Below are 57,671 nucleotides of genomic sequence, written 5' to 3' on the forward strand. Positions count from 1 at the left end.
TTGTTAAGTAAACCCAGGCATTTCAGCCTGAGATTCTCATAGATCCGTACGTGATGGTCTCCCATCATACGGCTCTTATTATCCAACCATTGACTTCGTGTCAAGCATCCCGCGTGCGAAGGTTGGACTTGGATTTCTCTGTTAGTTGCCATCATCTCGGTGTTACTCCGATCTCCCAGTGTAGGAATAAGGATGGTTGTCTAACTGATAGTCCTTTAAGCCACATTATGGCTTTCAGCAAGCTCGTTCGGAGCTTCTTGTACTTGCGACGTGCCCAGCGGGCAATCATTAAGTTTACTCTTGTCATAAAGTCCTTTAATTCTGTTCGGTAAAACTTACCGTAGTAATTGATCCAGCCTCTCAAAACAGGATTGATAGCTTTCGCTATGTCTTCGATCTGTACATCTGATGCCCGAAGTATCGTCCAGCTTTTCATCTTCTCAGTCATAGATTGTTTCGATTTCCTGCTTACTGCGGGCAGCCAGTTACTGAAAGTTTCCTTGCGTCCGCTGTGTTGAGCTTGCCTCGGCCTGAATGTATAGCCGAGAAAGTCGAACTCGGCGTAGGGTGAGTTTTGCCTTCTGTTACTGTCCTTGCAGTACACGATCTTGGTCTTCTCAGGATGCATTTCCAGTCCACATTCCTGCATTCTTTCTGCTAATAATTGCAATAGCCTTTCGGCCTTTGGCCTACTTGCGCAATGGATCACACTATCATCTGCGTAACGTTCAAACGGGCAGTCAGGATGGTTCCTGCTTAGCCATAAGTCCATCACGTAATGCAGGTAGAGGTTAGCCAGTAGTGGCCCGATTACCGATCCTTGCGGAACGCCTTTCGTTCTTGCCACTATGGTTCCATCCTCCAGTTGTAATGGAGCAACCAGCCATCTTTCGATGTATAGCAGCACCCATTTGATGTCGGTGTGTTTCCTCACTGCTTTCATTAGCAACTCATGCGGAATGTTGTCAAAGTAACCGCGGATGTCCATGTCTATCACCCAATCAAACTTCCAGCAGCGCTTACGGGCTTGCTCTAGTGCCTGATGGGCTGATTTGTTTGGACGGTAGCCGTAACTGTCTTCATGGAAGATCTTGTCCATGGCCTTTTCCAGCAGGTCTTTTACTACGGTCTGACCCACTCGGTCTACTATCGTAGGAATGCCCAGCGGTCTTTTACCGCCACCTTTCTTTGGGATTTCTACCAACTTCACCGCACAGGGCATGTAACTGCCGGAACTCATCTGGTTCCACAGTTTATACAGATGGTTTGCTTTGTCTAGCTCAAAGTCTTGTAAACTCATCTGATCCACACCTCCGCTGCCTTTATTGGCTTTTACCTTTAAATAAGCATTCATTACTTCTAGTTTTCCAATTGTAAATGGTTTTGTTTTCTTCATTTCTGTACCTCCTGCCCTTAAGCAGTTTCCTTCTATGTTTTCTAAAACTTGAATAATACGCTCCCTTCCCTCCACATCCATTACAGAGGCCTCATCAGTACTACGAAGAGTTCCGCCCCCGTGAAGCGCATCGGTACTTTCCCTCTTGCTGGCACTCCGGCTTGAGGTTTTCCCTTAACATCGCTACGACAGGTTCGCACGTTCCACATTAAAGCCTGTGTTAAGATCACGCCGTCTATATGCCGGATGCCATAAGGCCAGTAAACAGGTGACTTCCTTATTGATCCCAGGTAGATATTGATCCCCGGTTCTGACATCGTCCAATCCTTTCGACACCTCTTCGATCGGTTCGCTTTCGCTCGTCTTCTTAACACTTACCTGACACCTCTTACGATGCCTTTTCCACTAACGCTCGCCACCGTGACTCTTTACCACAGCAACTTAGTGGTGGTTTGGCTTCGGCACCTGCATGCCGAGCCGAGGGGCCCGCCCTCATCTTTAACGCAGCATTGCTTGTTTCACAACTAGCATTCGTGCCACTCAATAACCCGGGTTCTGTGCGTCTTTATAAACTGGTGAGTTGTTGATTTGTGAATCAGGAATTGGAAACAAAAGGTCAGTCAGCTGCCAATTTGCACCTTTCAAAGGCTTCAGCACAGCATCAGCCCTATTGGTTCTCTTCAAATCCAACCAACGATGCCCCCATTCAGTAAACAATTCAACCTGCCTTTCTTTTTCTATTGCAGCCAGACATTGAGTTTTACCGATAGTAGGTAAATAATCAGGCAATGCCCCATTTACTGCTGCGTCCCTCGCTCTGGACCGGATCCGGTTCAAATCGCTAACCGCACTACCAATATTATCCAGATTCGCATAAGCTTCGGCTCTGATTAGATATACTTCAGCTAACCGGATCACCATTGCATAATCAGAAATCAGCGGATCTGTTGGGATTTTTGCTTTGTATTTATAGGGATAATGGTAAGATAAAAACGTACCAACCCATTTATCCTTCCGTTTATCACCATTTTCAAAGGCATTCCAAACCTGATTACTCAATGCAAGCGGCTGCAAAAATGATGGTGGAAAAACCATAATAAAAACACTTCCCTCGAAAGAGTTTGTATTTCCAGATGCACTAGGCATCATTTGCCAGATGGCTTCTCTGCTATTTTTTTTGAAAACTGAATTCAGATCTGGGAGCAACTCATAAGTTCCTGTATTGCTGATTACAGAGTCTGCTTCTAGTTTTGCGTTATTCCAGTCTTTGCTATAAAGGTAAGCCCTTGCCAACATAGCCCTAGCAGCACCTTTATTAGGTCTTACTCGTTCATCTCCAGGAACATTTACAGCATTCGGAAACTTATCCGTCAGTAAACGCTTGGCAAGTTTTAGGTCTTCAATAATTTGCCCGTAAACCTGCACAACTGGCATGCGGGGTGCTACATTGTTTACATTATAATTTGTGGTAGTCAGATAGGGTATATCGCCAAATAGATTAACCAAATAAAAGTGAAAGAAGGCTCTCACAAATAATGCTTCCCCTTTCAACTGATCTTTAACTGCCACCTGAACCCCATCGGAGGTACTTAAACCCTCTAATACAGAATTAGCCCTGTAAATAGACTGATAATACAAGGTCCAAAAATCATTATTTTCGAAAGAATTGAGGTTATTGGTATAATAATTTACTACTGGAGGATTGGCCAGAGAGGTCAGTTCATCTGCAGATTGCGCTAAACATACAGAAGCGTCAATAGAAGTCGAAGACCGCATAAATTCAGCGTACACACTCAACATGGCAGCTGTTGCCGTAGCATCGTTAGAATACACAGATTTAGCTGTGGCTTCCGTTTCAGGCGTCCCCACATCAAGAAATTTTTTGCAGGAACAAAAGCTGCTGATCACTATAACTAGTAAGGCAATGCTAAAAATTGGTTTATATGATATTTTCATGGTGTGCAGAATTAGAGGGTAAATTGTAAGCCGAATGCAAGCGTTCTTAAAGGCGGCAACACCGACCCCTGACTTTCAGGATCAAAGCCTACATAATTTGTGATCGTAAACAGATTTTGCGCCTGGGCATAAACCCTGAGTTGGCCGATGTGTAGTGTCCGTATCAGCCGCTGATCTACCTGCCAGGACAAGGATACATTTTTACATCGGATGTAAGATGCATCTGAATAGACCGCATCACTATTTTGCAGCATGAAATTAGCAGTGGAAACTGCAGCGCCCGCTTGGGAGAAACCACCAGCACTTAGTCGTTGCAACGTAGCGATGTCATTTTCCTTCATCCAAATGTTGCCATTATAATATCCTGGAGCATTTACTAGATTGGTGAATGGCAAAGCTCCACCCAATGCCGTACTAAATACAGGATTCCGCCCTATCTGCTTCACAAATTGAAGCTGGACATCCAGCTGAAAAGCTTTATATGTAAAGCTATTTCCCATACCACCATAGTAATCTGGATTCATGTCTACTCTTTCCGTTCTAACAGCTAAATCAGGAGATGTTGCTGCTTTTCCGTCTTTGTCCATAAATTCGTAGATCCCTGTAATAGGATTCACACCCATCATTTTAAATAACTTAGGCGAAATCGACAAAGGGCTACCAATTACATAGGTCTCACTGTAGGACGACAATTCCAAATTAGGAAATTCCAACAATTTGTTTCGCTCAAAGCTGATGTTAAAAGTAGTACTCCAGCTGAAGTTTTTCGTACTGATTTGTTTTGTGCTAATGTCAAATTCGAATCCTTTATTCTGAATCAATGCAGGAAGGTTCGCCTGTATAACTGAATTGCCGGTTGTTGGGGCAAGTGGAATATCAACCAGTTGGTTGGACGAACGATTCCTATAATAAGCGGCTGTCAGAAAAATTCTGTCACTGAAGAAACCAAGTTCCGTCGCCAGTTCAAATTTCCTATTGCTTTCCCAACCATAAACCGCGTTAAACAAACGGGAAGGAAGTAGTCCCGACACGCCTAAATAAGTTATTCCATTAACAGGACTATATGACTCCAGGTATCTGTAATCCCCGATCTGGTCATTTCCAGTGGTACCATAAGACCCACGGAACTTACCCATACTGAGAAAAGGTAAATGTTCAGACACCCAGTTTTCCCGGCTGAAAATCCATGCTGCACCAATCGCACCGAAGTTACCAAATTGTCGACCTGGCGCAAATCTGCTGCTTCCATCGCGCCGACCGGTTAGGTTAATTATATAACGATCATTCAAAGAATAATTTGCCCTCGCAAAAACAGCGCTGTAACGATATTTAGCATACCTGTTGTTAATTACAAATCTATTTGCCGAAGCAATATTATTTAGCAATACATCGCTAGGAAATCCTGTAGCACTAGTTGTCTGACCGGTGGAGAAGCGATCTTGAAAAGTCGCACCTGCCAACAATGAGATTTTACCTCCGAATAGTGTCTTATTGAACTCAGCCTGAGGTTCAATAATCCAGTTGCTGCCCGAGTTTACACCAATCAGCGCACTGGCATTGGTATTAGTTGCCGGATTAAAGGATGTAGTTGGGTTCAGTCTGCTTTCATTAAACTGGCGATCGCTGTACCCTAAATTGCTGCGCAGCATCAGAGATGGCAGCAACTGGTAACTAATCGTACCATTACCCTGAATATTTTTCGTGGTCGCTCTGTACTTTTGCAGTAAAGAAGCATAGGGATTGACCGCTGATGGCGACCACCAGTTAAGTGTACCATCAGGATTTCGCAATACAGGCCCGTTGGGCGCGAGATTCACAAACTGAGATATATCTAAACCTGGCAGCGTATTAACCTCATTTCCATAATTCCCACTAAATACCATTTTAAATTTATTGTTAGCTGAAGTATTTGAGATACTAAAACTAAGAGAAGTCCTGTCATTAGAAAAATCTCCATCATAAGGCGGACTAATAGTGGTATAACCTGCCCCAATTTGAAATTGGGTCTTATCTGATCCACCAGATATCGAAATCCTACTGTTGACATTCACATTCTGACGACCGATTAATTCCTTTCCCCACCTCGTATAGCGCGTCGTATCCCAAGTCCCATTCAGGTCATAATCAGTAACCCCAGGGCTACTTTCATCATTTTCAAAAAGTTGCCTCCTATATTTTAGGTAGGTCTTAGTGTCCATATATTCAGGCATACTCGATGGGCTACTGAAGCCTGCGTTGAAATTCGCAGATACACGGAGCGGTCCCGGCTTCCCTCTTTTTGTAGTGATGAGGATGACACCATTCGCGCCTAATGATCCATAAATCGCAGTAGCATCGGCATCTTTTAGCACTTCTACACTTTCTATGTCCTCTGGGTTAATACTGTTCAGGGGGCTTAAGCCCTGTGAACCGGCAGCAGACCCACTACCCGATACGTTCACAGAACTACCGACCACACTAACGACTCCGGCCACCTGCCCCATCGCATCCATACTGAAAGGAACGCCGTCAACCACAAATAATGGATTGCTTTTATTGATACTGTTACGTCCCCTGATCTGAATGTTGAAATTTCCGCCGGGATTGCCGCTCTGCTGATTGATAATTAAACCAGGAACACGACTTTGTAAAGCCTGAAGCACGTTAGTTACCGGCTGCCGCTCAATTTCTTTTGCAGACACACGGACAACGCTACCCGTATTTAAAACTTTTGATGTCGAATAATAACCTTTATTGATTTTTACTTCATTCAGATCATTATCTCGTTCAGTAAGTACCACATTAAATGGTCCGTCGTACATCCGCTTAGCCACCATAAATTCTTTCGACTGGAAGGCCAAGTGATTAAGGGTAACCGTTTTTCCGAGTGGCACATTGATCATAAATTCCCCCAGTTCATTGGTCATCACCACCTGTTGCTTATCGTCCTTTGCGGAGACAGTCGCACCACTAACAGGGGCGCCGTTTTCATCAGTCACCTTTCCTTTAATTGGTTGTTGCATCAGGTCGGATGGAACCATTTTGATGGGTTGACCTAATCCTTCCGTGTTGGGTGCTCTCACCCGCACAGAAATAATGATATTTGTTTCATCGACCTGACAAACGAAAGGTTGCCCCGTGCTCACTAAATTCAGAAAATCATTCAGTGGCATTTTGTCTGCTTTAACGGTCAACAGTTTACCTTGCTTGAGTAGTTCTTTTTTGCCGGCTACACGATATCCGGTTTGCTCTTGGATGATGCTGAAGGCCTTCTCTACAGTTACATTTTTACCTGTAAAGGTGATGGTTTGTGAGAATCCGGTGTTCCCGATCTGTAAAAGTCCGGTCACCAATAAAAATAGGACTAACCGCATGGCTGATTGGTATAAATTTGGTTCATAAAAAGTTTGGTTGATTTAGGCAATTTAAATCGTATAAATTGCAGTTTGATATTTTAATAGAGACTAATATTTTATATCCATCTTGTCATATCTGTGAATTTTGTTTTACAATCTGTTTGTTACGGTTTCCGGAAACCATTATTTTTAGTCATGGCGCTGCCAGGACATTAATGTCATTGTCATTCTTATCATTACGATTGATTTTCCTTTATCTCGGCTGCCTATCCTTACTGATGATTAATTTTCGCCCCTCTAATCGTGGAATAACATCACTTGCTATTAAAACTTTCAGAACTGATGAGAGATTATCACTGTGGTTGATGCTTCCAAAAAGCTGCACATCCGGTATTGGGCCTTCATAAACAACTTCAATACCATAACTACGGGAAATCTCATCCATGATATCTGCAAAAGATTTATCATTAAAACTGATCGCCTTATGGATCCAAGCCACCTCTTCGGCCACATCAACGATTTTTTTCTGCGAGATGCCATCCCCAGGCATGATAGATTGCTGTCCGGGTTTCAGCAATAATGAGGTCTGATTATTCACATTTATCACCCTGACGCTCCCGTTAATTAAAGTAGTTTTAACCGTGCTTTGTCGGGAATAAGTATTGATGTTAAATACTGTACCCAGTACACGGACTAGCTGCTTCCCACTTTTCACCAGGAAAGGCTTTTTTACATCATGAGTAACCTCAAAGTACCCTTCCCCTTCTAACTCAACTGTTCTTGTACTATCTGAAAACTTTCCGGGGAATTTCAATTGACTGGCGGCATTTAAACGGACCTTGGTACCATCTGGCAGTACAACCTGGTAATTTCCTCCGACCGGAACAGACAACGATAGCATTGTTGCTGATGGATAGTCATCGATAACTTTTCCACCTGCGCTGTAAGTAATGTTATCCTGCCCCACAAGAATCCCCTCCTGCTGATTACTCAGTTCCATTATTTTTCCATTTGCCGTCTGGAGTGTTGCCATGTTCGTCATGGGCTGAATCTGCGATTCCTCTCCTTTGGCTACAAAAAGTTGTATATAAAAAAACATTCCAGCAGCAAACACAATGAATACTACAGCTGCTACAGCTACGACCCTTTTCCATGACAACCACAAAGCCGGCTTCAACACCTCAGTCTCCGGATCAGCGACACCCATTAACTGCTCCAGCTTTGCTAATTGGCTTTCTGTATCATATGCTGTATAAGTACGAAGTGAGCTCAAACGGGTCTCCACATCCATAAAATCTTTAAATATTAAAAGATTTGCAGGATCATCCTCCAACCAAATTTGTAGATCAGCCTGCTGCGATTCAGATAAGTTTTTACGGATATGTCCGGCTATCAGCTGGGCAACGTATCGGCTATACTGTTCTTTTTGATGTGGATTATTCGTATTCATCTACTTATAATACACCGGCCGGCACAAAAGGTACCTATCAAAGTATTTTTTTATTTTTTTTCCACAAAAAGGTAAACCAAGGCATTAAGAAGCATAAAATTATCTGCTGTAAGCTTGAATCGTAACCTGGCTACAGCTCTTGAACGACAATTCTTAACTGTTTGAAGAGAAAGGTTAAGTTCATCGGCAATGTCTTTAAGTTTTTTACCGTCTTCCAGACTAAGCAGGATCACTTTTTTTTCCTGTGGCGGTAAAGCATCTATTTCCTGATATATTTCCCTCAATACTTCGCTACGGACCAGACGATCCAAGTGACTTTCTTCAGTATCTTCAGCATCGGGAGAGACCATATTATGCTTATTGGCAACGCGTAAATCTGTACGTAACTTATTCATCGAAGCATTTTTAACCGCTCTGTATAAAAAAAAACGGGCATGATCTTCATTGTCAAACTGTGTTGCTTTACTCCAACACTTCAAAAAAACTTCGCCTACAGCATCTTCCGCGTTATCCCTGGAATTGGTAATGCGCTCGGCGTAATAACATAAAGGAGCATGGTGAGTTCTAAACAGGCGGTTAAAAGTCTCCCGTTCACTCATATCAAGTAATACTACATTGTTGTCGGTCTTCTGACTAAGACTTTTAGACATGCGAATCCTATTTATTTACACAAACATAGAAAATAAATAGAATAGCTAGTGAATTCTTTTAATTGAGGTTTGCACTTTTGTAACCCTAAAAGGCTCCTATTGTTCAAAATCATTACTGTGATAAATGAATACACCATTAAAATGTCTGACATAAAAGGTCCCAATCAGGTTGATTTTAATTGCTTATTCATTAATTTAGGAACGCTAAATTCTCACAACAAAATTTGAATCCACAGATGTTAAAGGATGAAACATGCAAATTTCTAAATATAGATTACCTAAAAACAGGTAATAAAAAGCAAATAAAGGCATATATCACTTTAACAGAAAACAAAATTCTGGAGAAGCTTTCCGCTTACGATCCTATCCTGGTAGGTACTATACCTATTCACATAGATATAGCCTCAAGTGACCTGGACATCATCTGCTACGTAAAGGACATGGTTGAATTTTCTCAGACTTTGGGGCTTCATTTTCGAAATAAAGCTGGTTTTACCATTTCAGAAAACAGCGTTTTAAAATCAACCAAAGCTAATTTTTTTATTGATGGCTTCGAGTTTGAAATATTTGGGCAAAATATCCCAACCATTGAGCAATACGCTTATCGACATATGTTAATTGAAGACCGGTTATTGCGCGAAAAAGGAGAATTATTCAGGATAGAAATCATAAAACTGAAAAAACAAGGTATCAAAACGGAGCCTGCGTTTGCACACCTTTTAGGCTTAAAAGGTAATCCATTTGAGGCACTATTGCAATTCGAATCAGACAAGTGCCATGATTAAATTCATTATCGAAACTGTCCGGAACAAGTTTGCCCCAGACAGTCGGCATATAATTAAGACCCTTTCTTTTGCAAGGCCTTCGCTTATAAAGCATCACTTTATTTCATTCCACTAAAGGGAGAATTGGCTGCATCGCTCTAAAATATGTTGAGGATCTTTATAATATCCTCATTTTCTATGATCGTCATACCCTGCCGATCCTCCGTTATCCCCTGTGTAAGCTTGTAAGTGTATTTTGGCACTTTACCAAGCATCACCGTAGGCAGATAAGTGAATTGAATATGTGGGTGGGATTGTTGTAATACGTTCCCTACTTCAATGATATGAGTAGAGATAACAAAAAAGCAACGGCGATAAGACGAAAATGCAGCTGTGACCTCGTAAGTTGCATCATACGCATCCTTAACATTTGTTCCTTTAAATAGTTCATCAAAAATCACGACCAGTTGCTTACCCTCACTCACATCCTGAGCTACATTTTTTACCCGAAGCACTTCTGCATAAAAATGACTATACCCTAATCTTAAATTATCAGGTACATTAATGGAGGAATAAATTCCATCCTTAATGGAAAACAACAATGAGGATGCACCGACAGGAAAGCCCATGTGTGCCAAGTATATTGCGATACCGTAGCTTTTCATGAATGTAGACTTTCCTGCCATATTCGCACCGGTCAAAAAAATCACATTGCTATCCTGGCGAAAGGACACAGGATTACCCACGGCATGTTCAATAGCTGGATGTCTCAATTCTTCAGCAATGAAAACATTACTTTCCTTGGGTAATGCCTTGGCATAAGACAGGGAGCGCCGTTCCGCAATCGCCGCAACGGTAGTATACACATCAAGTTCGTAGATGAATGCCAGTATATTCAACACAGCAGCCCGCAGCTTCAGCCTGAAAAGTCTATCGAATTTCAATAGATGTATTCCGGAATTACTAATCCTAGCAGGATCTTCATCCAAATAGTTTTTCAAATCGGCATTTTCAAAAACTAATTTGATCTCATCCATCTGCCCTTTATAAAATGGAATCTCCTCAGCAAGTGATAGACTGGCAAAAAGGCGCTTTGCAGCTTTAAGTATTCCAATAGTAGCCATAATTCCATCAACCAGTGTCTGCAATTGTTCATCTTTCATCAAGGTAGCCAGTAACTGCTTTCTGAATATCTGAAAAGTAAGGGACACCAGGTTACCACCAGCCTCTTCGTCCAGATAGTTTTCCATCGCCATCACTTCTGCAGCATCGAAAGGAAAAGCAATCTTACAATGCTGAAAATGAGCGAAAGTTTTGCTCCTTCTATTGATCTCATCTTCATCCATTAGCGGTGCATGAAACATCTCCTCCAGCAGTTTCTCCCCACCTGTTGTTTTCACCTCATTGAAAAATGAAAACAGCGAGTTTGGCTTATATTTACCCAAAATATTGAGGTCGTCCAGTGTTTGTTGATCTGCTATAAAACTCATGTTATTTTACCATTTTTTAATATTTCCAGAATTCCTTCGTTATTAATGATGAGCATTCCATGTCTGTCTGCTGTAATCCCTGATTTCAATTTACGGGTATAGATCGGGGTATTCCCACTCATCACCGTCGGAAGATATTTAAAATCAACATTTCCGCAACTTTCCTTCAATACCTCTCCAGCTTCAATAATGTGTGTCGAAATGACAAATATCGACCCCTTCCTACGTGCAAAAGCCTCCGTGATCAGAATAGTCGCTTCATATGCATCCTTCACATTGGTTCCCCGAAAAAGTTCATCTATGATGACGAAAAGACGCCGGGACAAACTCAGCTCCTTCGCGATCTTTTTTACCCGTAATACCTCAGCGTAAAAATGACTATTACCCACACTCAGGTTGTCAGGCAGATTAATCGTTGTAAATATCCCGTCCATAACTGAAAACTCCATCGAGGAGGCTGGAACAGGAAAACCCATATGAGCCAGAAACAACGCTACGCCCAGCGATTTCATAAAAGTAGATTTGCCAGCCATATTGGCGCCGGTCAGAAAAAGTACACTTTTGCTTTCATCTAAATGTAAGTCATTGGTTATAGGATGTACAAGTTTAGGATGATAAAGACCTTCCAGGTTCAGTATGCCCGCCCCTGCCACCAATGCCCGGGGATAGCAAAAACCTTCAGTGGCTGCAACTTTAGCTACAGATACATATACATCAAGATGATAAATATAAAGTAGTACCTTTTTGAGCTCAAGACGGTTTTTAAATCTAAGCATCAGATCATATTCAGAAAGACGGGCGTAAGAAAACCGTTCCTGGGCGGATACCTCCAGCAAGCTTCCTAGATCTTCCTCTCCCAATATATTCAGCACATCGGCCAGTTCTTTCTGATGGGGTGCGTGCTCGGTATCAAGATCCCCCATAAAGTCGCAAAGCGCCTTCAGCAAACTAATCAGCGCAGCTACACCTCTTTGTATAAATTTATAGTTGACATCATCAAGTACAAGGTTACTTAGCCGATTCGCCGTCCGGTCACCATCAGCAGAGATCTTTGTCCGCTCGTCCACATTTTGCAGGTACTGTTCAGCAATATCGATCTGTGCTGTATCAAACGGAAAAGTTTTTATTTTCGCAAAAAACTGAAAAGTAGCCAGACGGGTGTTGATGATTTCGGAATCTGAAAACGGGTAGCGGAACATTTCTTCTAGCAAAGCCGACCCTCCCCTGGTAAAGGTCTTGTTAAAGATGCCATAAATGGAATCCCCAGAATTCCTACTGAATATCTTCAGGTCATCCAGTGTCTGCTGATCTGTTGTAAATACCATGTTATTTTCTTTTACGTCTGACTAAAAATACTACCGCAACCAATGTCAATACCCCCGGAAAAATCCCCATCAGCAATACCTTTAGCAGATCGAGCTGTTTGTAGGTTAAATTAATGTGGTTATCAATGGGATCAGGACGACTGGTGTCAATCGGAAATTCACCCTTAGTAAACCAGCCAAAAAGTTGCGTACTGAATTCTCCGTTTGCATTTCCCCAGCGTTTCATTTCTCCCGTACTCATGAAATCCGCATCTCCGATGATGGCGATCCGTTGCTCCTTACCGTTGACCTTCCTGGACAGCGCTAGCGCTGTCGGGAATGGTCCACGCTGATCCCCTTGCGCCGCTGAAAAATCAATCACTGCCGAATCCAATGCGAAACTTCCCTTTCTGTTCCAGGAAACCCGGGAATCTGTCACCAGCAAAGACTGAATGCTGAAAGTTCCTTTATTACCATAGCTCAATGCCAATACCCCCGGCATGGAAACACCAACACTATCCTTAGCAAAACCCAACAGACCTTTTGAAAGCCCCGCAGCTTGCTTCGTCAGCAATGCCCTGACCAGCTCAGGCCCGTTATCTTTACTTTTCTCCACCAGCATCCCTTCACTCAGATCAACTCCCAGTGGTTTTAGTAAAGGCGCAAGCACAGATTGTTTACCCGGCTCTGCCGCAATAAGCAGATTCCCGCCTTTATCGATATAATTCTGGATCCTATTCAATGCCTGAGTACTGAAGGCTCTTCTCGGATCAGCAATTACAAGTACCGTCACATCAGCCGGAATATCCTCCACATCAAGATTAACGCCACCGATATCAAATCCCTGATTGATCAAAGCAAGCCGGTTTGTTTTCATGCCGACCATCATTCCATAATCACGATCGCCAGTTTTATCTTTACTGCGCTCAAATTCACCTTCAACAAACACAATTTTCGGCAGCTTCACCATCAGGCGTTTCATTGCCGCACCCACTTCCGTTTCTGTAGGATAACGCTCGTTATCGTAAAATAACCTCAGAAAAGTACGCTTTCCCTTGTATTTCATTTCCATCACATAGCGATTTTCCTCTCCACTCAGATCTATAACCTTTTTGATCTCTTCCGGACTTAAAAAATGACTGATATCCGTTTTAAAAGAATATGCGTATTGTTCGGCAATTTGTTTTAACGATTTCCCCGGGTATTGTTTGAAAAGTTCCATTTCGGGTGCCGGCACATCATAATAATACACATAATTGAGCTTGATATTGGATTTAAAGCGGCGGTAAGCTTCCCAGCGATCAAGATCTCTGTTGCGCTGTTCCGGTTCGCCACCGCCACGATAGAAACCATCCACCAGGTTGATGTATGAAGTAACCTCTAAAGGCTCATCGCCGAGTTCCTTAATGATCTTTTGAGTCGCTGGCGTCAGCGTCTGCGTATTGCCCCTCGTCGCGTCGTAATAGCCAATCAGTCCCGGGCGGGATGTGAAATAACCAATGGTTAACGCCACGATCAAAACTCCGACATAACGAAGCGCAATCTGCAATCCAGATTTTGAAGTTCTTCCTGACTCTAATTTGATGACACTAAAAGCCAGAAACATCGAAATAATCAGCAGGAAATAAAACACGTGATTGGTACTGATAAGCCCGTAGATCATTCGTTCCGCACGACCAGAGATAGAAAGGAAATAGGTCAGGTCCCTTACAAAATCTTTGTCCTGCCACACCGTGCCAATGTACGCCAACAGGGCAAAACACACCAGTGTACTGATGGCCGCAACTACTTGGTACGATGTAAGACAGGACATAAACAGTCCTATAGCAGCATAGGCACATAACAATAGGTAGATGGCGAATATCCCCGGCATGATGAATCCCAGATCAGCATTCTCGACATTAAAGGTAGTCGCAACTGCGAAAATCAGCAGTATTCCTATGAGCACAAGATTGTAGGTCATCATCGCCATAAACTTACCCAAGACAATCTGACTCACCTTCACCGGTGAGGAGTACAACAGCTTAATCGTTCCACTGTTCACCTCCCTGCTGATCAGGCCCATGGTAAGCAAGGGCAGATAAAAGTATACTTTACGGATGACGTCGCCGAGCAGTCCCATTTGAAGACCGAAGACGGATATGGTAGAGTTCTGCAGCCATTGTAACTGAAGTCCGCCGACTTCCTGATAACCAATAAGTATCTGTAGTCCTGAGGTATATTTTAACGCACACTGGAACAGGAAAATAATAGATAAAAACCAGGCTATAGGAGAATAAAATAAGGTATTGAGCTCGAGTTTGGCAATTCTTAATGTGGTATTCATTTAATTTTTTGATTTAGGATTGTTGGATAGCTGAGCAAAGATTTCGTCGATCGAACTTTTGTCTACGTTGATCTCCTTTAGTTGCCAGCGTTGTCCTACACTGGCCTCGATGATATTTTCAGTGATGTCATTGTCGTCGCCGCTGAAAAAGATCCTCATTTGCCGGTCTGTAAGGTGTTCGATTTTAGTGATCCCACTGAGCGCAAGCAATTGCTCATCTGGCGGAGGATTTCTCATCGTTACCATCAGGCTGTGTGGTTCTACATAGTTGTTAAAGGCATCCATGGTATCTGCAAAGACGATTTTCCCTCCTTCAATCATAGTAATATTACTACAAAGTACCTGCACCTCTGAAAGAATGTGAGAAGAAAAAATCACCGAACGGTCCAGTGCAATTTCCTTAATCAGCGCTCTTACTTCTACGATCTGGTTTGGATCTAGACCGTTTGTAGGTTCATCCAAAACTACCAAAGCAGGATGATGGATAATGGCTTGGGCGATACCTACCCGCTGTCTGTACCCTCCGGAGAGATTTTTGATCAGCCTCGAGCGAAAGTGGGTGATGCCACAACGCTCCATAGCTTCGCCAACTGCATTTTTTATATCAGTCTTTCCAATCAGCCTGAGCCAGGCACAATGGATAAGGTATTCCTCTACAGTGAGGTCCATGTACAACGGAGGCTGCTGTGGTAAAAAACCTATTAGCTTTTTAGCTTCATTTGGATGCTCAGCCATATCAATCCCATTGATGAACACTTTTCCCTGCGTCTGGTTGAGCACCCCGCACATGATGTTCATGGTGGTAGATTTACCGGCGCCATTGGAGCCTAATAAGCCAAGTATCCCATGTTGTCCGATTTCCAGATTAATATCCCGGATCGCCCAGTTGTTGCTGTACTTATGGGACAGCCCTTCAATTCTTAAAATTTGTTTCTCCATAATTATTTATTAAAAATGGATATCGCTCAACCTGACGCACAACATGGCCATTACCACTGTAAAACAGTCGTTTATATTCCCGATAGCGCATCAGGGTGAGAAGATATCCTTAAAAGTTAATAGCCCTCGTTCTGAACGAGTTTTCTATTGAGTTCACGTTCAGCTTGTGGAATCGGAAAAAGAGCTGCTGTATTTTTCCAAGTCGGCTTTAGCAACGACATTACGGCATCGACCTTTCCAGTGCGTTTTAAGTCCAGCCAGCGATGGCCCCATTCGGCAAAAAACTCATGTCTGTTTTCATCTGCAATTGCGCTCAGCATTGCTGGCTGACCAACAGGCACATAGTCATCCAATCCTGCTCTGGCCCTGATGACATTCATGTCTTCTGCTGCCGCTTCTAGCTTGTTCAATGCGGCCCTTGCTTCCGCACGGATCAGGTACTGCTCCGAGAGCCGCAGCATGATATAATACTCGCTGGGGTTTGTATCAAAAAAATCACCCCGGTCTTTATACTTAAAAGGATAGGTATAGGTATTGTTCTCGTAAACTACCGAATTGACCCAGGTCGTTTTTCGCTGATCAGCAGCATCAAAGCTATTTAATAGTGAGGCCGTAAGGGTATAGTTTGGAGGCAGACCAAAGTCTACATCTCCGATAAAAGCATATCCTTCCTGTGTGGTCAGTACCAGATTTTTCGTCGGCATCAATTGCCAGATGGCTTCCTGACTTTCACGTAAAAACGCCTGATCCAGTGCCGGAAGCGGCAAATAAGTTCCAGATCCGATAGTGGCAGAAGCCGCTGCTTCCGCATTGGCATAGTCCTTATTGTAAAGGTAAACCCTCGCCAGCAGTGCAGTAGCAGCCCATTTATTCGGCCGTACCCTACCCTCTGTAGGGTAATTTTCCTGAAGCAAGGTTTGTGCGTTTGTTAAGTCTTCGATGATTTTCGCATACACTTCGTTCTCAGGACGCTGCGTTATCACTGCGTTAACACGCCAATCTGACGTCAGCACCAAAGGAACGTCCTTCCATAGGTTAACCAGGTAAAAGTAGACGAACGCACGGCTAAACTTGCATTCCCCCAATAACTGGTTTTTCAAGGCAGGAGTCAATGTATTGCTCTGTTCCAACCCTTCAATACAAGTATTGATCAACGCTATAGTTTTATAGGCTCCGGTCCACATACTGCTCACAACGTCGTTCAGCGGCTGCAGTTGATTCCGCTGAAACTGAACTCCGTCGGTTGTTTGCTGAAAATCCTCCAGTTCGTCGGCGGCAAGACCCGAATAAATGGTTATCCCACTGTTCTCAAACGAAAAATTAGACAGCATATTTACATAGATTCCTAAAACAGCTGAGGTAGCCGCATTATCTTCTTTAAAAGCTTCAGCCTTAATGATTTCACCTTTAGGCGGATCAATCTCCACGAATTTTTTACAGCCCGCCGCTAAAAGCATGAGAAGGACGATGGAAAAGATATTGATGATATTTTTGATGTTATACATGACCGTATTTTTATATAAAACTTACAATGTGAGCTGTAGACCTGCAGTCAGAATTTTCCGTGGCGGTAATGAAAGCAGCGCTGGCGTAGCCGGGTCTGTTCCTTTATAGCCTGTTATGGTGAATAAATCCTGCCCCTGCATATACACCCTAAGGGCATGCATTCCTAATTTCACAGGCAGATTATAAGACAGTGACAGGTTTTGCAAACGAATATAAGATGCATCTACCCATACTGCGTCAGAACGGTAATAACTAAACAAATCGCTCCGGAATCCGGCATTACCAGTAGTCAGGTTTTCCAGAGGGGCCTTACCCGAATACTGCTGCTCCAGGATCAGCTGATTACCTTTTCCCTGTGACAATGAACCTGGAAGTGTATTCTGTGTCCGGTATATTCCTTTCTGTTTGGTGAAAGAAAACAAAAGACTGAGTTGAAAATTTCCATATCTGAAATCGTTAGTCAGTGCGCCAAAGAAAGCCGGGGTGTTGTCTTTGTAAATATAATCCTTTGAGCCAAAACCATCCACCTCGCCATCGCCGTTCACATCAGCAAAAGTATAGTAACCAGTCTGCGGATCTATACCCGTATATTTCGGCATGCCAATACTGCTGATGGATCTTCCGATGGCATAACTCCCTGCATAGGAAGATTCTTCCAATCCCGGAAATTCAAGCAGCTTATTCCTGTTGCGGGAGATGTTAAAATTACTACTCCACGAGAAACGATCGGTGGTGATATTCTGAGACCGCAAGCTGAATTCCAATCCGATATTCTGTACCAAAGCAGGCAAGTTGGCCACGACAGCGGAGAAACCCGCAGTCGCAGGCAATGGATAAGCTACCAGCTGATTGCCCGAGCGGTTCCTGTAAGCGGAGAAGGTTGTAGCCAATCTACCATTCAGGAAACTAAGCTCCAGCCCCAGCTCTGCCTTTCTGTTCGTGGTCCAGCCGAACTGATCATTAGCAAGTCTACTGAGATCAAGCGTTGGAGTCCCCTGATAAGGGTTGTTGCCAGGCCTGTAACTGGATAGATATTGATAATCACCCAGACCGTCACTACCAACTACACCATAGGAGCCGCGAATTTTCCCCATTGACAACCAGGAAACATGATCTCTGAAAAATGTTTCATCACTAAAGATGTATGCGGCGCCTATGGAGCCGAAGTCCCCGAATTGCTTACCACTGGCAAAACGAGATGAGCCGTCTCTCCTTCCAGTCAAGTTCAGTACATATTTACCATTATAATTATAGCTGATTCTTGAGTATAAAGACTGAAAACGGGTCGTGTAATCATTTCCGATTGTACTAAATTCTGTTGCGGCACCAATATTTTCCATCAGCGCATCACTTGTAAAACCACGAGCTGTGATGACACTGCCGTCGGCACTGGAATTCTGAAAAGTTGCGCCGACCAAAACCTGCAGATGGTGGTTCCCAAAAGAACGACGCCAGTTCAGATTCGGTTCAATCAACCAAGTACTGTTATTATTGGCACCGAAAGTAGTTTCCCGTTGCACAAATGAGGACGGGGCGAATGTACTTGCCGGAGCTTTCTGCAATTGATTTTGCCTGGTCAGACTGTACCCCATAGAACTGCTGAGTTCCAGCCCATCCATCAACTTATACTTCAGAGACAAATTGGTGATCAGATTTTTGGTATTTGCGCTGTAAATCCTTTGCATACCCAGTGCTTCATATGGCAGGCCACCCGCCGCATTCCAACCCTCAAAATTGGGCTTGCCATTTGCATCAAGCAGAGCGGGTGCATTAGGAGCAAGAAAAATTAATGAAGTGGGATCTACAGAAGGCAAATTGCTTAAAGTAGATGAAAAGTTCAGCATTGCGGATGTAGTTAACCTTTCGCCAAAAGCTGTATTGTTAATGCTGAGCATTCCCGAACCGCGCTGTTCTTTATAATTACCTTTAAAAGGCGGCGTGCGGGTATTAAAGCCTCCATTCAGTCTGAATGTGGTATTTTGCGCTCCGCCTGACAGGCTCAACTGTGCATCTGTAGTATGTGCCGTACCCAGCAGTTCTTTCTGCCAGTCAGTGTACCTACTATTGTCCCATAAGGTAAGATCATAACCATTCCCGTTATCCGGCACCAGGTTGTCATTTTCAAAAGCACGCTTTCTCATTTCAAGGTACTGACTGGTATTCATAAGATTGAGTGTCTTTGCCTGAAGGCTGACACCACTATATACATTGGCATCAATGGACGTCCCGCCTACCTGCCCCTTCTTTGTTGTTATAATGATGACCCCATTGGCTCCTCTAGCACCATAAATGGCGGTAGCATCCGCATCTTTTAAAACAGAGATGCTCTCGATGTCAGCAGGATTTATACCATAAAGCGGACTTTGCCCTCCTGTTGGCCCGCTAAAGGAATTCTGATTGATGCCTACATTTTGTTGTCCAGTTGTGGAGCCAGAAATGAGGGGCACACCATCAATGACATAAAGGGGTTCACTAATGGAGTTCACACCGATGTTACCACTTACAGCCAGGTTATTCTGTCCCCTTAGTTTTACACTGAAGGGTGCACTGGAAAACCCATTTGTCTGATTTACCTGCAATCCCGGCACCACACCTTGCAACGCCTGAAGCACATTTGTTACTGGCTGCTTTTTAATATCATCCGCATTTACAACAGCCACGTTTCCTGTATTGAGCCTTTCTGTAGTTGACCCGTAACCAATCACTATCTGTACCTCATCCAGCGATTCCTGTTTCAGCTGAAGTACAATGCTGCCCAGGTTAGCGGTTGAAATTTTTATCCTTTTACTTTCGTATCCAAGATACGTCAAGGTTAGCACATCACCTTTGTGTGCGGAAAACCGGAATCTACCAGTTTGGTCAGTAGTTCCTATGAAACTGCTTTCCAGGGAAGTGAGTTTTACAGTGGCGCCCAACAGGGGATCGCCTTGCGAATTAACCACATATCCCTCCACCAAAAAACTGGTGTCTTTCGGAACAACAGGATTCGCCGGCATCTTAAGATCCCGGATCACAATCATCTGATCCTCTATCGTATAAGTAACAAGCCTGTTCGCTAAAGATTTCCGTATAACCTCCTCCAGCGGCGTATTTTTAAAGGCCACTGCTATCACATCTGTACTCTTTACATTTTTTCCGGCCATCAGCACACTGTAACCAGTTTGCTGATAGATCTGAGAGAAAAGTACTTTCATTGTAGCATTTTTGCTGACAAAGGTTACTTTCTGGGCAAAGCCAATGGCACTTACCTGTAGAAAAGTCGCGATGAGTAATATGCTGATTAAGTTAATTCGCATGATCCATTTCCTTATGTCTTTCTGAAGAACCAAGCCAACAACGGGGTCCATCGACAGAAATTTATTATTGTAGCCAAACGGCGTACAAAAAAATCGGGTAAAATTTTTATACATTTGATAATCTGTTTCAGTAAATATTCTAGTAGTATAGTTTTATTCCCAATAGGGAAGCTGAGGACAGTTATTTTTATTGGGGGGCGCGGCAAACGCTCCTCAATTTTCATTTATGTCCTGTCATTGGTCAATCTTTTCTGTGTGGTTCTTTCATGTTTTGGTTGGTTTAGGTATTGATATTGGTTAATTACATCAGGGTTTGGAGACGGTAATTTTATGGTCTGACAGAACAAAGCGAACTTCTCCGGTCAACTCCAACATATGAAGTACTTTAGATATATTGGAAAATTGTGTAATGATCCCGCTAAGCGGTAATTTTTTAATTCGATCATCAGCATACGTAACGTCCACATCATACCAGCGGGATATTTTGCGCATAACACTCTCCAGGTTTTCATCACTGAAATGAAACAAACCATTCTTCCAGGCCATCACTTCTCCTGGATCAAAATTTTCGACAGCAAACCTTCCTGCATGCAATCGGGATTGCTGACCGGGCACGATCTTGATCTTGTTCTGAGTAGCGGTAATTCCGACACTCCCCTGCAACAATGAGGTTGTTACCGCGGGTTCATCGGCATAGGCATTCACATTGAATCTGGTACCCAGAACCTCAATGCGTTGCTGTTCTGAATCCACTATAAATGGTTTCGCAGGATTGTGCGCGACCTCGAAATAGACCTCTCCTGTAATTTTTACCAGACGCTGGTCACCTGAGAAGCTGGCCGGATAGCGTATGGATGAAGCAGCGTTGATCCAGACCTTCGTGCCATCGGAAAGGATCAGATGGTAACGTCCACCTCGTGGTGTGGCCACAGTATTCAGCTGACTGGCCGCGCCCTTAGCGTCACTCAATTCATAGATGAGCTGTCCATCTTTGGTTTTTCTTACTATCGCGTTTCCCTGAGCGGCAAGCCGGCCATTTTTAGCACCTGCAAGTACAATATTACTACCGTCAGACAAAGTCAGCACCGCCTTGTCTCCTCCAGGCGGAAGATCTTTAACTGATGCTGTCTGCTGGCGAACTACGGGCTGGCTTGGATGCCAGAAAAAATAAAGACTTACCGAGCATAGGACAAGCGCCGCCGCAATACCCAAGCGCCATAAGATTTTCGGGAAAAGCGGTACAACCGCTACTGAAGAAAGCTCATCGTCCAGCTCATGGTTTATCTTGTTTAGCAGATTTTCACGCCGGGCATGGAGCTGATCAACAGAAAACCCGTCAGTTAATTTGGGTTCGTTCTCAAATGAATCATACCAGTCATAGAGTACAGCTAAATCAGCCGAAGAAATGTTGCCATCTTCATACTTTTTAAGCAATGATAGAATTCTCTGCTGTTGATCCATTTATAAGCTCTTTTATACATAGTAACGTAACTCGAAAAAAGGTGCTACTCTAATATCCTCTTTTTTTCTCAAAAAAGTCAGGAAATCAAAATACAGCTTATCGTGAGATGTTTTGTTGTGCTAATTCTGAAGGTGGAAAACCAAATTGTTTCTTAAATACATAGGAAAAATGCGATAAGTCCTCAAAACCTACTTCAACGTAAACCTCTGAAGATTTCTTGTTTTTCTCCTTAATTAAGAAATAAGCTTCGTTTAATCTTTTTTGCAATAGCCATCTCGATGGTACTATGTTATAATTTTTTTCAAAATCTCTTTTAAAAGCAGATAAGCTTCTACCTGTTAAATAAGCAAAACGTGGAATTTTCAAGTTAAACATGTAATTCTGTTCCATAAAAGCCTGTAAATCAATTTTTCCAGGCTCTGAAAAATCAAACAAAACGTTTTTAAGTTCCGGATGCACTTTTAAAATAACCAATAGCGCTTCCTCTAATTTGATTTGAACAAATGGGTCGTTCTTTTCAGCCGAAAAAGGAAGATATGGTGTTAAGGAATCTACGAAATTTGATAGAAACCGATGATTCCGCAACTCAATAACTGGTAATGCCTGAACTTTCTCAACCGCTGCGAGATTATATTTTTGGGCGACCTTCATTAGGGTCTCTCGATCGAAAGCAATTGATAAGGACTTGTATTCTCCATTTGGTGGAGGAATTTTAACAAACTTGGCAAGCTTATTTCTAATGCTTAATCTGAATGCACCTTCTGTAAAAACTTTGTCCTCGTTTCCGTCATACACTTTCAATGAGCCTGAAATTTGGAATGCTAGCGCATGCTCCGCAATAAAACTCTCTCCGTTTACGGCTCTGCCCGTATAACAGGAAGACATAATCCTGGGTCTATCATTAACTGGCGCCATTATCTATGCTTTTTTACTGGAAATTTAATCATTTTATAAAAGAATAATACTCCCAATGTAATTATAAACCACCCAATAAAATGTTGAATCCCTAATGAAACACCTAGAAATAATGAAGAAAATATTGCAGTGAGTATGGGCTGCGTATTAGTCATTATTGCCGCTTCCGAAGCAGTTAAGTATTTTATACTCCGCATAAAAATCCATCTTGTAAGCAGCGTTGCTACGACAGCTGTATATAATACAAACAATATCAACTTTACACTTATTTCATCCGGAATACGAACTTCTGAAATTCCTATTGGGATAAAACACAGCCAGCCAAATAAGGTTGAATACATTACTATCGAAGTAGCACTTCCGGAGTGACTAATTTTCTTTCCGATAATGCCATAAATACAGTTCGCCAATGTTGCAAGAAATATAAACAAGTCTCCTTCTTTTAAATTCGCACACCACAAAATACCGATATCCCTGCCCACCAGCGTGACAATTACGCCCGCAAATGCAAGTAAAACTCCGATTATCTTGTATATGTTAAGTTTTTCCCTTAAAAAAATAAAAGCTAAGACAGCAGTTATTGATGTTCCTAATGCACCAATAAAACCAATGTTGACTGTCGATGTAGTTTGGTAGGCCTTAAATGCGAATAGGTTACCTAATACCACCGACGTTAATCCCATTATAATCATCAACACAAGGTTTTTCCCTTTCGGAAAATTTAGCCCCTCATTCTTCAATACTATAGGGACAAGAATAACCAACACGATCAACCACCTGAAAAATAATAGGGATTGCGGATTAAACGATTTGAGAATCTGGTTCAGAAATATTACGTTTGAGGCAGCCGCAATACAATATAGAAGCATTAAGAAAGATGCTTTAGTTTTCTCGTTCATATCATATTGTTTTATGAATTTAAAAAGCTATCACTTTGGGTTCTAAATGTGCTTCTATTCCATATATCCAACCTGTTCTACCAATTCCTGATTCTTTAAACCCACCAAACGGAGATTTAGGCTCGATATTTACAGCTCTATTGATAATTACTCTTCCTGAAACCATTTGTAAAGCCAGTTTTCGAGCCCTCTCTAAGCTTGCTGAACTGATATATCCTGAAAGTCCATAAATAGTATCATTTGCTATCGCTACTGCTTCATCTTCCGTTTCGTAAGCGATCACGGATAATACGGGTCCAAATATTTCTTCCTTTGCAATCTTCATATTTGAATCGACATTGACAAATACTGTCGGTTTCACATACCAACCGCCCAATCCATCAGGATATCCTAATCCACCAACTAAAAGTTCTGCTCCTTCATCGATACCGCTTTTGATGTAAGATTGAACCCTGTTAAATTGTATGTCATTGACCATCGGGCCAACAACCGAATCAGCATCATATAAGCTTCCGATTTTCAATTTATTCACCTCTTGTATTAATAAGATTTTTATTTCATCTATTCTACTTTCTGGAACTATCAAGCGACTTCCTGCATGGCAAGCCTGACCACTATTGCTAAAAGCTATTTGCAGCGCCAAAGGAATAGCTTTAGATAAATCACAATCATCTAACAGGATATTTGGTGATTTACCACCCAACTCCAAATTCACTCTTTTCATCAAGTCCGTTGATTGTTTTCGAATAATCTTACCTGTAGAAGTTGAACCCGTGAATGAAACCATTGAGATGTCAGGATGATTTACTAATGCACCTCCTGCAACAGCTCCGGTCCCATTTACGACATTGATAATGCCCGCTGGTATGTCAGCACTGAGAAAACACTCAGAAAGTAACTGAGTCTGTAATGCACTAAATTCGCTGGGCTTAATAACAATAGTGCAACCCGCTGCAATTGCAGGGGCTATCTTCCCGCAAATATGAACATAATTAGCATTCCAAGGGGTGATTGCCCCAATTACACCTAATGGCTCTTGTAAAACAATTGCATTTTCATATTCTTTTTTAAACTGAACTTCATACATTGCTTCTTTTGCAGTCAAGAATGATACTGCAGCAGCTCTAGTCCTTCCCATTGTAGCGGTTAAAGGCGAGCCATACTCTAAAACGGCCAATTCATTTAGTTCTTTTTCCCTTTCGATCACACTTCTATATAACCGATCAAGTATTTCCGCCCTTTCTTTTAAAGATGTTTTGGAAAAACTTACAAATGCGCGCTTTGCTGCGCTAACTGCAGCATCGACATCATTTTTATGACCTAATTGAACTGTTCCGATTATTTCTGCGGTAGAGGGGTTATATAAATTTTGGACTTCCGTGCCGATAGATTGCACAAATCCCCCATTGATAAAGTGTTCTTTAATCTGTTTCATAACATTTACTTCTCTTGTTATACAAAGGTATTTGGTATGAAGAGGAAACACTTTGTTAAATAGCCCAAATATACTTTGTTATTTAGCTCATCAGTATTGATTAATATCCTTTTAAAATTTATAGAAAATAGTCTTTAAGAAACGTCGACATTGTTACGGATCAGGCCCAATCTGGAGATGAAAGGGCCCAGCTTTACCTAAGTGGTAAAGTATATTTATCTACTTCTTCAACGACAACAGTCCCTCTATCAACTCTCGATTAAAACTCCCGATAGTTGTTCTGTTGAGCATTAAGGCAATCTTTTGACGAATATCCTTGAATTCATTATGAAGAGGACAAGGATTAATTTCTGAGCACTGTTTTAATCCAAGGCCGCAGCCTGTGAAAAGCGAATCCCCATCGACAGCCCTGACAATCTCTATCAGCGGAAGGGATAACATTTCCGAAGAGAGGAAAAATCCACCATTGGGTCCTTTTGATGAGGCCACTAGTCCCTTCCTACTCAAATCCTGCAAAATTTTACCTAAATAAAGCTCTGGGGAATCTATTCCCGCTGCAATATCCTTGATACCACTTTTTACACCCGACGCAGATTTTTGCGCAAGATAGAAGACTGCACGAATCGCATATTCACAAGTTTTAGAAAATATTGCCATAATGAATATCCAAATATAACAAAATAATAAAAGATATTTTTGTCTTTTATTATTTTGTTATACATTTGCAAAACAAAAGATAAAAACATCTTAATATATTTTATATGAATTCCACACAGAAATCATTGATCCTCGCAACAGTTCCTATTTTAAAGGAACACGGCATCACCCTTACTAAATATTTTTATGAGCGGATGTTCAAGGGAAATCCGGAACTAAAAAACATTTTCAATCTGGGAAACCAGCACAGTGGAAAACAGCAAACTGCATTGGCATTAGCTGTTTTAGCTTACGCTGAAAATATTGCAAATCCAGGGGTATTGATGCCGGTTTTGGACCGAATAGGCCATAAACATGTGAGCATAGATATCCGCCCCGAGCATTATGCCATCGTTGGCAAACATCTCCTGGCCTCAATTGAAGAAGTGCTAGGTGAAGTTGCAAGTCCGGAAATTTTAGAAGCATGGGAACTTGCCTATAATCAATTGGCAGCGATCATGTCGGGACATGAGTCAGGCATATATGCATCCAAATTACAACAGGAATATGGCTGGACAGGCTGGCGAACTTTTAAAATTATCGAAAAAAAGGAAGAATCTTCTGAAATTTCTTCGTTTTATCTTGCTCCTGCAGATGGCGGTAACGTGCCCGAACATCAGGCTGGACAATATATCAGCATAAAGGCTTTTCTTCCTGAACTGGGCCTGAATCAAATCCGTCAGTACAGTTTGTCGAGTGAACCGGGTAATGCGCATTACCGAATTTCTGTAAAACGTGAAAAACATGCTGAAATGAATGTAGACGGTATGATCAGTAACCATCTGCACGATCATAAAGGAGTAAATGACCTGGTAGAAATAACTGCACCCGCTGGTAACTTTATCCTTCCTGAAGAACCTGATCGTCCACTGATGTTTATTAGTGGTGGAGTTGGACTTACCCCTTTCGTGAGCATGGTGAGCCAGTTAACAGCGAAAAAACATCCTCATGCCATCACTTGGATTCATGGTTGCAGAGGTCGCGAAGTTCATGCCTTCAAAGCGGACATTGATGCTTTAGCTCAATCGGGCAGAGATTTCAAACAACACATTTTTTACAACAATTGCACGGAGGAAGATAAATTAGAGGGAATTCGCGAAGGATATTTAGAGCTGAAAGCTTTAGAATCACTCGAGCATCAAACAGGAACACAGTACTATATCTGCGGTCCAGGGCAATTTATTGAAAAGCAGCTTCAGGACCTAAGGACCATGGGTATTCCCTCCGGACAAATCTTCTTTGAAGAATTTGGGCCGGGCGTGCTAAGCGCAAATTAAAGTGAAATAAACAGACCAGGAGTACCATGGTTGGTCTGAAAAGTCCATTGGTGCTTAGCTTTTGTGGAAATACCTTTGAAGTGCCGGTTCGGAGCACGAGCAGATGGACCGGCACATTGATTTTGATAAAAATACATCTCAGGGAAGACACAATAAAACCAGCCCGGGTCAATTACTGAGCAAGACGGCATCCTTTCAAGTTTCGCATTGAGTTTTGAGGGAATCGGAATATTATTACTTATAGGTATCGTACTTGCCCTACTCTTACTGGCCGTTCGCACCTGGAAAGAAACCAGGGAGATTAGCGAACACGACAAGGCCAGTTCCACCGGATTTAATAAATTAAAATTTCTTTCATATATTGAATGCATAGCATTCTAATTCGGATCTCAGCATACAGGGGCAAAATCAACTATGCGGATTTAAATACTAAAGGAACGTGATTAAGAACGACAGAAAGAAAATTTCAGTTTTTGTAGAGGAAGGCAATGCTTCCCAAACGCTAACTTGTTTCAGTAATGAGTATAGGAGTTTAATGCACCTCATTGCCGATCAACTCATGCCCGATGACTTTGGGGAATGCCAGGGGATGGGGCGCTGCGCTACTTGTAAAATAGAGGTTCTTGAATCGGCATATCCACTAAATAATTTCGATCGTAATGAAAATTCAAATCTAGAATCCGATACAGGTTCGTTAAAAATTATCCGGCTCTCCTGCCAAATTTATGCTGATGAGTTGGCGGATGGCTTGAAAATTAAATTGGTAAGGTGATTTAATCATGAGTAAAACCACCAGACTACCAGAATGACAATCCATCCAAAATCCATGATAATAATAAGATGGCTTAGGTGACGCTGGCCCTCAGCAAATGGAGATTGATACACCGACAAAAAATCATCGGGAAATACGCCAAGACTTGTTAAGCAATCTCACCAGATGCTGAACTATCGGTTAGAGACTAAAATGGGGCTAGTGTTGCGCACTTTATGGGACCACAAAACCATAGTTGATTTTACCTCACTACTGGTAAAAGTATACAAACAAACAAATCAAGATTAAATCCAACTGTTGGTCACCGATTTCGGCACGAATGATAGACATAGCTTTAGTCATGTGCTTCTTTACAGTACTTACTGAAATATCTAATTTAATTGCGATATCCCTTTGAGAAAGCTGGTCAAACCGACTAAGCATAAATACCTCCCGGCATTTGTCAGGCATTTTAGCAGCAGCGAGCATAATTTTTTCTCTAAGTTCCTTCGTCTCCAAAATGGAATCGGGCGTTTCCGGTTTATTTTGATATTCAGGTCTTAATGACCCAACGTACTGCTCTTTGACACGATGTGTTCTGTAAATATTTAGTATACTGTATCTTAACGCTGACTTTAAATAAACCTCAAGGCTTGATTGGATTACCAGTTCTTTTCTTCGTAAAAATAAGCTCACAAAGATATCCTGTACAATTTCCTCAGCTGACTCTACAGATTTCAAACGCTGATAAGCCGAATCCAACAAACTTCTCCAATGTCTTCGATAAAGTTCAGCAAATGCATTTCTATCGTCTTTATCACGGACAAGCATTAACAAATTTTCATCACTCCATTGTTCTGGTTTATACATCTTTATTCACTGTGTAATTGCATGACATCCCTTTTGACAAAGTTAATAAATATCAACGCCTGTCAGGCATTCCATGAGAAGAAGAGTTCTGAAAATTACGAGAATGCGGTTGATGCGGATATTAAAATAATAGATTATGAGGGTTAAAATAACATCAATTGTTGTTTTCGAAAGACATAACAGAAATTTTAATTAGCATTACAGCAAATCTTGTAGCTTTTGTATCGCATTACTTATCGTTTTTTTATCAGCGGCCGTAGTCGCTAGTTCTAAGGCCAATTCAAACTGGCTCAATGCTTTATGATTATCTATATCTGTGTAAAGGTTTCCTAGCAGTGAATAGTAAAAGTGGTTGTCCACAAGTTGTAATTTTTCTGCCTCCTCAATTGCCTCTTTCTTTCCATTTGCTTTAGATAAAGCAAAGGTTCTATTCAATGCCGCAATTGGCGAATATTCTAATTGAAGCAGTTGATTATACAATTGTAAAATACTTTCCCACTTTTCGACGGTATCCTCTTTTTTTGTGTGCCAGAATGCAATGCCTGCTTCTAAATGGTATTTAGTTACGTTATTTCCTGTGGATGCTTGATTTAAATAATGTATTCCATCATCAATCAATTTCTGGTCCCAAAGCATTTCATTTTGTTGGTGATATAAAACCGATTCACCGTTTTCATTTACCCTGGCTTCAAACCTTGAGGAATGAAAGCACATCAAAGCATGTAAGGCATTAACATCAGGTAAATTGGTTTTTTCATTATCTATGAGCAAAATAGTAAGTCGCATAGCCTCAAAGCAAAGGTTTTTGCGCAGTACAGTATCGTGAGATACCGAATAGTACCCCTCAGAAAATAAAAGATATAGCGTTGTCAACACAGTCGGTAATCTATCCTCAATTTGGGAAAGAGTTGGCTGCTGAATCTTGAGCTTTTCTTTTCTCAACTTTTCTTTAGCCCTATTAAGTCTTTTATAAATGACTTCCTTATTAGTCAGGAAAGCATCTGCAATCTCCTGAATGCCAAATCCACATAATAAATTTAGTGCCAAAGCAATCTGAGATTCAGTTGAAATACTGGATTCACAAACAGCAAAGATCATCGCCAATTGGCTATCGTTAATATTTTTTACCGACAAATCAATCTCAATCTCTTCAGTTGAGCTGGTATTTAACTGAATCTCTTTAGACAATTTCTGCTCAAACAGGGTATTGCGCTTCAAATAGTTTTTTGTTTTATTTTTAGCAACAGTATAAAGCCATGCGGTGGGATTCTCCGGGTTACCATTTACACTCCAGGACTCAGTTGCTGCTAAGAAGGTATCGCTGACAATATCTTCCGCAGTCTCAATGTGATCCATACCAAACAAATAACAGAGTACCGAAACAATTTTCCGGTACTCTGTTCTAAATAAATTCGGTATTAACTCTTGTTGTTCCATAAATAATCAGGTGCTTGAAACCAAACGGAGCAGTTTGAACCTTTACTGTGCAGGGGGAATTGCCATTCGTACCTCAACGGTTGCACCCCATTTTAATAAAGGACAACCCTTAGCAATTTCTACTGCTTCCTCGTAATCCTTGGCGCGAATTAGAAATAATCCCCCAAGAGACTCCTTAAGCTCAGCGTATGGGCCATTGGTTACAGCATTATTTTGTTTTACAACCCTTCCATCTGTATCCCAGCGTTTTGGAGGCGCGACTAGCTTATCTTGTGCTGCAATACTGCCCAACCAATCCTGAAAAGGTTTAATTGCGGACTGCATTTGCTCGGGTGATGGACTTGCGTCTTTGTTGATGAGATCTCTATGGATTGCTATTAAAAACTCGTTCATTTTATATTTATAATTTATTTAAAATTAAGTTATTTATTCAAATTAACGCTGGTTTGCTGGATCACTTATCCAATCTTGATAAGACATCTTGCCAATCATAGCATCTTCACTGGCAGTAAGTGATTGATCATTGATCACTACCCCAAAATATGGAGCGTCATCATCCGTCACTACTTCCCTGTGATCCTGCATTATACTCAAATATCTTCTTACGATCTCATCCATTTGAATCCTTTCAGGCCCTGCAACTTCCAAGGTGCCCTCAAGCGGGGAGCCAGCGACAACTTTAACCAAAGCTAACACAACATCTTCTGACGCAATAGGCTGGAAAAGTGCAGGAGGCAGATGGGTTTTACCATCAACAATTCCAGAATTAGCGATGGCACCAACAAATTCAAAGAACTGGGTCGCACGCAAGATGCTATAAGGAATTGAAGAATCTTTAATAAGATTTTCCTGTACAAGTTTTGCTCTGAAATAGCCACTACCTTGTAAGCGATCAGTACCTACGACCGAAAGTGCGACATGGTGCTTCACCCCTGCGGTCGCTTCCGCTTCAAGGAGATTCCGGGTTGAGGTTTGGAAGAATTCCAATACCGCCTGATCTTCAAAAGATGGAGAGTTAGACACATCTACAACAACTTCAGCACCTGCCAGAACCTCACTCAGACCCTCACCGGTTATCGTGTTTACTCCTGATGACGGTGATGCTGCTGATACTTCATGCCCAAGCTGGCGAAGCTTATTTACCAAGTTGGATCCGATAAGTCCTGTACCGCCGATTACTACAATTTTCATATTCATTATTTTTAGTGATTAAAACCTAATAACAAGTGACTTTTGAAAATTGGACACAAGCACAAAATATTTTTTAACTCCGTTGTGCTTCGATGCTAAATGGCTTTATTCTTCTGATATTTTTCTTCTATGGTTTACTGCCCAGATAATCATTTCATCAACCAACGGGGCTAAGCTTTTGCAATACGGAGATACCTTATATTCAATCCTCACGGACGAGTCTTCAGAAACTGTTCTAGAGACCAGTTTATTAATTTCTAAATCTTTTAATTCCTTGGATAGTACTTTGGTAGTAATAAAAGGAACATTTCGCTGTATCTCACGAAACCTGCTGCTACCCTGACTTATCGCAATAAGTATAGGCAGTTTCCATTTCCCGCTGATCACAAAAAGCGTGTCCTGCACGTACCTGATTTTCTGATGGGTAGTCATTTCGTCTTTATCCATTATTGATATCCTTAAGGTTACTGGCATCAAATGTATACCACTTATTCGATAGATTTACCAAAAAATCATCAATTATGAATATAAAAACAGCATTGGTCACCGGCTCCAGCAATGGTATTGGTCAATGGGTAGCAACAGCCCTGGCCAGACAAAGTTATCGGGTTATTCTTCACGGAAGAACACAAACACGACTGGAGCAGGTGAAGGAAGAAATCAAGTCATCTACAGCAAGTGCTGAAGTACATTATATTGTAGCGGACCTCTCTTCCATGTCTCAAGTTAGCGCCTTAGCGAAAGAATTCAGACAAAGATATGGTAGATTGGATCTGCTGATCAATAATGCAGGCGGGGTGATGAGCCTATCGAGAGAAACCACAGCAGATGGTTTTGAAAAGACAATGGCTTTAAACTTATTTGCCCCTTTTCTACTGAGCGAATTACTATTAGACTTATTAGTCAATAGCCCGCATGGTCAGATCATCAACGTCTCATCCAATTCCCATAGATTGAATGCAAAACCAGATTTTACTGACCTGGAGCTCGAATCGGGATATCACCCTTTGAGGGCTTATGGAAATTCTAAACTTTTTTTAATATGGAATACCCAGTACCTTGCCAAGAGGCTTGAGCAGCAGGGAATCTCAAATGTGACGCTCAATTCAGTACACCCCGGTGCGGTATCCACAAATTTCGGAGTTAAAAGTAATCTCGGCGGAGTACTTAACCTGTTAGGAAAAATGTTAAGGCCATTTTTTAAAACCGCGGAACAGGGCGCAGAATCTATCCTGGAGCTGGTGAAAACAAATGGGCACTTGCCGGTAGACGGTAAGTATTTTGAAAACAAAAAAGAGCGTTTGCCCTCAAAAAAGTATTACACAGACTCAAATGCGCATCTGGTTTGGGAATATTGTTTTGAAAAAACAATGCCGTTTAGGAAATTATAAAGGACCTTGATGCGACTGGCAAGTTCAAGAGTACAACAGCTTAATGCAACTCCCTTGATAAGGGTTATAACTTGGCAAATAAGTTATATATCTAAAGTTAAGCAGATTTTTGATTGCCATGTGATATGTACTACTTGATCCAATTTTACTACAAATCATCAACTCCCTCCTGTTAATTCTAATATTAAGCGGAAATGATTGATTCTTAAATTCTGCACTGTTGCAGGAGAAATCATGAGCATCTTCCGAACATCCTTGCTCCCCGGAGCCATTGTCTGGTTGCATGAGCGTCTAATTTTAAATGGAGCAGAATCTCCCTTTAAATTAAATCATGAATAGTTTTTTTAGCTGCACAATAAAAATTAGTTGTCAACGCTATATTTGCAACATGAGTTTACCAATGCGCATAACCTTCGAAGAAAAGGACTACACCTACAATATTTTAACGAAATCAATTACAAAAGAAACAAATTCAATTCAAATCACTTTAAATGGCGAACAATATGAACTTGTCCGCAATTTTAAAGGCGACTGGGATGCAGCTGATGCAACAATTAACGATCATCTTGGCCTGATAAAAGCCATAGCGAGAAATATCAAACTTCGGTACAGGTTATAACATTTATAATCACCACTCGCATCACAACATATTTAAAAAATACCTATCTGAATGCAGGCAGTGATATTTACAAGGCAAAAGTGCTTCTGAAGCATACTTAGACTTTCTTTTCGGCAAACGCTTTCAATTGAAAAAGATATTCCCTACCCCTCTTCCCTACCATAACGACTATTTGATCCCGGCCACTTTTCTTCAATAAATCAGTTATGTTTCTTGCATTAATCCTTTCTCGAATGTCCGTTGGAAAATTAAGTCTTATTTCGTTTGCCGTTAAAGGTCTTTCAAGCACTGTAGTTTCATTAATAATCTTATCTAAATTACCGGCAACATCTTTATCATAATCTCGGTTACTAAAACCGGCATTAATTCGTGTGGTTATTATATTTTTAGTTTTTTCCGGTAAAGTATCAAAAGCAGGAAAACTTTGATTTGGATCAATCATTTGGCAATAACTTAGTCCATAAACGTTAGCAATTTTTTCAGCCAAGTTCAGATCAATCGTTCTTTTTCCAGACTCTACACCAGTATAATCCGATTGTTTCACATTATATAAATTAGCAACGTTCTCTTGAGATAATGAAAAATGATTTCTATATATTTTGACTAATTCTCTAAATCGACTATTCTCGTCTCTCATAAATTCAACACAGATTTAATATCTAATTATTAATATTTGAATTATTAGATTTTATTTATTATATTTGTTTTAGTTAGAAAAAGCGACATAAATCAAGTAGTTTAAAATCTACTTGTAACGATGTCTCTCGCATGGAAAAACCGTCAAATTTACCCGCGAGAAGTCCGTAAGTTCGCCCGATTCACTGGATTGTATTATCTTCGCAGATATATAACCAGCGGGGCGAGCTTTGCGTAAGACTTTTGGGGGTAACTTCTGAATCTCGTGTAGATCTGGGAGTAGGTTTACTTGACGGTTTTCCTCATCCACAAGCAGTAAAGCTCGCCCTGCTGATTTTAATCATGGGGCTAATTATCTGCTTTCGAGAGACTCGTTTCAAAAACTTATAGTTATGAAAACGATGTTTAACCGCCATTCAGCCCATCTCGGTAATACTAAAATGTGTTATGGCCAATGCTACGTTTCCAATTCAGGAGTCAAGTTTACTTTCTACCTAAAAAATGTCATAAAGAACGTTCACAAACCTCCCGACTAGTCCGAATTTTCATTTTCAATACAATAAAACTCTAACCAATTAAACTCGTAAAAAATGAAAGTTTCAAACTTAAGGGGACTGTATTGCTTCAAAAATAGCCATATTCTTTCATTATTACTAATCGTATTAAAGAACGATATAGTAACAATCTCCACTACTTTTTCAACCAAAAATCTACTTAAAAACATTATAAAAGCACCCGTCTAGGCGGCCTTTGATAAGCGAGCGGCACCTTTATGAGAGCGGAAGTGTGTCGTCTCGCTATCTTCTTGCTCTAAAATTCTCAAAACCTAACAATTGAGCTTTTCACTAAAAAGCACAAAAGACAACAATATGAAAGGAAAGATTTCTCGCTCAAATGATGAGATCATACGTAGCTTAAAAAACAGAGAGATACAAAGTATAAAAACCCTTTACGATAATTATTCTTCCAGCCTACTAGGCATTATCTCTTTGCTAGTTTCAGATGAAGAACTGAGACTGGAAATACTGGAAAAAACTTTTCTCAGGATATGGCAGGAGTCTGAAAAACATGAACCCATCAATTCCACCTTATTCATCTGGATGATGAAGCTCGCAATAGAGGTTTCGGCGGAATGTATGGATTTACAACTGGCTGAAATAAGGGAGAAGTTCTGGCAAGCTTACAAAGAGTTGAGAAAAAACATTCAATAAATAAAAAGACCAATAAAGCAAGAAAAAACAACTAACCAAACGATCAATAAAGCAAAACATCCGCCCTACTTAATGATCGTCAACTAAATCGTTTTAACATGAAAAAAATTATACTAATCGTATTACTGGCCACGCTTTGCATTTTTTTTAAGGCAAGCGCGCAGAACAACAAAGCCATAGACGTAACCACCAAGGGTATACAGGTGGGCCAGCAAGTGCCTGAGTTTATCATAAATAATATTCATAACTATAAAACAACCAACGCCAAATTATCCGACTTTAAAGGCAAACTTGTGATCATCGATTTCTGGGCGACTTGGTGCAGCCCCTGCCTAGCTATGATCCCAAAGATGGATAGTCTGCAAAAACAATTTGGAGACACAATCCAATTTTTAAAAGTAACCTATCAACCTGCCCAACATGTCATCCCCTTCTTAGAAAAGTTTCAAAAAGGAAAACAATCCAGATTGCCGGAAGTCACTGACGACAAAGCCTTACATAAACTTTTTCCCCATATTTATCTACCTCATTTTGTTTGGATAAACAATATGGGAACTGTAGTTGCCATTACTGACGCTGATGAAATCACTTCAGCAAAAATCACCTTGATACTGAAAGGAACAACTCATGCAAATCTTCCTACAAAGCACGACATGAGTATCACTTATGAAAGAGATTCCCCTCTTTTCATTTCCGGAAACGGAGGTAATGGCTCGACCACAATAGCACATTCTATCCTCTCAGCCTACACCGTTGGACTTAACGGAGGGTATAGCATCACCAGAGATTCTGGTGAATATTCAAAAGTTACGGTGACCAATCGCGGAGTGGTGGGCCTATACCGTGTAGCCTATGGTGAAAAGGAATACATCGGAAATAACCGGGTGCGACTACTCACCAAAGATTCAGTTAATTTACTTCCGAAAGTTGCAGGCAAACTCTACCTGGACTGGCTCCGCGCAGGCAATGGTTTTTGTTACGAACTTATGCTCCCACGTCGATCACAGGGTCAACTGTTCAACAGGATGATTCAGGAGCTAGACAGCTATTTTCCGCAATATCAAGTGAGCATGGAAATGATGAATGTAAAATGCTTAGTCCTCTCCTCTCAGCCTAATGCGGCAAATGATTTAAAAACAAAAGGATCGGCTCCCCATGTTGAATATAGTCGCCAAAGTTGCAATTTATTAAACACACCACTCAGTGAATTTATGGAACAAATGAGTGTCGTTTATTTCCAATCCCAATATCCACTGGTAGATGAATCTGGAATCACCGATGGCGTAGACCTCAACTTCTCAGCTGATATGACCAATGTATCTTCTGTAAATGCAGCATTAGCCCCGTATGGTCTACAATTTCAAATCGCAGAAAGACCAATCAATATACTGGTGTTCAGAGATCAGATTTACTCATCAAAAAAATAAGCCATGTTAAAAATTAAGAAATACCTAGGCTTCCTCTGCCTCATTTCAAGCTTTAGTTTATCAGGATTTGGTCAGGATTCCCAAATAAAAGGATACATTTTTTCCGCCAAGGATTCTTTACCAATCCAGGGTGCAATAATTAAAATGGACAATTACTCCAGTAAGACAGACGAGACTGGCAGATTCACTTTAATGGCCGTAAATGGGAAGCATCAGTTATCAGTCCACCATTTAACATACTTAGCCAGACAGATCGAAGTGACCATACCACTAGCGATTGAATTGCGAATATACCTCACTGAATCAGTTGAAATGTTAAAAGACGTAGTTGTTGTGTCAACAGGCTATCAGACCATTCCCAAAGAACGAGCTACAGGATCTTTTACACAAATAGACAATCAATTGCTAAACAGAACACCAGGCAGCAACGTCATATCCAGGCTTGCAGATATTGTACCAGGGTTAACCTTCAACCGTAATATTGGCGCAACAGAGAATAGCATTAGCATTCGTGGTCTGAGTACAATCAATTCGAATGCAGAACCTCTAATTGTGCTCAATAATTTCCCATATTCAGGAGACATCAACAGCATAAATCCAAATGACATTGAGAGTATTTCGGTCTTGAAAGATGCAGCAGCAACATCCATATGGGGTGCCCGCGCTGGTAACGGGGTGATTGTGATCACGACAAAACAGGGTACTACGGGAAAAGTTAAAATAAGTTTTGCCCTTAATGGAACAATAGGTTCAAAACCTGATTTGTTTGCCAGACCATCGATGTCCGTAGCAGACTACATTGAGACAGAAAAGAATTTGTTCTCTAAAGGCTATTTCTCAGGAGCCGAAAACTCCGATAATAAACCCGCACTCACACCAGCAGTAGATTTATTAATCGCATTGCGCGATCACACTATGGATCCGGTCTTAGCAGAAACCAAACTGGAAGCCCTGAAACAGATAGATACCCGATCACAAGTTACAGAATACCTCATACAAAACAGTTTTCTAAGCCAACACAGCTTGAACCTATCTGGTGGCTCAGCAGTCAACAGCTATTTTCTAGGCATGGGTTATGACATGGACAGAATGAATTCCATAGGCAATTCCTCCTCACGCATTAGTTTTTCAGCAAGTCACAATTATCAAATCATAAACAATAAGCTAGAGCTATCTACAAAACTCTCCTTTTCCCAGCTTAAAACAAGACTAAAGCAACTAGAACAATCCATCAGTTATCCTTATGCACAGTTAAGGGATGAACAAGGAAGCGCATTGCCTGTAGTAAGAGATTACCGCAGGGCATTTATTGATCAAGCCCAACAAAAAGGCTTACTGAACTGGGAATATCGTCCATTGGAAGAACTAAACTTAGACGTCGGTGACACCAATATCGCCAATGACTCCCGGGTTCAACTGGGTCTAACTTATAAGCCTTTTGATGGATTTTCAGCGATACTTCTTTACCAGACCGCCCGCGTAAACAGCAATAACCAACGCCTATTTTCCCAAGAAAGTTATTACACAAGAAACCTGATCAACTATATCAGTGCCATTGCAGCAGACGGATCCATTTTACGTCCTATCCCCTTAGGAGGAATAATGGATCTGGAAAATCGAATTTCAAAAACAAATCATCTCAGAGCGCAGCTGGTTTACAATAAAACCTGGGGCATTAATTCCCTTAATCTGATCGGCGGCGCGGAAATCAGCGAAGAAGAAATTACTGGTCAAACCAGCCGCTTTTATGGATATGACAAAGAAACAGGCGCTTTCCAAGTCGTAGACTATAGCAAGAACTACACTTCCTATGTGAATCCTTCGTCAACCAACAATCCGATTAGAAATTTAGATAAATTGACGGGATTGGATGAACGGTTTATCTCCTACTACAGCAATGCAGCTTATTCTTTAAAAGGGCTATATATTCTTTCGGCGAGTGCAAGGTTCGACCAAAGCAATTTATTTGGGGTGGCGACCAATCAAAAAGGAGTTCCCTTATGGTCCACAGGATTAGGCTGGCTGGTTTCAGGTGAGGGATTTTATAGAAGTAACTGGCTCCCCTACTTAAAACTAAGAATGACTTACGGCCTTAGCGGAAATGTCAATAAATCCCTTTCTGCCTATACTACCGCACGCTACATCCCAGGCACGCTAAGCCGGGTCAAACTCGCTTCTGCACAAATCATCAATCCCCCCAACCCTAACCTTCGATGGGAACGAAACCAAATCTTTAACTTAGGAATTGATTTTGCGACAGCTGCCAAGCGCATATCCGGCAACCTAGAGTGGTATTCCAAAAAAGGATTTGATTTAATAGGAACCATTCCTTACATGCCCTCAAGCGGCTTCAATTCATTCACAGGAAACACAGCCAATCTACTGACCCAAGGTCTGGATATGACCATCAACACCAAAAACATCCAGACAGCACTAAACTGGAACAGCAGTTTTATCTTTAGCTATGCTAAAGACAAGGTCACACATTACGAGTATTTTGAAAGCGCCACCAGCTACCTGAACACAGGAGCATATGGAGGAATTACTCCCTTACAGGGAAATGCACTATATGGAATCTACAGTTATAGATGGGCTGGTTTAGATCCTTTAAATGGTGATCCTCAAGGCTACCTGAATGATACGCCAACCAAAGATTATGGCAACATAATTTCAAGTGCAAATCCGCAAAACATCATCTACCACGGCGCCGCCCGACCTGTTATCTTTGGATCGTTTAGAAATGATTTTAGTTATCGGGGTTTTACCTTGTCAACCAACATAAGTTATCGCCTTGGGTACTATTTTCGAAGAGAAAGCATCCAGTACAATGATAATTTAGGTTTAGGTGGACATGGCGATTATTATCAACGCTGGCAAAATACAGGGGACGAAAATCGGACACATATCCCATCCATGCCGCTCTCACCCAATTCAGACCGGGACCAATTTTACAAATTTTCGGAAATCCTTGTTTCCAGAGGAGATCACATCAGATTACAGGATATTAAACTGTCTTACAAAAATAAGTTGACCAATTCACGCAAAATTGCACTTTCAAATCTGGAGCTCTTTGTGTACGCCAATAATTTAGGAATTATATGGCAGGCGAACAGATTTGGCATAGACCCCGATTATAACTATGCTAAGCTTCCATTCGCAGTATCAGCTGGCCTGAAACTAGACTTTAACTAAACGCATATGAAAAATAATCTCTTAATTTTGATAGTCATCATTGGCTTAACTGCCGGATGTGCTAAAAGTTTTTTAGATAAAAAACCTGACCAATCGCTTGTTGTACCTACTACAGCCACCGATCTTCAGTCCCTACTGGATAACCTAGATGTAAACAATACCGCACCAGCAATCAGCCAGATTGCTTCTGATGAATTTTATATGGACGCCAGTGATTTACAATTTTTCACTAAAACCGAAAAAGGTGCTTATACCTGGCAAAAAGATTTATATGAAGGCGGTTTTTCCGGAGAGTGGAACGGGCTGTATAAACAGGTCTTTTATGCTAATTTAGTACTTTGGCAAAGCAAGAATTTACAACCCAGCCCGGAACTCGATCGAATAAAAGGGAGTGCCTATTTCTATAGAGCATGGGCATATTACCACCTTGGACAACTCTATGCCAAAGCATTTGATCAGAATGCACTTGATCAACAGACCTCTCTACCCCTAAGGACCAGCCCTGAAATCGACCAACAACCGCCCGTGGCTACCATAGGTAGCTTGTACAAACTAATTAATACTGATCTGGATCAGGCAGAAGTACTGCTAAGTACAACCACCACATATAAAAATCGTCCATCCAGGCAGTCCGCCTATGGTCTGCGTTCAAGAGTCAGGTTACTCATGGGGGATTATTATGGCGCTGCAGCGAGTTGCTCCGCTTACCTTACTTTAAACAATGAATTAATCGATTTTAATACCTTAACGCCATCTGCTGCAAGACCACTTCCGCCGGTTCTGGAGAATAAAAATCCTGAAGGATTGTTTTACAGCCAATTACTCAGCTATTCTTTTTTGAGCTCCCCATTGCTCAAAATTGACCCTGAACTTTACCAATTGTACGAGAGTGATGACCTTAGAAAAACCTGTTTTTTTCGCGACCGGGGAAATGGAATCATAACCTATAAAGGAAGCTATACGGGAACAACAAGTTTTTTTGCAGGAATTGCTACCGATGAAATATTGCTGACCAGGGCAGAATGCCGGATTCGCAATAATCAAATCCAGGAGGGCCTTGCAGACCTAAACTTACTCCGAAAAAACAGGATCAATAAAAATACCTTTGTACCAATTAACCCTGTGGCGGGGGAAGATCTGCTGTTAATGGTATTAAAGGAGCGCAAAAGAGAATTGATAGCAAGGGGAACACGATGGGTTGATCTTAGACGATTGAACAAAGAGCCTCAGTTTGCAAAAGTCATCAGCCGACAACTGGGACAAAAAACTTACCTGCTGGAACCCAATGGAGCAGGTTATGTATTTCCAGTACCAGGATCTGAAACTAACCCTACGGTCAAATAGAAAAGCCAGGCTCCAAAATCAAGAGCCTGGCCTAACAGAAATTTTACTCCTATAAAAACTGGACTTACAATTCTTCAAGATCAAACTGTCCATCATCAACTTTAGGGCTGCTTGGATTTGGAGCAGTCCTTGTACAAGCATCCAGACTAGTGTTACAAACACTTTGGTACCCAGCCGGAGGAGCGTTAAAATCATACCAGGTATTATTAATCACGCCTGTTCCAGGAATTGTCGGGCCTGTATATAGTCCATATCCACTAAATCGCACATTGGATGATTCAGAGAATGCACTTTGAGAGGCAATAGTTACCCCTCCAATTAAGATTAATGCCAATGCAAACACATTGATTTTTTTTAATAGATTTTTCATGATTTTAATATTATAGCTATGCAAATTGATTTAGATTGCACAACTGATTTTAGTTTCCTTTGTTGGTTCCGGAGCTTTACCATCAAGTGATTTTAGATTTATGTTCTCTGCGTAAAGCAAGCTCTTAGCTTTACTATTGAGTTAGTCAAGTGTGGAAAACCTCCTTTCGCTTAAAAAAGTTAACAACCCGATTAGTTATCCACCCGCTTTGCAGAGCAATACCAAGCATTGCAAAGCCAATGAAAAGAAGATTAAAGATCAGGTGCGTCCAATATCCCATATGGTTAAGAATTCCGCCACAGCTACAGGGAATACGACCAAACGCTCCAGTCATGGTAACAGCGATATAAATACTAAAAACGCAAAGCAGAATTAAAGCAGCATAAAACCCTTTCAAACGGGCAGCATTGACAAGCAATAAACCAACAATCCCCAATTCTATCACCGGCACCAACCACACCAGCAGCAAAGCGATATCCTGTGAAAATACCTGGTTCAGCATTTCATGCTTACTTTTCTCAAAATCAACCAATTTTGATACCGCAGCATAAAAGAACAACAAAGCAATTATTCCACTTAGTAATTTTAGTATGGCTTCCTTTTTCATCACTGTAATTTGATTACCCCTAAATTCTGAAATGAAAAACCAGGAAGATCCGATTTAGATCGGAAAAAAACACGATCCAGATCGGATCAGCTCAGCACCAGAATTACTTTTTACGCCCATAATATTTACTCCTCAAACGTCCCAATGTATCCGGAGCCATACCCATGTAATCCGCAATGTAATTCAACTGTGTCCTTGGAAATAGATAATCTAGTATTTCTTCCTTGTCCAGGTAACGCTCTTCAATACTCAACAATTTCATATCCTCCATGTGCTCCATTTTGATCTTGTTACACATGGCCCTGATCATTTCAGTTAACACCTCAACCTCCTCAAATTTTGATTTTAAAGCAAACCAGTCCAGATAGCTGATAAAAATAACTTTACATAGCTGGCTCGCCTCAATTGCCCTTTCAGAAGGCTGCTGACTGAAAAAGCCAGGATCAGTATAACAGAAATTTTTCGATGGCCAGAACCAGCTGGTCTTTTCCTTTAAGGTCTTTTGATTCATCCTGATCTCCCGAAGCAATCCCTCCATTAAAAACCAGACCACCTGCTGGGTATCGCCAAAATTTAAGATTCTGGCATCTTTTTCATAAGTAGTTTCATAAAGAACTTCTTTCATGGCCATTTTAACCCGGAAACTCAATACCATGAAACTTTCCAGTACATGCATCAATTCATTAAAAGATTCATTCGAGATACGTTGCATAAGTATAATCTTTTTGTAAGTATTAATTCAGGAACCCTAGTTTCTGCTGTAATTCAATTTTATTTTTAACCTCCAGTTTAAAAAAGATCCTGTGCGCATGGGTATCAACCGTACGTGCGGAAATGTACAATTCCCCAGCAATCGCCTTATAAGTCATCCCCTGACAAAGCATCAGTGCAACTTCGGTTTCTCTGCTGCTTAAACCCAAATCATGACAGGTCTGGTTAAAATCAGCCCTTTGAATTTCATCCATCGCATCTTTTTCCAATAACCTCTTTCTTTCCATTCGTTCGAACCTGCAAGATTGGTACAGAAATAAGATGGCAATTACCGCAAAACCAGTATTGGCAAACAAAGCCCTAGTCCATTGTTCTACACCAGCATGGGTAAACAAGGCAATACCTACACAGGGCGATACCGCAAAATAGACCGCAAGCATTTCAACACGGATTGCTAAATCCTGCTCCTTTTTATGCGACCGGAAATAACGGTTGATAGCCATAAACACCGACCAAAGTAATACCAATCCATAGCTAGCGGGGATAATCATTCCATAAGATATTGACAAATCAAGATTATCTGTAAGGGGATAAACAACACCAAAAAATATCAGATAAGGCAACAACAGAAATAAAAAATTACCATACAAGGCATGAAACCTCAAATCTGACAAATCAAAAGACTTGTAAAAATAATAAGGAAAATACACCGCTATCAAAAATCTAAAACCATAAGCAATGATATTCTGAAAAGGCAGGGCTAACCAAGTAATCCCTGGATCAGGGAACAGACTGCCACATAGATTATATAGAATCACCAGCACAAGCAGCAACAAATAAGCAAACCTGCGCTTTTCGTAAGGCCATACCAAATAAAAATACAACTGGACGCTAAGCATCATCAGCTCCAGAATGATAAATACCGCCGTAAGTCCATGCATCTGTCCAAAATGAAACATAAAAAAGCTAGCTAGTATAAAAACAACATTCGCTTAAAATACTCCATGCAAGCTTTTGGGATCCGGAAACAGCAAAAATAAATTACATCTGACGCAAAGAATACGATAAGCAGGGTTTAAGCAAGAAAGATAAAACCAATTTTCAGTGCATGTGGGGAATTAATGCAGCAATATTTATATACCTTTCCTCGCGGCGCGCAAATCGGTTAACATTTTTAGCAACATTTTCTCAATCGGACCAGTCACTGTGGAATCCTTACCATAGAACTTAGACTTGATACTAAAGGGCGAAAGTTTGTCCTGGCCCCGGGTAGAAAAATTACCCGCTATTTTTTCAGATAATACCTCCAGATTCAGCTCATCATACAATCCATTGTCATATTTTAATTTTTGCCAGACAGCCAGCTGCGGAGCAGTGAACTTTGTCTTGATTTTTAATGGATTCACAAATAAATCCAGGGGCTCATCTTTTAAGTAATCCAGTTCCGAATTCAGCCATTTCAGCAATTCCCCGACCGCATGCTGCTTTTCAGAATTAAAGCTGAGTTCCGGAAAAAATGCCAATTGACTGATGATTTTTTTGGCATCTAATAGGATCTCTTTTAATTGCTGATCGCTCTGACCAAGGATCTTTCCCTTGATTTTCGTTTTAAAATAAGTGATTACTCCTCCATCATTTAAATTAAGTGAAATCATGGCATTTAACACCTCATCATGAGTAATACCTTCATTTAAAAGCAACTCGTTCAAGTGATTTTTGTACGCGTTTAGGTATAAAAGGTCCTGCCATTTCATCCTAACGATTCCTTTTAAAAATCGGTAAAAGGGCGTCAAGGCCAAGCTAGCCAGTTCATGCTCAATTTGTAAATTCTTACACCGATCTTCCAGGAATTGAACCTCTTTTTTAAAGAGGATGCAATTGTTTTCCCATAAGACCATAGGCAATTGCAATCCGCCCCAGACCATATCTATTACAGGAGAAATAATATTTAAAATCATTTCTCCGATCAATTTTGATTCCTGATTGTCATGGTCTTTTTCCAGATAAAAACTATCTGCAATCTGAACCAACCGAAAAAGATTGATCTTTAAAAAGGTTTTGATCTGCGTCTCAGTTGTTAAATCCAATAACTGTTCCAGTAAAACCTCTTCCACTCTTAACAGCTCCGCGCGGAGTTCATCTGCTAGCGAGGGGTCTGCTTTTTCTTCTATAAAATTCTTTTGAAACCTGGAAGCGAGGCTTTCCAGCAATTGAAATTCATAATGACTTTTTAACGACTTTGACGCTGCTGATCCAGGGCTCACAACCTGCTTCCAGGACCAGGAGATCAACTGTTCAATCGTCTTTAACACCCCATCCCGATCCTTGACATCGTTCAGGTTCATCCCACATACCACACTGTTGTTGGTTTTGGAATGCAAAACAATATAATACACCCCTCCCAACATCAAGGCAATTACCGCCCGGAAATTTACATTCGTATTCCGGAAAAACGGATCGGTCCTGTCCAGAAGTTTCGCACCATCCGCTTCCCTTGCCTGCGAAATACTTTTTAATACAGGATTTGCTTCAGAAATCTGCCACAGAATAATTTTCTGCATTTCTTCATCTCCGTAAAAAAAACGAAGATTTTCTTTCATCAGCTCAACGAATAATGTTTCCATTTCCAGTGCATCAGCATCAGCAGATAAGGCGAATTTCTTAAAAAAAGGAGGCCAGTAATCTTTCTCTTTAATATAGGCCTTCTGCAGGTTTGCCAGCCCCTGAAAATGATAGCGGATCAATTTTTTATCCTTGCCAACCCACTTGGCAATCGCATTTGTTTTCAGACCTGTAAAACCCTGCTCACGCATAATAGCTCCTACAGCGTCCAACAGTTTTTTTTTGGTCGCCTCAGTATCCCGTTGCCGAATTTTACGTTTCCTTACCAAATCAGTTGTTAATAGTTAAACCCTCTTTTTTAATGACCCAATCCCAGGCATTCAAAACCTTATCCAATTGCTGCTGGGTATGGGTAGCCATTAGGCTCATCCTGATCCTGGCATCTTTTCTCGATACCGCAGGATAGTTGATCTGGTTGGTATAAATACCTGCCTGGAGCAACATATTGCAGATCTTTGCGTTCAAATTGATGTCACCGATTTTAACAGGCAAAATCGCAGATTCCGTTGCTCCCACATCTAATCCTAACGATAAAAGTCCGTTTTTAAAGTAGGTAATATTTTTCCAAAGCAGTTCTTTCCAGATCGGCTCTTCATCCACCAAATCTATTGCTTTCGATATACAGGCCGCAGCAGGAGAAAGCGTTGCGGAAAAGACATGTTGCCTGGACTGGAACTTCAGAAAACTCACCAATTCAGGACTCGCCACAAGGTACCCACCCACATGCGCGAAGGTCTTACTGAAAGTTCCGGTTATGATATCCACCTCTTTATATAAGTCATAAAGCTCTATGACACCTCTTCCTGTTTCTCCGATCACTCCGGTGCCGTGGGCATCATCGACCAGCAGATAAGCCCCATAGTATTTCGTCAATTTGATAATATCATTCAGCGGAGCCAGATCACCATCCTGCGAATAGACGCCGTCAATAACCACCATTCTGGTTCTGTATTTTCCATCAGTATTTTTCAATACATTTTCTAAGGCATCCACATTATTATGCGGGAAGGTCTTTACATTAGTCAGCTGGCAGCCCTCATATACGCTTGCATGCACAGCCATATCCAATATCGCGAGGTCTTCTTTCTTTAACAGGGCCTGTAATGATGAACTATTCGCATTATAACCAGTAGTGAACACGATAGCGCTATCCCGCTTAAAAAACCGGGCTATTTTATCCTCTAATTGTTGATGATAAGAATAATGGCCACCGATCGCAGGAGAAGCACCAGCGCCTGTCCCAAACTGCTCAATTCCTTCAATCGCCGCTGCTTTTACTTTTGGATGCTGCGTAAACCCCAGGTAATCATTGGAGACCAGACTCACAAAATTTCTAATCGGATTATCCTTGATATCCAATTGCATTTCAGGACCGCAACCCGACAAATTCTCTTGACGGTAATTGAACTGTCCCAGGCTAGTTCTATCATTTACATAAGCTGTCCATAGGGATGCCCATTTGTAGGGGTCCAGGCCTGGTATGTTTTCAAAATCTTTAAAACTAGCTTTTTCAAAATCGATTTGCATAAATTTCGCTTTTTAAATTGCTATCCAAATTAGGAAACCTTAATACCCCAACAGGGGAATTAATTGAAGATTTAATGTACACCCCACTGCAATTGACGCTGCGGCTGATTTCCGCATGATATTTTTAAAACAATTTAGCTCTTCAGGGAATTAAGTTCCCTAAACTAGCATGCAGATTTTAAAATTTTCCCGTGGAAAACAACGCCTATTTATTTTTCTGACAGTATTCTGTGTGCGGTTTTAATGCAGCTAGGAGACTGAGCGTTAGTGGCTATAGGTTAACAAATCGGTTCATTTTACATCCCAATTTAAAAATTATTTATTTTTTAGTCAAAATTTATGTTAAAAAAATGTCCAATTGACGGTTTATAGCGTATAATATAAGTCAAGCACAGCGTCAGTAGTTTTTTAAAAGTTGACCATCTAATCAACAATTTAAAGGTTTTACCGGTATTTGAGCATTTAAATAATCTTGCATTGGAGTGCTAGTATTAACGTTTTGGGTAGCTTTTTTCATCAAATGTTTCGAGTATGATGAAATAAATATAAATCCTCGTTTATGCTTAGATTTATAGAACCAAACCGAAAATATGGCTGAAAGACCTAAAATTCCACCGCTGTTTCAAAAAGCTACAGAAATGCAGGCGAAGGTTGATGCCACTCAGCCCCTGTTGCAACCGGCAGAATTCTTCAATCAGATCCTCCCCAGTAAGGTCATGATCAGCGTTGAAAACATCATAAAACATATCATTAACTTATCGGATTTGTTTGAAATAAACAACAAAATCGATCAGCATTACGATGACAAATATTTAAATACGCTGTCAAAACTGTGTCCTGAGCTTACTAACCAGGACGAAATACAAGTGAGTACATTTGATCTGACCAGGCAGAAGTTAGATACTATATTGTAGTCACTATCATTATTCCACCGTTATTTAATAAATTTAACGCCGACATGCATTTGTAATTTTAAAAATGTAATAGCCATTCTGGATTAAAAATATCCATTGTTAATTATACTTTCATCTGATATAAAGGGTAATCAGTATACCCAATAGGGCCGATACCATAATAAGTGTTGCGATCTGCTTTATTCATTGGTAGTGTTCCAATAAAACGCTCTACAAGATCAGGATTTGCAATAAATAACTCCCCAAAAGAGATCAAATCAGCCACATTGTCCTCTATGGCTTTTTCAGCCGTTTCTTTGTCAAATCCTTTATTGATCATAAGCGTTCCCTCATACAATTTCCTAAAGTGTTTCGCCGTTTCTATAACCCTATTCATTGGGTTAGTTTCTTCAGCAAGTGTGAAACCAGATAAATGAAGATAGGCGAGATTATAATCGTTTAAGTTCTTTACAATATACTCAAATGTTGGAATAGTTTCCTCATCTACATTGATACCAAAAGTATGATCCATAGATGGTGATAGACGGACACCCACCTTTTTTAAATCTACTACTTTTTTCAGCTCATCAAGTACATCGAATAGTAACCGAGCCCGGTTTTCAATAGATCCACCATACTCGTCGGTTCTGTCATTTGCACATTTAGCAAAAAACTGGTGAAAAAGGTAGCCATTGGCAGCGTGTAATTCTACGCCATCAAAATTTGCCTCAAAAGCATTTTGTGCTGCTTTTACAAAGTCCTTAATAGTAGATTTTATTTCAGCTGAACTCATTGCTTTAGGTGTAACAGTATCAACAAAACCTTTTTTTAAGAAAGCTTTAAAATTGGGATTAATAGCAGATGGTGCTAACGGCAGCAGCCCATTTAACAAATCCGGATGAGATATGCGTCCAACGTGCCACAGTTGAGCAAATATTTTTCCACCTTTTTGATGTACAGCATCAGTTACAATTTTCCATCCCTCAATCTGTTCTTTTGAATATATATCAGGTATATTGATAGAGCCAATACCCATCGGACTAATATGGGTCCCTTCGCTAATGATCAAGCCTGCAGAAGCACGTTGACTATAATATTCAGCTATTAATGGTGTGGCTACATGTTCGGCATTATCTGCGCGGCTTCTGGTCATTGGCGCCATCACGATCCTGTTTTTTAAGGGAAGTCCGTTTAAATCATATGTTTCAAAAAGTTTCATAAGGAGATGTTATTTAATTATTCTTTTTGTTGTAGAATACGGGATAGCCCGGAAGGTATTCACCTCTCTCCCGGTAAGTAGAGTCACGTTTTATAGCCCGTTGTTTACCTTCTTCAATAAATTTCAGTATCTCTTGGTGGGTCATGGTCCTCTCATGAACAGATGACACCTTATCAACTTTCAACTGGTAATAATCCAGGTTATTCTGGTAGCTGTCAGGCCATAATTGCCAGTCTGCTGCTGCTGTTGCAATATCTGCATCTATGAATATTTTTTGTTCCGGCAAGTATCCAAACACTGCATCTGCCATGTGGTTATTTGAGATCACGTGGTAAATTTTCAATGTGGCCATCTCATCCTTAAGCGTTAGTTCTTCATCAATTGGTACAAAATCGAAATTGCCAGAACTTTTCAAGACATCATTAAAATCAGGAGCCTTCCTATTTGCGATTTCTCTTAATATACCTTCATTATTTCTGTGACTATATACCTTTAATCCAGCAGCTACGCCTGCCCTGAAACCACCTGTATGATCGAAATGGTGATGTGATACGATGAGCGAGGTCACTTTTTTTCCTGAAACTAGTGTATTGGCCTTTTCCAAAATCGCTTTACCCATGAGTTGATTACCGTAAAGTTCAAAAGCCACTAGGTGATCCTTAAATTCAATTATAGTTGTACCACCAGTAAGTTTCCAAATGCCTTTTCCAAGAGTTTCAACTTCTATTTTTGGAGCAGAGTCAGCCAGAACTGTTTTTCCTAGTAAGCTATCGGGAATTTTAAGATTCCCTGTTGAGGTATTTACCCGGTATCCATCTACAAACATTCTTAAATAAACCACGTCTCTGAAATCAATTTTTGTGGTGTATCCCATTGGGAGCATTATTCCTTCATACGGCATATAGCCTGAGAAACTTGTTGTTAGTGATACTTCTGCGAGTACGCTATGTGGAGCCTTCCATGATACAGATAGTGGTATATTTGTTTGGTTATCAATAGTGAATTTTAACTCAATATTCTCACCGGCGCTAACCGATAAAATTGTTTCTTTTTTATAATTAACTACATTAGTGACTTTTACTTTATTTGTAAGCAATGCATTTAGCATCGCAACTGGATTGGTGAGCGACCATAATTTTCGAACCCTGCTACCATCGATATACAACGGATTTTCGGTGAATATTGGGACGAGAACAGATTTTCCATTTGGCATCAGATCGAAAGCAGTAGTTTTTTGCAATACTTGATTAACAGGCAAAAATAAGTGGCCAAATGCCCCTGCAAAAGGAAACAACATATTACGGCGCTCTTTCAGCTGAAATGCGTCTTCATCAAAATTCCATGTCCTGATTAGTTCATTTGCGGCAATGAGTTTTTCCGGAGCATTAATAGCACTTGAAATATTTCCACCTCCCCACATATATGCGTACTGTGCATAACCCTGTAATGTTAGTGAGTGTAGGTTTGCAATTCTTTCCACTCCTCCTAACGCTTTTGCAGACTTTGCAACAATTTCATATGCTACGCCATTAGCTTTTTGCTGCTGCGCCAGTGCATGGTCGATCCTGGAAATCAGGATTGTTAATATTAAAAAAATACTTACTTTTATTTTAAATTTCATGGCTTTTTTTTGGAAATTTTTATCCATACAAAGTTAATATAGTTTTTAATTAGGGTCAATAACGGCATAAAGATGCGGATACCGCAAAATTTTGCCATATATCAAATCAATCAATGTATCAGAAAAAAATAGAAAAGGAATATGGTTGTGGTATGGAGGTTACTGTTGAAGTCATGGGTGGTAAATGGAAAGCCTGTATTATCAATCATTTGAGTGAAGGTAAAAGGCGGCCAAGCGAAATTAAGCGCTTCGTGCCAGTTGCATCAAGGCGTTCCCTAGAAAATCAATTAAGTGAATTGGAACAACATGGTGTTATAAAGAAGATTATTTATCCAGTTATGCCTCCAAAAGTGGAATATGAGCTAACTGATTTAGGAAAATCTTTATTACCGATAACAAGAGCAATGGAGATCTGGGGTAGCGATTTTAAGGATAGATTTTTGGAACTTAAGCAAACGGACAAAACTTAAATTTGAACTAGTGTATGAACTGGTTCGGTGTCAAGGAGGGTTACACATAAAATGAATTTATGTATTCTATCTAGATAAAAACTGAACAGTAACCGTATAGAACTTCTCCGATTTTTTATCAGCGATTGCAGTCTTATATCGAACTGTTTTCACAACCCTCTTTTTATTATCTACCATAAGCCTTTCATCATTTACCTGAGCCTGAAGATCGTTGGAAAGCTCACGGTCAGTGCATTAAATTTACAAAATAAACCGGAACTTGCCTAGCGACAAGCCCCGGTTTTAAATTAACGCTCTCAAGATCTAAGGTATGAAAATCCGCGACAAACCACCAAATCATTTTAAAAAATTTATCCTATCATCATAACATTACCTTGAAAATACCTTTGCATCTTGTTGTCTGATCGCCTTTTCTGGTGGCAATGAACTGCGCATTTTATTTTTCTTCTTCTTTTTAGCCCCCTTATTTCCAACATCCCTATCCTTAATTTTCTGCAACTCCGCTTTCAGCAAAGTCTCCACCTCTCTTTTAATCTTCAAATAATTCTCCCGCACATCTTCCGCAGTAACCTGCTGCACCACCGGAAGCCGCCTGTATCCCTCATCTTCCTTTTTAATCGCCTGATGATCATTCTGAATTTCCGCATGAAACATCTTCTGTTTGATCTTCACATCAGGACTATCCGCCACAATCCCCACAAACTCACCTGAGGAAAGCGTAGCAATCTTAGAAGCAGGAATCGCAGATTCCATCTGCGTGGATTTAGAAATGGAAGTGTCATTACTGTTGATACTCATGCTCTGCCTGTCCTGCATGATCTTTCCAAAAGTATCTGAAAGCTTTCTAGAACTATCTCCCGAAACCTGACCACTGATCACATTGGCACAAATCCCTGCAATGATTTCCGCTTGTTCAGCTCCATATTCCTTCTTCACCTGCTCGATACTCTGGATGCCAATCGTACAACTGATCAAATTACTTCTGCCAGTAGAGATCGTGGTAATTAAATTTGCCACAAGTGTAGGGTACTCATCAAAAATTAGACTACATTTCTGCTTTCCCTTCTTATTGATCAGCTTTAGCATCCGGTTTACGTACAATGAAAGTACCGCACCATAGGTATCGATCTTCTGCGGATTGTTTCCCATACATACAATCTTTGGTTCATCTGGATTATTGATATCCAGCGTAAAATCATTACCTGAAAGCACATAGTACAATTGTGGGGATGCCAGTCTCGCAAGCCCAATCTTAGCCGAAGCGATCTGCCCCTCCAGTTGCGCCTGTGCATTGTTCCGCAAGGCTGAAATAAAAGGATCGATCAGCACGCGTACTTCATCCTCCTCCCAAAGTATTTTAAACAATTTTTCATATTCGTTTTGCATCAGCTCGATCACATGCGGCAAGGTGCAGTACTTACCATCCTGATATTTCCGCAAATACCAGATCACCGCCGTCAGAAAGTTAATGGGTGATTCCACAAAAAAATCCCCTTGCTTTTTCAGCCAATCCCGGTTCAGTCCCATCATGATTGTCCGACTGGCCTCTATCGCATCGGTAATATCTTCCATACCAGAAGGATCAAGCGGGTTACATCGATGCGTCCGGTTTAAATCTTCAAAATTAATGATGTAAAAAGCCGGCTTGATCTTATAATTCCCCTGGTATTTCAGCAGTTTGTTATAAGCCATTTTTGTTAAATCGTCGAACTTGAAATCATATAAAAATAAGCAGAACCCCTTTTTTAGTTGCTGATCCAGGATATGCCGGATCACAAAATACGTTTTACCAGCCCCACCAGAGCCCGCTACCAGAACCGACCTGAAAGGATTCACACAATTGATCCAGCCATTTCTGATCTTTCCCTTCAGATTATACTTTGTGGGCAGATTAAAAGAATAGTCATTTTCCAGTAAGCGCTCTTCCTGCGGAAAAGTTTCATTGTCTGAATTGAAAACATCAGTAACCAGACTACTTTTAATCAACCGGCTTAACCAAGTGCCACCGGTTAAAATCAACAGGTACCCTATGCTCGATAAAAGCATATACAAGCCAGCCCTGAGGGGTATGCTCCAGGACAGGTAAAACACTAGTGGACTAAGGAAATAAACCAATAACCCACATAGCAGGTATGCAGCTATGCTGTTTTTTTGGATCTTCTCGTCCTTTTTACCTTTTGCCGCCAGTACCATTATCCCCAGGAACAATAAGGCCGCCAGCTTAGCCTTAATCAGGCCTGTAAACAGTCCAGTCTTTGCGATATTCCCAATGATTTTATCAACAATTTCCGCTGTCCAGCCCCAGGCTGCAAATGCCGCATAACAGCAGATGTAAAAATGCATGCACAAAATTGCAATACTGATCAGCCTTGTAAAATCTATAATCTTGCGCAAGCCCTGCGCATCTTCTCCAGTATTCATAGTAAATATTTAAATGGTTAGTTCCTGACTGGACTTTTGTCCCCGCTTTTTACGTTTCTTCTTTTTGCGCGTTATACCCGAGAAGTATTCAGGCTGCGATTTCTCCAATAAGATCTCTAATAGATTAGCTGTGGATGATCCCTGAACATTTGCATCCTGTGTCACTTCCCCTTTCTTTTGTTGCGATGCACCTGCGTTCACCAATTTTTCTGTTTGATTTTTTTCTTTTTGGATAACTCTATTCAACTGTCCAAATTGTTCGATAATCGCTTTGGCGCTGTAAGCTTTACCCAAATCACTGCCGTTGAAGATCGTTTTACTATGGTGATCCACAAAAGTGATCCCGTAAACCTGCCCCGATTCATTCTCCCGGAAAAGCACATCTATCCCCTGGCTTTTCAACTCCTGCTCAAACCTTGACCTGGTGACACTGCTATAGGCTGAAAGGACTTTATCTATTCTTTTTCTTAAATCTTCCTTAAAAGGTTTACGTTTCAGTGCATTCTGCTCAAATTTCTTTTCCAGGTTCCGAAGAGTTGGCTTAGCATAAAATGAACTCGCCTTGATCGGTACACCTATCGGAACACCCTTTTCATCCAGTAAAGCATACATCAGCCCCTTCTTTTCAAACATCGCTGTATGCTCCTTTCCTCTTAAGGCAATTACATTAAAGCCCTTTAAAACTGCGTTGTATTCTGCAAGGGAAGTAAACTTATAATCCCTGGCTACTGCAGTAATGACATTACTGATCGCCCTTTTAGTAGGCAATCTTCCGTATTTCGCTTGCTCCAGGTGAGCCGGCTTGATTCCTGACTGCGCTTTAAAAAGCCTGGATTCTGCCTTGACCAGCTTGAATTCATTTTCAATCGCTTTCCTGGCTGGTTCAGATAATTTCTTACCGATATCGTGTAGATCAATCCGCTCTCCCTGGGCGGTAATATTGGTCGTAACAATATGAAGGTGCAAATGTGCGGCATCATCGTGACGGTAGACTAAAAATGGCTGGTCAGCAAAACCGATCCTTTCCATGTACTGAGCTGCAATCTCCTGCAACAGTTCGTCTTTAAGCTGTTCACTGGAATGAAAATTCAAAGAAATGTGTACTGCATTAGTTTTTACGTCCGGCTTTAATTCCTGCAAATGCGCAAATCGGTTAAGCTTCTGGTTGAAATTCATTTGGTCAATTTCTCCTGCAAAACCACTTGCCATAATCAGCGCAGCCTCTCCTTCAGTAATCTTATTTTCATTATAGTGCAGCATTCCCCTGATGCTTTTGCCTGTACTTATTTTTGCAACCATCTTTCTGCGAGTCTGGAAATGATTGTTAATAGCTGTTCTACCCTCTCATCCACTTTTTTATACTGGTCTGCGACTTTCAGCACATAAAATGCCCGATGTGTTTCAGCCTTATCCTGATTGAAACTCCGGGTGATCTGGTTGATGTTGACCCCGATTGCCCTTAACTCCTTCCGGATCAAGGCCAGCTCTTCCATCGTGGCATCCATAGTCTTGTCTTTATGAAACAAGCTGATCTTTTCCCTGCTGAGGATTTTTCTGGCTAACCTTCCAACAGAATAGCAATCGCTGTTTTTACTGATCTGTTCCAAACGCTTATAAACCGTCTCCGTAACCCTGGCTCTGATCACATGACTTAATACTTCTTCCGGTTTAGCTGACTTTCTTCTTGGCATGTTACATGGTTAAAGAACCAAAAGGGGCAAGTTCCGCAGCCCCTTTCCAAACGCTGTAAAGCGTTTCCGTAGACGGAAATACATCTTTGCTTAGTCCACGCGGACTACAACGAAGCACTCCCATGAGCTGCTTTAAAACCCCCGTTCCTGATAAATGAATGTTTGTGAATTTATTGGATGGACTGTTCCGGTTTTGTGGATTGGCGCAGTTCATCTAACGGAACACCCCCCCGTAACAATTGACGGATCTTGATGCGGGGATCGGTCTTGACTTTTTTAAGCTTCAGATAAGGACTGCCTTTATATTTTCTACCCTTTAGGTTTGGGTCTTTGGATTTCCTTAGTACCTTTTTACTTTCCTCCAGTTCCTCTTTTAATTTTATGGTCTTGTTCATGGCTATGTGATTTAATAGCCAAAGGTGGAAAGGGAGAAAATGAGTTTGTCACTAGTAGAGATAAATAATTATATCGCTGATATAGTTATTTAGGCATTTGAAATTTAGAATTTTTATTTCTATAATTGTGTATGCTTGTGGCAAGCTAGCCCGTCTGTGCTAAGAAATATTCAGCCAATTAATTGTTTAATAATGCAAACCTGCCTGCTTATTATCCAAACAAGATTACGGACGCAAATACATAGGATAATTAAGTAGGTCTAAACAGGAATGTATATGACACCTATTGAGTATTTAAAACTCCAAGCAAAAAATCTTCACAAAGATTTCAAAACCCAAACCTCTTCATTCGATCCCAAACTGCGGCGTAACGTGTACGAGTATGATCCAAAATTTTTCAAGATCGACTTGCTCCTAAATGACTTCAACATTAACGAAGAAAAATTCAAGTTAGGGAATGCCCATCACGTGATTGCAAAATTATGCGGACTGAATAAATGGACAGACTTATTAAAAGCATCGCCAGCCAAAATCGAGTTATCAATTCTATTGAATACCAATATGGATAAGGTTGAAGTGCGGGATTGGGACGAATACGTCTCGCGAATTGAAACCGAAAATAAAGTAAAGCTCGATGATGAATTTAAATTGCAAATCTTTACAGAAGTTTTTCTAGAGGGAGAACAAGACATTTATTACGATGATTATCGACTGTCTAAAGACGAAGACACTGAAATTGAATGGGAAAAAGATGAGCCTGTACCAAGCGTACCTTCCGCAAAAATTTCATCACTCTCTCTAACTAAGGAAGATCGTGAGGAATTTATCAAAGCGGCAAATCATTCCTTTGAACGCATCTTTGAGCGTATCGAACCGGACAACCCAGAATTGACGCGGTCATTGTGGAATGCCGAACGCTATATAGACGAACAATTATTAAGGCCTGATAGGTTGCCAATTGACCGTGACTATGCGCTTTCTTTAATTGAATCGTCTTTGGTCGGCTATGTTATCCAATTAGCAGCTCAGGCTGATGATCAGGCTGGCCAACCTAATTAAATGAATATTAATTAGAATTAGGGTTACTCAAAAAGTGGTCACTTACATGTAAGTGATCACTTTTGAATAGTACCTACTTGGTGGTTACTATTTCTCATTATCAATTACAACGTGATTTAACCAAAAATCTGTTTATCACTAGTAGAGATAAACGGTTTTTCAGAAAAGTTCGGGAAATATTTATTTATCCCTACTAGAGTAGTTTTAATTTTCGATGTTCGGAATTTCGGGTTTATGAAAAATTTCATTCCAACCGGCAAGCGAACCATAACGCCAATAAATGCCGCAAGATTATTGGATAAACACGGTACAGAAGTCAGTCCCGAACGTGCAAAACTTATTTTGGACTTCCTTTACAAATTCGCTAAATTATCTGCTGCACAGGTCATCAATGCGGATTTTAACAAGAAAACGCCAGAGAAAAAGACACCTCGTAACCTGTTCAGGTAAAACGAATTAAAAACTTAAAATTAAAGGAGAAATTAAATGAAAAAAGCATGTTTATACATCAGGGTGAGTACTGATGAACAAGCAGACAAAGGCTTTTCCCAAAGGGATCAGGCCGAGCGCTTACAGATTCATTGTGCGAAAAATGACATCGATGTCAGCAAAATCATTTTTGAAGATTATTCCGCCAAGACCTTCAACCGTCCTGAATGGACGAAATTACTGGCTGAAATGAGAAAATCAAAAGGGAGTGACTTTGATTACATCATGTTTACCAAATGGGACAGGTTTAGTCGGAATACAGCTGATGCTTATCAAATGATTCGTACGCTTACTCTGGACTTCCAGATTGAGCCTATTGCTATAGAACAGCCATTAGACCTGACGATACCAGAAAGTAAAACCATTCTAGCTGTATATCTATCCATGCCGGAAGTAGAGAATGACAGAAGA

50 protein-coding genes and 1 pseudogene (1 of these 51 running past the window's edge) are annotated in these 57,671 nt (G+C 40.8%); 14 read left to right on the forward strand and 37 right to left on the reverse strand.

Translation table 11 applies throughout. From position 1 onward, the window contains the following. Nucleotides 1–151 precede the first annotated feature (151 nt). The 6 genes from ltrA to BLS35_RS19345 all read right to left on the reverse strand — a co-directional run bounded on the left by ltrA (nucleotide 152) and on the right by BLS35_RS19345 (nucleotide 8,787). On the reverse strand, nucleotides 152–1,396 hold the full coding sequence (ltrA, locus tag BLS35_RS19320; RefSeq protein ID WP_217634945.1) for a group II intron reverse transcriptase/maturase: 1,245 nt from the start codon (nucleotides 1,394–1,396) through the stop codon (nucleotides 152–154). Between the two features lie 183 nt (nucleotides 1,397–1,579). Continuing rightward, entirely contained in the window at nucleotides 1,580–1,732 is a 153-nt protein-coding gene (locus tag BLS35_RS27900) for a hypothetical protein (RefSeq protein WP_175459582.1), read from the reverse strand. Nucleotides 1,733–1,936: 204 nt separating this feature from the next. Continuing rightward, a complete protein-coding gene (locus BLS35_RS19330; protein ID WP_090784331.1) occupies nucleotides 1,937–3,352 on the reverse strand; it encodes a RagB/SusD family nutrient uptake outer membrane protein in 1,416 nt (471 codons plus the stop codon). Between the two features lie 11 nt (nucleotides 3,353–3,363). Then, nucleotides 3,364–6,705, reverse strand: coding sequence for a SusC/RagA family TonB-linked outer membrane protein (locus BLS35_RS19335; protein WP_090784335.1), 3,342 nt, complete (start codon nucleotides 6,703–6,705; stop codon nucleotides 3,364–3,366). A 235-nt stretch (nucleotides 6,706–6,940) separates the two neighbouring features. Beyond that, nucleotides 6,941–8,137, reverse strand: coding sequence for a FecR family protein (locus BLS35_RS19340; RefSeq protein ID WP_090784339.1), 1,197 nt, complete (start codon nucleotides 8,135–8,137; stop codon nucleotides 6,941–6,943). A 50-nt stretch (nucleotides 8,138–8,187) separates the two neighbouring features. Then, nucleotides 8,188–8,787, reverse strand: a complete 600-nt coding sequence (locus tag BLS35_RS19345; RefSeq protein ID WP_090784342.1) for an RNA polymerase sigma factor — start codon at nucleotides 8,785–8,787, stop codon at nucleotides 8,188–8,190. 236 nt (nucleotides 8,788–9,023) lie between these two features. Between BLS35_RS19345 and BLS35_RS19350 the strand changes: the two genes are divergently transcribed. Continuing rightward, nucleotides 9,024–9,572, forward strand: a complete 549-nt coding sequence (locus tag BLS35_RS19350; protein ID WP_090784347.1) for a DUF4269 domain-containing protein — start codon at nucleotides 9,024–9,026, stop codon at nucleotides 9,570–9,572. A gap of 137 nt (nucleotides 9,573–9,709) precedes the next feature. Here the strand turns inward: BLS35_RS19350 and BLS35_RS19355 are convergent, their stop codons facing one another. The 11 genes from BLS35_RS19355 to BLS35_RS19405 form a co-directional block, all read right to left on the reverse strand. Further along, entirely contained in the window at nucleotides 9,710–11,041 is a 1,332-nt protein-coding gene (locus BLS35_RS19355; protein ID WP_090784349.1) for a MutS-related protein, read from the reverse strand. Continuing rightward, nucleotides 11,038–12,366: a MutS-related protein gene (locus BLS35_RS19360; protein WP_090784353.1), complete on the reverse strand. Its 1,329-nt coding sequence runs from the start codon at nucleotides 12,364–12,366 to the stop codon at nucleotides 11,038–11,040. The genes BLS35_RS19355 and BLS35_RS19360 overlap by 4 nt, the downstream gene beginning before the upstream one ends. 1 nt (nucleotide 12,367) lies before the next feature. Continuing rightward, nucleotides 12,368–14,671, reverse strand: coding sequence for a Gldg family protein (locus BLS35_RS19365; RefSeq protein ID WP_090784356.1), 2,304 nt, complete (start codon nucleotides 14,669–14,671; stop codon nucleotides 12,368–12,370). Further along, entirely contained in the window at nucleotides 14,672–15,610 is a 939-nt protein-coding gene (locus tag BLS35_RS19370; protein ID WP_090784358.1) for an ABC transporter ATP-binding protein, read from the reverse strand. 116 nt (nucleotides 15,611–15,726) lie between these two features. Continuing rightward, nucleotides 15,727–17,115 carry a RagB/SusD family nutrient uptake outer membrane protein gene (locus BLS35_RS19375; RefSeq protein ID WP_090784361.1) on the reverse strand — a complete coding sequence of 463 codons (1,389 nt, stop codon included), beginning with the start codon at nucleotides 17,113–17,115 and terminating at the stop codon, nucleotides 15,727–15,729. 21 nt (nucleotides 17,116–17,136) lie between these two features. Continuing rightward, nucleotides 17,137–20,412, reverse strand: a complete 3,276-nt coding sequence (locus BLS35_RS19380) for a SusC/RagA family TonB-linked outer membrane protein (RefSeq protein ID WP_165973357.1) — start codon at nucleotides 20,410–20,412, stop codon at nucleotides 17,137–17,139. Between the two features lie 306 nt (nucleotides 20,413–20,718). After that, complete coding sequence (locus tag BLS35_RS19385) at nucleotides 20,719–21,489, reverse strand: FecR family protein (protein ID WP_165973358.1); 771 nt, start codon at nucleotides 21,487–21,489, stop codon at nucleotides 20,719–20,721. Nucleotides 21,490–21,970: 481 nt separating this feature from the next. Next, a complete protein-coding gene (locus BLS35_RS19390) occupies nucleotides 21,971–22,789 on the reverse strand; it encodes a helix-turn-helix domain-containing protein (protein ID WP_090784372.1) in 819 nt (272 codons plus the stop codon). Next, nucleotides 22,789–23,688 (reverse strand): DMT family transporter, encoded by a 900-nt coding sequence (locus BLS35_RS19395; protein ID WP_090784374.1) that lies wholly within the window; start codon nucleotides 23,686–23,688, stop codon nucleotides 22,789–22,791. Before BLS35_RS19395 ends, BLS35_RS19390 begins: the two co-directional genes overlap by 1 nt. Before the next feature lie 19 nt (nucleotides 23,689–23,707). Beyond that, on the reverse strand, nucleotides 23,708–25,123 hold the full coding sequence (locus BLS35_RS19400) for an aldehyde dehydrogenase family protein (protein WP_090784375.1): 1,416 nt from the start codon (nucleotides 25,121–25,123) through the stop codon (nucleotides 23,708–23,710). A 219-nt stretch (nucleotides 25,124–25,342) separates the two neighbouring features. Next, nucleotides 25,343–25,780 (reverse strand): RrF2 family transcriptional regulator, encoded by a 438-nt coding sequence (locus BLS35_RS19405; protein WP_090784379.1) that lies wholly within the window; start codon nucleotides 25,778–25,780, stop codon nucleotides 25,343–25,345. 104 nt (nucleotides 25,781–25,884) lie between these two features. On the opposite strand from BLS35_RS19405, the gene hmpA reads away from it, so the two are divergent. Beyond that, nucleotides 25,885–27,096, forward strand: coding sequence for an NO-inducible flavohemoprotein (gene hmpA / locus BLS35_RS19410; protein ID WP_090784381.1), 1,212 nt, complete (start codon nucleotides 25,885–25,887; stop codon nucleotides 27,094–27,096). Here hmpA and BLS35_RS19415 read toward each other — a convergent pair. Beyond that, entirely contained in the window at nucleotides 27,093–27,467 is a 375-nt protein-coding gene (locus tag BLS35_RS19415) for a hypothetical protein (RefSeq protein ID WP_090784383.1), read from the reverse strand. The two genes, hmpA and BLS35_RS19415, sit on opposite strands and share 4 nt — an antisense overlap. A 68-nt stretch (nucleotides 27,468–27,535) precedes the next feature. On the opposite strand from BLS35_RS19415, the gene BLS35_RS19420 reads away from it, so the two are divergent. After that, nucleotides 27,536–27,868: a 2Fe-2S iron-sulfur cluster-binding protein gene (locus BLS35_RS19420; RefSeq protein WP_090784385.1), complete on the forward strand. Its 333-nt coding sequence runs from the start codon at nucleotides 27,536–27,538 to the stop codon at nucleotides 27,866–27,868. A gap of 249 nt (nucleotides 27,869–28,117) precedes the next feature. Here BLS35_RS19420 and BLS35_RS19425 read toward each other — a convergent pair whose 3' ends face one another. The 5 genes from BLS35_RS19425 to BLS35_RS19445 form a co-directional block, all read right to left on the reverse strand. After that, complete coding sequence (locus BLS35_RS19425) at nucleotides 28,118–28,717, reverse strand: RNA polymerase sigma-70 factor (RefSeq protein WP_090784388.1); 600 nt, start codon at nucleotides 28,715–28,717, stop codon at nucleotides 28,118–28,120. Between the two features lie 198 nt (nucleotides 28,718–28,915). Beyond that, nucleotides 28,916–30,154 (reverse strand): RNA polymerase sigma factor, encoded by a 1,239-nt coding sequence (locus tag BLS35_RS19430; RefSeq protein WP_090784389.1) that lies wholly within the window; start codon nucleotides 30,152–30,154, stop codon nucleotides 28,916–28,918. 42 nt (nucleotides 30,155–30,196) lie between these two features. Then, entirely contained in the window at nucleotides 30,197–30,547 is a 351-nt protein-coding gene (locus BLS35_RS19435; protein ID WP_090784392.1) for a YciI family protein, read from the reverse strand. A 42-nt stretch (nucleotides 30,548–30,589) separates the two neighbouring features. Then, nucleotides 30,590–31,345, reverse strand: coding sequence for an SDR family oxidoreductase (locus tag BLS35_RS19440; protein ID WP_090784396.1), 756 nt, complete (start codon nucleotides 31,343–31,345; stop codon nucleotides 30,590–30,592). Nucleotides 31,346–31,450: 105 nt separating this feature from the next. Beyond that, the gene (locus BLS35_RS19445; protein WP_090784400.1) at nucleotides 31,451–31,792 is read right to left on the reverse strand and encodes a winged helix-turn-helix transcriptional regulator; all 342 of its coding nucleotides are present in this window, start codon (nucleotides 31,790–31,792) and stop codon (nucleotides 31,451–31,453) included. Between the two features lie 74 nt (nucleotides 31,793–31,866). On the opposite strand from BLS35_RS19445, the gene BLS35_RS19450 reads away from it, so the two are divergent. Together BLS35_RS19450 and BLS35_RS19460 are read left to right on the forward strand one after the other, a co-directional pair. After that, nucleotides 31,867–32,736: an SDR family NAD(P)-dependent oxidoreductase gene (locus BLS35_RS19450; protein WP_090784404.1), complete on the forward strand. Its 870-nt coding sequence runs from the start codon at nucleotides 31,867–31,869 to the stop codon at nucleotides 32,734–32,736. Nucleotides 32,737–33,124: 388 nt separating this feature from the next. Then, complete coding sequence (locus BLS35_RS19460; protein WP_090784412.1) at nucleotides 33,125–33,355, forward strand: hypothetical protein; 231 nt, start codon at nucleotides 33,125–33,127, stop codon at nucleotides 33,353–33,355. Nucleotides 33,356–33,452: 97 nt separating this feature from the next. On the opposite strand, the gene BLS35_RS19465 is transcribed toward BLS35_RS19460, so the two are convergent. Further along, a complete protein-coding gene (locus BLS35_RS19465; protein WP_090784416.1) occupies nucleotides 33,453–33,992 on the reverse strand; it encodes a helix-turn-helix domain-containing protein in 540 nt (179 codons plus the stop codon). 868 nt (nucleotides 33,993–34,860) lie between these two features. On the opposite strand from BLS35_RS19465, the gene BLS35_RS19475 reads away from it, so the two are divergent. The 4 genes from BLS35_RS19475 (at nucleotide 34,861) to BLS35_RS19490 (ending at nucleotide 41,165) form a co-directional block, all read left to right on the forward strand. Further along, complete coding sequence (locus BLS35_RS19475) at nucleotides 34,861–35,202, forward strand: hypothetical protein (protein WP_090784422.1); 342 nt, start codon at nucleotides 34,861–34,863, stop codon at nucleotides 35,200–35,202. Between the two features lie 98 nt (nucleotides 35,203–35,300). Next, entirely contained in the window at nucleotides 35,301–36,629 is a 1,329-nt protein-coding gene (locus BLS35_RS19480) for a TlpA family protein disulfide reductase (protein ID WP_090784424.1), read from the forward strand. A gap of 3 nt (nucleotides 36,630–36,632) precedes the next feature. After that, a complete protein-coding gene (locus BLS35_RS19485) occupies nucleotides 36,633–39,821 on the forward strand; it encodes a SusC/RagA family TonB-linked outer membrane protein (protein WP_090784426.1) in 3,189 nt (1,062 codons plus the stop codon). Nucleotides 39,822–39,827: 6 nt separating this feature from the next. Beyond that, complete coding sequence (locus tag BLS35_RS19490) at nucleotides 39,828–41,165, forward strand: RagB/SusD family nutrient uptake outer membrane protein (protein WP_090784428.1); 1,338 nt, start codon at nucleotides 39,828–39,830, stop codon at nucleotides 41,163–41,165. 64 nt (nucleotides 41,166–41,229) lie between these two features. Here BLS35_RS19490 and BLS35_RS19495 read toward each other — a convergent pair whose 3' ends face one another. From BLS35_RS19495 to BLS35_RS19520, 6 genes are all read right to left on the reverse strand, one after another. Continuing rightward, complete coding sequence (locus BLS35_RS19495) at nucleotides 41,230–41,535, reverse strand: hypothetical protein (RefSeq protein WP_090784430.1); 306 nt, start codon at nucleotides 41,533–41,535, stop codon at nucleotides 41,230–41,232. A 145-nt stretch (nucleotides 41,536–41,680) separates the two neighbouring features. Next, on the reverse strand, nucleotides 41,681–42,142 hold the full coding sequence (locus BLS35_RS19500; RefSeq protein ID WP_090784432.1) for a MauE/DoxX family redox-associated membrane protein: 462 nt from the start codon (nucleotides 42,140–42,142) through the stop codon (nucleotides 41,681–41,683). 103 nt (nucleotides 42,143–42,245) lie between these two features. Continuing rightward, nucleotides 42,246–42,854, reverse strand: a complete 609-nt coding sequence (locus tag BLS35_RS19505; RefSeq protein ID WP_090784434.1) for a Crp/Fnr family transcriptional regulator — start codon at nucleotides 42,852–42,854, stop codon at nucleotides 42,246–42,248. 22 nt (nucleotides 42,855–42,876) lie between these two features. Then, nucleotides 42,877–43,812, reverse strand: a complete 936-nt coding sequence (locus tag BLS35_RS19510) for a helix-turn-helix domain-containing protein (protein WP_090784436.1) — start codon at nucleotides 43,810–43,812, stop codon at nucleotides 42,877–42,879. Between the two features lie 174 nt (nucleotides 43,813–43,986). Continuing rightward, entirely contained in the window at nucleotides 43,987–45,687 is a 1,701-nt protein-coding gene (locus BLS35_RS19515) for a TetR/AcrR family transcriptional regulator (RefSeq protein ID WP_132226028.1), read from the reverse strand. Between the two features lie 58 nt (nucleotides 45,688–45,745). Further along, nucleotides 45,746–47,002 (reverse strand): aminotransferase class I/II-fold pyridoxal phosphate-dependent enzyme, encoded by a 1,257-nt coding sequence (locus tag BLS35_RS19520; protein WP_090784443.1) that lies wholly within the window; start codon nucleotides 47,000–47,002, stop codon nucleotides 45,746–45,748. A 590-nt stretch (nucleotides 47,003–47,592) separates the two neighbouring features. On the opposite strand from BLS35_RS19520, the gene BLS35_RS19525 reads away from it, so the two are divergent. Then, a complete protein-coding gene (locus BLS35_RS19525) occupies nucleotides 47,593–47,916 on the forward strand; it encodes a hypothetical protein (protein WP_090784447.1) in 324 nt (107 codons plus the stop codon). 103 nt (nucleotides 47,917–48,019) lie between these two features. On the opposite strand, the gene BLS35_RS19530 is transcribed toward BLS35_RS19525, so the two are convergent. Together BLS35_RS19530 and BLS35_RS19535 are read right to left on the reverse strand one after the other, a co-directional pair. After that, the gene (locus BLS35_RS19530) at nucleotides 48,020–49,114 is read right to left on the reverse strand and encodes an alkene reductase (RefSeq protein ID WP_090784450.1); all 1,095 of its coding nucleotides are present in this window, start codon (nucleotides 49,112–49,114) and stop codon (nucleotides 48,020–48,022) included. 13 nt (nucleotides 49,115–49,127) lie between these two features. Further along, nucleotides 49,128–50,735, reverse strand: a complete 1,608-nt coding sequence (locus tag BLS35_RS19535; RefSeq protein ID WP_132226029.1) for an MBL fold metallo-hydrolase — start codon at nucleotides 50,733–50,735, stop codon at nucleotides 49,128–49,130. A gap of 113 nt (nucleotides 50,736–50,848) precedes the next feature. Here BLS35_RS19535 and BLS35_RS19540 point away from each other — a divergent pair, with 113 nt between their 5' ends. Continuing rightward, complete coding sequence (locus tag BLS35_RS19540) at nucleotides 50,849–51,205, forward strand: winged helix-turn-helix transcriptional regulator (RefSeq protein ID WP_090784456.1); 357 nt, start codon at nucleotides 50,849–50,851, stop codon at nucleotides 51,203–51,205. Nucleotides 51,206–51,574: 369 nt separating this feature from the next. On the opposite strand, the gene mobC (BLS35_RS19545) is transcribed toward BLS35_RS19540, so the two are convergent. From mobC (BLS35_RS19545) to BLS35_RS19560, 5 genes are read right to left on the reverse strand one after another with little or no spacing between them, the layout of a single operon-like run. Continuing rightward, nucleotides 51,575–53,626 carry a conjugal transfer protein MobC gene (gene mobC / locus BLS35_RS19545; RefSeq protein ID WP_090784459.1) on the reverse strand — a complete coding sequence of 684 codons (2,052 nt, stop codon included), beginning with the start codon at nucleotides 53,624–53,626 and terminating at the stop codon, nucleotides 51,575–51,577. Nucleotides 53,627–53,635: 9 nt separating this feature from the next. After that, nucleotides 53,636–54,925: a relaxase/mobilization nuclease domain-containing protein gene (locus tag BLS35_RS19550; RefSeq protein WP_090784463.1), complete on the reverse strand. Its 1,290-nt coding sequence runs from the start codon at nucleotides 54,923–54,925 to the stop codon at nucleotides 53,636–53,638. Then, nucleotides 54,910–55,317 carry a plasmid mobilization relaxosome protein MobC gene (gene mobC / locus BLS35_RS19555; RefSeq protein WP_090784467.1) on the reverse strand — a complete coding sequence of 136 codons (408 nt, stop codon included), beginning with the start codon at nucleotides 55,315–55,317 and terminating at the stop codon, nucleotides 54,910–54,912. Before mobC (BLS35_RS19555) ends, BLS35_RS19550 begins: the two co-directional genes overlap by 16 nt. A 1-nt stretch (nucleotide 55,318) precedes the next feature. Beyond that, a complete protein-coding gene (locus tag BLS35_RS28305) occupies nucleotides 55,319–55,441 on the reverse strand; it encodes a hypothetical protein (RefSeq protein WP_256375309.1) in 123 nt (40 codons plus the stop codon). A gap of 46 nt (nucleotides 55,442–55,487) precedes the next feature. Continuing rightward, nucleotides 55,488–55,712 carry a hypothetical protein gene (locus BLS35_RS19560; protein WP_090784470.1) on the reverse strand — a complete coding sequence of 75 codons (225 nt, stop codon included), beginning with the start codon at nucleotides 55,710–55,712 and terminating at the stop codon, nucleotides 55,488–55,490. A 276-nt stretch (nucleotides 55,713–55,988) separates the two neighbouring features. Between BLS35_RS19560 and BLS35_RS19565 the strand changes: the two genes are divergently transcribed. The 3 genes and pseudogenes from BLS35_RS19565 to BLS35_RS28205 form a co-directional block, all read left to right on the forward strand. Further along, complete coding sequence (locus tag BLS35_RS19565; protein WP_090784473.1) at nucleotides 55,989–56,771, forward strand: hypothetical protein; 783 nt, start codon at nucleotides 55,989–55,991, stop codon at nucleotides 56,769–56,771. Nucleotides 56,772–57,005: 234 nt separating this feature from the next. Beyond that, complete coding sequence (locus tag BLS35_RS19570) at nucleotides 57,006–57,221, forward strand: hypothetical protein (RefSeq protein WP_090784475.1); 216 nt, start codon at nucleotides 57,006–57,008, stop codon at nucleotides 57,219–57,221. Nucleotides 57,222–57,257: 36 nt separating this feature from the next. Next, nucleotides 57,258–57,671 (forward strand): annotated as a pseudogene (locus BLS35_RS28205) (recombinase family protein) (its annotated part continues 531 nt past the right edge of the window); the annotation flags it as partial.

Origin of the sequence: Pedobacter sp. ok626 (assembly GCF_900100435.1) — a bacterium.
GTDB lineage: Bacteria > Bacteroidota > Bacteroidia > Sphingobacteriales > Sphingobacteriaceae > Pedobacter.

Coding starts and splice junctions, on each gene's coding strand:
- BLS35_RS19350 (WP_090784347.1), top strand. CDS start 9,024: ATGTTAAAGGATGAAACATGCAAATTTCTAAATATAGATTACCTAAAA.
- BLS35_RS19460 (WP_090784412.1), top strand. CDS start 33,125: ATGAGTTTACCAATGCGCATAACCTTCGAAGAAAAGGACTACACCTAC.
- BLS35_RS19550 (WP_090784463.1), bottom strand. CDS start 54,925: ATGGTTGCAAAAATAAGTACAGGCAAAAGCATCAGGGGAATGCTGCAC.
- BLS35_RS19345 (WP_090784342.1), bottom strand. CDS start 8,787: ATGTCTAAAAGTCTTAGTCAGAAGACCGACAACAATGTAGTATTACTT.
- BLS35_RS19370 (WP_090784358.1), bottom strand. CDS start 15,610: ATGGAGAAACAAATTTTAAGAATTGAAGGGCTGTCCCATAAGTACAGC.
- BLS35_RS19510 (WP_090784436.1), bottom strand. CDS start 43,812: ATGTTTCATTTTGGACAGATGCATGGACTTACGGCGGTATTTATCATT.
- BLS35_RS19490 (WP_090784428.1), top strand. CDS start 39,828: ATGAAAAATAATCTCTTAATTTTGATAGTCATCATTGGCTTAACTGCC.
- BLS35_RS19425 (WP_090784388.1), bottom strand. CDS start 28,717: ATGTATAAACCAGAACAATGGAGTGATGAAAATTTGTTAATGCTTGTC.
- BLS35_RS19355 (WP_090784349.1), bottom strand. CDS start 11,041: ATGAGTTTTATAGCAGATCAACAAACACTGGACGACCTCAATATTTTG.
- BLS35_RS19400 (WP_090784375.1), bottom strand. CDS start 25,123: ATGAAACAGATTAAAGAACACTTTATCAATGGGGGATTTGTGCAATCT.
- BLS35_RS19535 (WP_132226029.1), bottom strand. CDS start 50,735: ATGAAATTTAAAATAAAAGTAAGTATTTTTTTAATATTAACAATCCTG.
- mobC (WP_090784459.1), bottom strand. CDS start 53,626: ATGAATACTGGAGAAGATGCGCAGGGCTTGCGCAAGATTATAGATTTT.
- BLS35_RS19395 (WP_090784374.1), bottom strand. CDS start 23,688: ATGAACGAGAAAACTAAAGCATCTTTCTTAATGCTTCTATATTGTATT.
- BLS35_RS19375 (WP_090784361.1), bottom strand. CDS start 17,115: ATGTATAACATCAAAAATATCATCAATATCTTTTCCATCGTCCTTCTC.
- BLS35_RS19505 (WP_090784434.1), bottom strand. CDS start 42,854: ATGCAACGTATCTCGAATGAATCTTTTAATGAATTGATGCATGTACTG.
- BLS35_RS19445 (WP_090784400.1), bottom strand. CDS start 31,792: ATGGATAAAGACGAAATGACTACCCATCAGAAAATCAGGTACGTGCAG.
- BLS35_RS19365 (WP_090784356.1), bottom strand. CDS start 14,671: ATGAATACCACATTAAGAATTGCCAAACTCGAGCTCAATACCTTATTT.
- BLS35_RS28305 (WP_256375309.1), bottom strand. CDS start 55,441: ATGGGAGTGCTTCGTTGTAGTCCGCGTGGACTAAGCAAAGATGTATTT.
- BLS35_RS19440 (WP_090784396.1), bottom strand. CDS start 31,345: ATGAAAATTGTAGTAATCGGCGGTACAGGACTTATCGGATCCAACTTG.
- BLS35_RS19390 (WP_090784372.1), bottom strand. CDS start 22,789: ATGGCGCCAGTTAATGATAGACCCAGGATTATGTCTTCCTGTTATACG.
- BLS35_RS19485 (WP_090784426.1), top strand. CDS start 36,633: ATGTTAAAAATTAAGAAATACCTAGGCTTCCTCTGCCTCATTTCAAGC.
- hmpA (WP_090784381.1), top strand. CDS start 25,885: ATGAATTCCACACAGAAATCATTGATCCTCGCAACAGTTCCTATTTTA.
- BLS35_RS19330 (WP_090784331.1), bottom strand. CDS start 3,352: ATGAAAATATCATATAAACCAATTTTTAGCATTGCCTTACTAGTTATA.
- BLS35_RS19360 (WP_090784353.1), bottom strand. CDS start 12,366: ATGGTATTTACAACAGATCAGCAGACACTGGATGACCTGAAGATATTC.
- BLS35_RS19430 (WP_090784389.1), bottom strand. CDS start 30,154: ATGGAACAACAAGAGTTAATACCGAATTTATTTAGAACAGAGTACCGG.
- BLS35_RS19500 (WP_090784432.1), bottom strand. CDS start 42,142: ATGAAAAAGGAAGCCATACTAAAATTACTAAGTGGAATAATTGCTTTG.
- BLS35_RS19480 (WP_090784424.1), top strand. CDS start 35,301: ATGAAAAAAATTATACTAATCGTATTACTGGCCACGCTTTGCATTTTT.
- BLS35_RS19520 (WP_090784443.1), bottom strand. CDS start 47,002: ATGCAAATCGATTTTGAAAAAGCTAGTTTTAAAGATTTTGAAAACATA.
- BLS35_RS19405 (WP_090784379.1), bottom strand. CDS start 25,780: ATGGCAATATTTTCTAAAACTTGTGAATATGCGATTCGTGCAGTCTTC.
- BLS35_RS19340 (WP_090784339.1), bottom strand. CDS start 8,137: ATGAATACGAATAATCCACATCAAAAAGAACAGTATAGCCGATACGTT.
- BLS35_RS19495 (WP_090784430.1), bottom strand. CDS start 41,535: ATGAAAAATCTATTAAAAAAAATCAATGTGTTTGCATTGGCATTAATC.
- BLS35_RS19450 (WP_090784404.1), top strand. CDS start 31,867: ATGAATATAAAAACAGCATTGGTCACCGGCTCCAGCAATGGTATTGGT.
- BLS35_RS19525 (WP_090784447.1), top strand. CDS start 47,593: ATGGCTGAAAGACCTAAAATTCCACCGCTGTTTCAAAAAGCTACAGAA.
- BLS35_RS19570 (WP_090784475.1), top strand. CDS start 57,006: ATGAAAAATTTCATTCCAACCGGCAAGCGAACCATAACGCCAATAAAT.
- BLS35_RS19465 (WP_090784416.1), bottom strand. CDS start 33,992: ATGAGAGACGAGAATAGTCGATTTAGAGAATTAGTCAAAATATATAGA.
- BLS35_RS19380 (WP_165973357.1), bottom strand. CDS start 20,412: ATGCGAATTAACTTAATCAGCATATTACTCATCGCGACTTTTCTACAG.
- BLS35_RS19335 (WP_090784335.1), bottom strand. CDS start 6,705: ATGCGGTTAGTCCTATTTTTATTGGTGACCGGACTTTTACAGATCGGG.
- BLS35_RS19415 (WP_090784383.1), bottom strand. CDS start 27,467: ATGCATTCAATATATGAAAGAAATTTTAATTTATTAAATCCGGTGGAA.
- mobC (WP_090784467.1), bottom strand. CDS start 55,317: ATGCCAAGAAGAAAGTCAGCTAAACCGGAAGAAGTATTAAGTCATGTG.
- BLS35_RS19530 (WP_090784450.1), bottom strand. CDS start 49,114: ATGAAACTTTTTGAAACATATGATTTAAACGGACTTCCCTTAAAAAAC.
- ltrA (WP_217634945.1), bottom strand. CDS start 1,396: ATGAAGAAAACAAAACCATTTACAATTGGAAAACTAGAAGTAATGAAT.
- BLS35_RS19560 (WP_090784470.1), bottom strand. CDS start 55,712: ATGAACAAGACCATAAAATTAAAAGAGGAACTGGAGGAAAGTAAAAAG.
- BLS35_RS19540 (WP_090784456.1), top strand. CDS start 50,849: ATGTATCAGAAAAAAATAGAAAAGGAATATGGTTGTGGTATGGAGGTT.
- BLS35_RS19565 (WP_090784473.1), top strand. CDS start 55,989: ATGACACCTATTGAGTATTTAAAACTCCAAGCAAAAAATCTTCACAAA.
- BLS35_RS19475 (WP_090784422.1), top strand. CDS start 34,861: ATGAAAGGAAAGATTTCTCGCTCAAATGATGAGATCATACGTAGCTTA.
- BLS35_RS19435 (WP_090784392.1), bottom strand. CDS start 30,547: ATGAACGAGTTTTTAATAGCAATCCATAGAGATCTCATCAACAAAGAC.